Origin of the sequence: Streptomyces rubradiris (assembly GCF_016860525.1) — a bacterium.
Classification (GTDB): Bacteria; Actinomycetota; Actinomycetes; order Streptomycetales; family Streptomycetaceae; genus Streptomyces; species Streptomyces rubradiris.
The window spans coordinates 1,782,359-1,838,477 of the sequence record NZ_BNEA01000015.1 but is presented as its reverse complement, the minus strand read 5'-3'; the positions used below and the strand labels follow the sequence as shown (position 1 = coordinate 1,838,477).

Below are 56,119 nucleotides of genomic sequence, written 5' to 3'. Positions count from 1 at the left end.
GGTGGAGGCACTGGGGGAAAGCACCACCGAGAAGGGGGGCCGCCCATGGGCTGGCACCAGGAGCTGCTGATCGGCTTCGACCTGGAGACGACCGGGACCGATCCGCGTCGGGCGCGCATCGTCACCGGTGCCGTGATCGAGGTCAGGGCCGGTGAGCCCGCGGGCCACCGGGAGTGGCTGGCCGATCCGGGCGTGGAGATCCCGGCCGACGCGGTCGCGGTCCATGGCATCAGCACCGCACGCGCGGCGGCCGAGGGCCGCCCGGCCGACCAGGTGGCCGACGCCATCGCGGACGTCCTGGTGTCGTACTGGAGGACGGGCGTCCCGGTCGTCGCCTACAACGCGGCCTTCGACCTCACCCTGCTCTCCGCCGAACTGCGCCGGTACGGCCTGCCGTCCCTGACCGACCGGCTCGGCACCGCCCCCGCTCCGGTCGTCGACCCGTACACCATCGACCGCTGGGCCGACCGCTACCGCCGCGGCAAACGGAACCTGGAGGCGGTCTGCGCCGAGTACGGCATAGTCCTGGGCGCGGCCCACGACGCCACCGCCGACGCCCTCGCCGCCGCGCGGCTCGCCTCCGCGATAGCCGACCGGCACCCGAAGATCGCCGCCCTCGGCCCCGCCGAACTGCACCGGCGTCAGATCCAGTGGTACGCCGAATGGGCGGCGGACTTCCAGGCGTTCCTGCGGCGCAAGGGCGAGACGGACGCGGTGGTCGACGGCGCGTGGCCGCTCCGCGAGCTGACCGAGGACCAGCCCGCGTAGCGATGTCCTCCGTGGGCGCGTCGTGGCGCCCCTGACCCTTCCGGACGAGGCACCGTCAGAACGGATACCACCGCACCGTCTCGTCCCCGCCCCGCAGGGACGCCACCCGGCGCCGGAACTCGGCCAGGGCCTTCGGGTTGGCCGGGGCGTGCTGGGCCACCCACGCGCAGCTGGCCGTCTCCCGGGCACCGCGCAGCACCTCGCAGCCGTCCCACTCGCGCACGTCCCAGCCGTAGGTACCGGTGAAGGAGTCGTACGCCTCGGCGGGCAGCCCGTAGCGGTCGCGGGAGAGGGCCATGACCACCAGGTCGTGCTCGCGCAGGTCCGCGGAGAAGGTCTCCAGGTCGACCAGGACCGGCCCGTCCGGCCCGACGTGCACATTGCGGGGCAGCGCGTCGCCGTGGACCGGCCCCGGCGGCAGATGGGGTGTCAGCGCCGCCGCCCGCGCCGCGAAGCCGTCGCGGCGCGCACGGAGGTAGGCCGCGTCCTCCGGGGCAATCGCGTCACCCGCGAGCCGCAGCCAGCGCTCCACACCGCCCAGCAGATCGCGGGGCGGCAAGGCGAACGAGGGAGAGGGGAGGGCGTGCACGATGCGCAGCAGTGCGGCGAGATCCCGTGGCTCGGCGGGCCGTACGGCGTCCGGCAGCCGGTGCCACACCGTCACCGGGTGGCCGTCCACCAGCAGGGGCTTCGGCTCGGCCGCCCGCACCGCCGGCACGCCCGCCTCGGCCAGCCAGGCGGCGACGGCCAGTTCGCGCTCGGCCCGCGGCAGCAGCTCGGCGTCCCGGCCGACCTTCACCACCACGTCGCCGGCGGCGAACACCGCGTTCTCGCCGAAGGCCACCAGCCGGGCGTCCCGGGCCGGTCCCGGGAGCACCCCCGTCGCGGCCAGTACGTCCCGCGCGCGTGCCTCGTCCATCGTCCCGCCTCCGTGCCGTCTTCCCGTGCCGTGTCCGTCCGGTGCCCGGCCAGTCTCGCATCCGTACAGGTCGGCGGTGGTGCGCGGGCCCTTGACGGGGTACCGGGCCTTCACGACCATGAACACGCCAACCGGGGCAGGCAAAGGGGTTGATTCCGTGACAGAGGTGGCCGAAGCGCGGACACCGGCGGCGGGGGCACACCCCCGAGCCGGACTCCGGACCTCCGACCGCGGCGCCTGGTTCCTGGTCCTGCCCGCCCTCATCCCGATCCTGCTGCTCAGCGTAGGCCCGCTGCTCTACGGCGTCCTGCTGGCCTTCACCGACGCCCAGTCCGGCCGGACGGCCGCCACCCGCTGGATCGGCGTCCTCAACTTCCGGGACCTGCTGCACGACACGCTGTTCTGGGAGTCGTTCCGCATCGGCCTGGTCTGGGCGGTGGGCGTCACCGTGCCCCAGTTCCTGCTGGCGCTCGGCCTGGCCCTGCTGCTGAACCAGGACCTACGGCTGCGCGGCCTGGCCCGCGCCCTCACGATCGTGCCCTGGGCGATGCCCGAGGTCGTCGTCGGCATCATGTGGCGGCTCGTCTACAACCCGGACGCGGGCGTCCTCAACGAGACCCTGCGCGGCCTCGGCCTCGGGGACGGCCGGGACTGGCTGAGCGGCCTGGCCACCGCGCTGCCCGCGGTCATCGTCGTCGGCGTCTGGGCGGGCCTGCCGCAGACCACGGTCGCCCTGCTCGCCGGACTGCAGAACGTCCCCCGCGAACTCCGCGAGGCGGCCGCGGTCGACGGCGCGGGCGCCTGGCGCCGCTTCCGCACGGTCACCTGGCCCGCGCTCAGACCCGTGGCCCTCGCCATCACCGCGCTGAACCTGATCTGGAACCTCAACTCCTTCGCCCTGGTCTACGTCCTCACCGGCGGCGGACCCGGCGGCAAGACCCGGCTGCCCATGCTCTTCGCCTACGAAGAGGCCTTCCGCTACGGCCAGTTCGGCTACGCGGCGGCCATGGGCTGTGTGCTCGTCGCCGTGGTCTCCGTCCTGCTCGCGGTGTTCCTGGCCGGCCGGCTGCGCGGCGGTGCGGACGCATGAGGACCGCGCGCACCCCGAGGACCCGCCGCGCCGCCCGCGCCGGCCAGTACACCGCCCTGCTGGGCTACCTGCTGTTCCTCGCCTTCCCGCTGCTGTGGCTGCTGTCCACCGCGCTGAAGTCCCCGCGCGAGCTGGGCAGCCCGCACCCCACCTGGATCCCGCGCCACCCCACCCTGGCGAGCGTCCGGCAGGCCTTCGCCGAGCAGCCGCTGGCGCCCGCCGCCCTCAACTCCCTGCTGGTGGCGCTCGCCACCGCCGCCGTCACGGTACTGATCGCCACCCCGATGGCCTACGTCATGGCCCGGCACCGCACCCGGGCGGCCCGGGCGGCCACGGGCTGGGTGGTGGTCAGCCAGGCGTTCCCCTTCGTCCTGCTGATCATCCCGCTGTTCCTGGTGCTCAAGCGGCTGCGGCTGATCGACTCCCTGACCGGACTGGTGCTGGTGTACGTGGTGTGGTCGCTGCCGTTCGCGCTGTGGATGCTCGCCGGCCACGTCCGCGCGGTCCCCGCCGAACTGGAGGAGGCGGCGGCCGTCGACGGCGCCGGACGGCTGAGAACGCTGGCGTCGGTGACGGCGCCGCTGCTCGCGCCGGGCATCGCGGCGACGGCCCTGTTCGCGTTCGTCACCGCGTGGAACGAGTTCTTCTTCGCGCTGGTGCTGCTCAAGAGCCCGCGGCGGCAGACGCTTCCCGTCGTCCTCACTCACTTCATCGGCGCGGAGGGCGTGGCCGACCTCGGCCCGCTGGCCGCCGCCGCGTTCCTGGCCACCCTGCCCTCCCTGGTCTTCTTCGCACTGGTCCAGCGGCGGATCACCAGCGGCCTGCTCACCGGGGCGGTGAAGAACTGATGCGGACCCGGATCACCCTGGCGCTCGCCGCGCTCCTGCTGCTCCTCACGGGCTGCTCCCCGGGCGCCCCCGCGGACGGCCCGGTCACCCTGCGCTTCCAGTCGCTGGCCTGGCAGCCGGACTCCGTCGCCGCCACCAAGGAGCTGGTGCGGGAGTGGAACGCCACCCACCCGGAGATCAAGGTCGAGTACGTCCAGGGCAGTTGGGACAGCGTGCACGACCAGCTGCTCACCTCCTTCGAGGGCGGCGAGGCACCGGACGTCATCCACGACGCCTCCGACGACCTCGCCGACTTCGCCTACGGCGGCTACCTCGCCGACCTGTCCGGCCTGCTGCCCGCCCGGCTCGCCGCCGACATCCCGCGCGGCAGCTGGGAGACGGCCACCTTCGGGCGCGGTGTCTACGGCGTGCCGTTCCTCCAGGAGCCCCGCGTGCTGATCGCCGACGCCGACCGGCTGCGCGCGGCCAAGGTGCGCATACCGACCGCCGGGCACCCCTGGAGCTGGCCGGAGTTCCGGCAGGTCGCCAAGAAGCTCACCGGGCCCGGCCGGTACGGCGTTGCCTGGCCGCTGAAGGATCCCGTGTCCGCCACGCTCAACCTGTCCCTGTCGGCGGGCGGACGGCTCTTCCACCGGGGTGCGGACGGCAAGGTCACCGTGCGGTTCGAGGCCGGGGACGCGGTCGTGGCGCGCACCATCCACGACCAGGTCACCGTCGACCGCAGTGCCCCCGCCTCGACCCTCGGCAGCGGCGGCGCGGACACCCTGCCCGGCCTCTTCGGCGGCCGGTACGCGATGGTCCCGCTGGGCTTCTCCTACCGCCAGCAGATCGTGCGGCAGGCCCCCGAGGGCTTCCACTGGCAGGTGCTGCCCGCCCCGGCCGGCGCCGACGGGCTCACCCAGGGCGTCAGCCCGCAGACCCTGTCCGTCTCCGCGGACTGCCCGCACAAGAAGGAGGCCGTCGCCTTCATCGACTTCCTGCTGCGGCCCCGGAACATGGTGCGCCTCGCCCTCGGGGACTGGATGCTGCCCACCGGCACCCAGGCCCTGAAGGACCCGGCCCTGCACACCGCGCGGCACGGCTGGGCCACCGGCACCGCCCTCGCGGCCCGGCTCCGCCCAGCACCCGCCCAGTTCGTGCGCGGCTACCCGGAATGGAAGGACAAGGTGGCCACCCCGGCGTACCAGCAGTACTACAGCGGCGCGAGCACCCTCGCCGGGCTGCGCCACCGCCTGGAGCGGGACGGCAACCTGGTACTGGCCCGCTACCAGCGCTGACCGCCCGCCGTCAGGCGTATCCCACGCACGGAAAAAGAATTAGACGAGACGTATCGTCTCGCTTACTGTCGACGTCATGACCGCTCGGACCACTTCCGCCACCGCTCAGACCACCCCCGCCCACATCGCCATGTTCTCCATCGCCGCCCACGGCCATGTGAACCCCAGCCTGGAGGTGATCCGTGAACTCGTCGCCCGCGGCCACCGCGTCACGTACGCCATCCCGCCGGTCTTCGCCGACAAGGTGGCCGCCACCGGCGCCCGGCCCGTCCCCTACCGCTCCAGCCTGCCCGGCCCCGACGCCGACCCGGAGGCATGGGGGAGCACCCTGCTGGACAACGTAGAGCCGTTCCTGAACGACGCGATCCAGGCGCTCCCGCAGCTCGCCGAGGCATACGCCGACGACATCCCCGACCTCGTCCTGCACGACATCACCTCCTACCCGGCCCGCGTCCTCGCCCACCGCTGGGGCGTCCCGGCGATCTCCCTCTCCCCGAACCTCGTCGCCTGGAAGGGCTACGAGGAGGAGGTCGCCGAGCCGATGTGGCGCGAACCCCGGCAGACCGAGCGCGGACAGGCCTACTACGCCCGGTTCGAGGCATGGCTGAGGGAGAACGGGATCACCGAGCACCCGGACGTGTTCACGGGGCATCCGCCGCGCTCCCTGGTGCTCATCCCGAAGGCGCTCCAGCCGCACGCCGACCGGGTGGACGACAGCGTGTACACCTTCGTCGGCGCCTGCCAGGGAGACCGCACCGAGGAAGGCGGCTGGCAGCGGCCCGCCGGCGTGGACAAGGTCGCGCTGGTGTCGCTCGGCTCGGCGTTCACCAAGCAGCCCGCCTTCTACCGGGAGTGCGTGCGCGCCTTCGGGAACCTGCCCGGCTGGCACCTCGTCCTCCAGGTCGGCCGGAAAGTGACCCCCGCCGAACTGGGCGAGCTGCCGGAGAACGTGGAGGTGCACGACTGGGTGCCGCAGCTCGCGATCCTGCGCCAGGCCGACCTGTTCGTCACCCACGCGGGCGCCGGCGGCAGCCAGGAGGGGCTGGCCACCGCGACGCCCATGATCGCCGTACCGCAGGCCGTCGACCAGTTCGGCAACGCCGACATGCTCCAGGCGCTCGGCGTCGCCCGGAAACTGGCGACCGAGGAGGCCACCGCCGACCTGCTCCGCGAGACCGCCCTCGCCCTCGTGGACGATCCGGAGGTCGCGCGCCGACTGGAGCGGATCCAGGCGGAGATGGCCCAGGAGGGCGGCACCCGGCGGGCGGCCGACCTCATCGAGGCCGAACTGCCGGGGCGCCGCGAGCCGTAGGACCCGGCGGCCGGCAGCCGTAGGACCCGGCGGCCGGCCGGGCGGCCGGTGTCCGTTCCGGCCGGCGGAGATCCGCCGTGTGATATCGAAACCTTGTTGAACAAGTCACAGCTGCGTGAAGAGGTTGCTCCGGCCCCCGCTCATCGGCCAGAGTTTCGCGCAGCCCGCCTCGGCGCGGGCACGGCCGTCGTGCCCGCCCCCACGGGGCACGGCGGCCGTACACGTGCGCCCGCCCCTCCCGGCAAGGCACGGCGCCCGTCGGACAGTTGGCTGAAAATTTTCCATTCGCGGGCCTCCCAGTGACACCGGGGCCGCGGCCGACGCAGAACCAGACGCCGCCGCGGTCCGACGTCACAGGGGAACGCCGGACCGCGGCCGCCGATACCACACACCCGCCCCCCGTTGGCCCGGCTCACCGAAGCGCGCGACAAACCCGTCAGGCTGTTCCTAGGGTGAAGCCCACGGAAGGCCGGAAGGGGCGGAATCAGGGTGAGGGGCAGACCACTACCGGCGTCGCCACGCCGTCGCGAGGACGCCGTGCCCCGGCGCCCGGACACCCGCGCACGGCCCGGACGGCGACTTCGCCGCGCAGACGGCCGTACCTCCGCCGGCGACCCCGGGCGTACCGCCGCCGACGACCGGCCGGGCGCCCGCCGGCGACCAGCCGTACGCTCCCTCCCGCGCCGGACCCGGCGGGGACGGTCAACGGACACCGCTCACCCGGACGGGTGGCGATTTCCGGCCCCCACGGGCCCGTGGCCCCGTCCGGGACGGACGGCGTCCGGCGCCGGAATCCGCGGTCCAGTCAGCACCGTACCGGCGAAAACAGGCCAACATCCAGCCCGCCGACCTGCCTTGGCACCGTTCCTCCGGCACGGCCGTACCGGTCGGCGGCGCGCACCCACGACATCGGGGACGTCTGCGGCCCCGGCCGCCCGGCGGCTCCCCAGGCCCGCGAGCGAGGACAGGACATGAGCACATACAACTTCGGAAACATCAACGGCCCGGCCCGCTACGGTGACCGCACCCCGGACCTGGAGACCCTGATGGAGGCCGCCGACCGGCTCACCGAGGCGCTGCGCGCCGAGTACCCCGGGCTGGTGGGCAGCGGCGAGACCATCCAGGAGCAGCTGGCCCAGTCCGCCGAGGACGGCCTGCCGCCCAACCGGGGCCGGATCCGCTCCGCACTGGAGACGATCGCCATCGCCGCCTCGGCCGGCACGGCCAGCCTCGACTACACCCGGCACCTGCTGCACGCCCTCGACCTCTGACCGCCCACGGCCGGCGGACCCGGCGCGGCCGGCCGCTGTCAGGCCGGAAAGACCGTGCCGGCCGGTGCGGGCGTCACGCGCCGAGTGCCGTCAGAGCCGGCCGCCGGGCCCGGTCGTAGCGCTCCAGCAGCACGCGGGCGACCTCCGGTGCCGCGCCCAGCACCTCGGCGCACACGTCGGCCTCCGCCGCGCCGCGCGCGATCCGGTCCGGCAGGAAGCCAGGGGCCAGCACATACGGTGCCACGGCGACCCGCGCGCAGCCGAGCCGCCGCAGCTCCCGCACCGCGTCCTCGGTACGGGGAAGGGATGCGGAGGCGAACGCAGGCCGCACGGCGCACCAACCGGTGTGCCGCCACTCCCGCGCGATGTCAGCGATCACTGCGATCGCCTCCGGGTCGGAGGACCCCGCCGAGGCCAGCACGACCCCGGTCGAGGACTTGTCGGCGGGCGTCAGCCCCGCCTCGTACAGCCGCCGTTCCAGCGCGGACAGCAGCAGCGGCGACGGGCCGAGGACCTCCGCCTGCCGGATCCGCAGCCGCGCCGGGGCGTCCCGCAGCACGGCCGGGATGTCGGCCTTGGCGTGGAACGCCCGGGTCAGCAGCAGCGGCAGGGCGACCACGTCCCGGACGCCCTCCGCGGCCAGCGACTCGAGCACCCCGTGCACCGTCGGGACGTTGAAGTCCAGGAAGCCGGTCTCCACGCGCAGCCCGGGCCGCAGCGACCGCACCCGCTCCACGAGGGCGTGCACGGTCGCCGCGTGCCGCGGGTCACGGCTGCCGTGGGCGATGACGAGGAGAACCGGCCTGGTGCGCATGGGAGGTCAGCTCTTCACCAGCAGGCCGCGGCTGCGCAGCACCCGCCGCTCCAGCGGACTGAAGATCAGCAGGTCGATGGCGATGCCGACGAACAGGATCAGCAGGATCGCCTCGAACACCATCGCCATGTCGCTGGCGGTGCGGCCGTTCTCCAGCAACTGGCCGAGGCCCACGCCGAGATCGGGGAACTGCGCGATGATCTCCGCGGCCATCAGCGAACGCCAGGAGAACGCCCAGCCCTGCTTCAGACCCGCCACATAGCCGGGGAGCGAGGCCGGCAGGGTCACGTACCAGACGCCCTTGGCGCCCGTGGCGCCCATGGTGCGGCCCGCGCGCAGGAACAGCGGCGGCACCTGGTCGACGCCGGACACCAGACCGTTGGCGATGGACGGCACGGCGCCGAGCAGGATCACCGCGTACATCATCGAGTTGTTCAGGCCCAGCCAGATCACCGCCGGCGGCACCCACGCCACCGACGGCAGCGACTGGAGCCCGGACAGGATCGGCCCGATGGCCGCGCGCACGAACTTCACCCGGGCCACCAGCAGACCCAGCGGGGTGCCGATGACCAGCGCGAACGCGAAGCCCAGCAGACCGCGCGAGACACTGGTCCAGATGTAGCCGAGCAGCTCGCCCTGGAGCCAGGCGTCCCGGAACGCGTTGCCCACCGCGCCCGGGGAGGGCAGCTTCGTCGGGTCGTCCACGACCGGGTACAGGATGTACCAGACCACCAGGACCACCGCGATGGCGATGACCGGCGGCAGGATCTTGTTGACGAGGGTCTCGCGCAGCGGGGGGCGGCCCGTGGTCGTGGTCTCCAGCGCGTCCAGGCCGGCCTCGACGCTCCCGGCGTCCTGGACCGGTGTCGTCTCAGTGCTGGCCATGGCGGCGGATCTCCCCACGCAGTACGTCGGTTATCTCAAGGGACAGTTCGGCCACGGGCGCGTCCTCGATGCGGCGCGGCTGCGGGAGGTCCACGCGCCACTCGCGCGCGATCCGGCCCGGGCGGGAGGACAGCAGCACCACCCGCTGCGCGAGCCGCACCGCCTCGCGCACGTTGTGCGTGACGAACAGGACGGAGAGCCCGGTCTCCGACCAGATCCGGGTCAGCTCGTCGTGCAGCACGTCCCGCGTGATGGCGTCGAGCGCGGCGAACGGCTCGTCCATCAGCAGCATGTTGCTCTCCTGGGCCAGCGCGCGGGCCATCGCCACCCGCTGGCGCATACCGCCGGACAGCTCGTGCACCCGCTTGCCGTGGGCGCCCTTCAGCCGCACCAGTTCGAGCAGTTCCTCGGCCTTGCCGCGCCGCTCGGGCTTGGGAACGCCCCGCAGTTTGAGGGCGAGTTCGATGTTCTTGCCCGCGGTCAGCCATGGGAACAGGGCGTGTTCCTGGAACATCAGGGCGGGGCGGCCGTCCGTGGTGATGGAGCCGGCGCTCGGCCGGTCCAGGCCCGCCACCAGGTTCAGCAGCGTGGACTTGCCGCAGCCCGAGGCCCCGAGGAGGGTGACGAACTCACCCGGCGCGACATCGATGCTGATGTCGTCCAGGACGAGCTGCTGTCCGCCCGGGGTCGCGAAGGACTTCGAGACGTGCTCAAGGCGTGCCGCGAACTCGACGGTCTCGTCGGCCTTGGCGAGGGTCGTGGCCATGGTCGTCACCTCCTGGGGACGCGTCGGTCGGGGGCGTCAGCTGGTGCCGAGGCCGGCGGCGTCGACCGCGGGACGGCCCTCGGCCTTGAGGACCTTGTTGAGGAGCGTCAGGTCGTAGATCCCCTTCAGGTCCGGCTTCTCCAGCAGGCCGGCCTTGACCGCGTGCTCGGCCTCGGTGTCGAGGGTGGCGGCCAGCGGGTCGTCGGTGAACTGGATGGACTTCCAGGCCGGGTCGAGGACCTTGGCCGGGAGCGCCTTGCCGGCGTCCGTCTCCAGCCGCTGGTTCGCGGCGGCCTTGGCCTCGTCCGGGTGGGCGTTGATCCACTTGTTGGTCTCGACCGCCGCCTTCAGGACGGCCTCGACCGCCTTCGGGTGGTCCTTCAGGAAGCTCTGGCGCACGATGATGTTCGTGATCACGAACTTCTTCTCCGGCCAGAGCGTCGCCTCGTCCAGGAGCACCTTGGCGCCCTCGGCGACCAGCTTGGAGGCGGTCGGCTCCGGCACCCAAGCGCCGTCGATCGAGCCGGACTTGTAGGCGTCCGGGGTGATCTTGTTGTCCGTGCGGACGACGGTGACGTCACCCTTGCCGCTCTGCGCGTCGACCTTCCAGCCCTGGTCGGCGGCCCAGTTGAGGAACGCCACGTCCTGCGTGTTGCCGAGCTGGGGCGTGGCGATCTTCTTGCCCTCGACGTCCTTCAGGGACTTGATCCTCGCCGGGTTGACGACCAGCTTCACCCCGCCGGAGGCGGAACCGCCGATGATCTTCAGGCTCTTGCCGTTGGACTTGGTGTAGCCGTTGATGGCCGGGGACGGGCCGATCCAGCCGATGTCTATGGAGCCGGCGTTGAGGGCCTCGATCTCGGACGGGCCCGCGTTGAAGACGGCGGGCTTGACCGCGGTGGCGCCCAGCTCCTTCTGGAAGAAGCCCTTCTGCACGCCGACCAGCGCGGTGGCGTGGGTCAGGTTGCCGAAGTACCCGATCTTGACGGAGTCGAGCCCGTCGGTCTTCTCGGCACCGGCGGCGATCTTGGCGGTGCCGTCGTCCTTGGCCTCGGAGCCGTAGCCGCAGGCGGCCAGCGCGAGCAGGGGAAGAGCGGCGATGGCCGCTGTGCCGCGGCGCAGGAGCGATGAGCTGATGGCAGGCACGGGAGGGTTTCCTCTCGTTGGCCCGGCGGTCACGGTCTCTCAGGTCGTGGCCGGGAGTTCGGCTGGAGGTCTTCGTCGCTTCCGGGACGACGCCGGGTGGGGGGAGCGGGCGCGCGAGCGGTGCGCGTACGTCAGCGCACACATCGCGCCACTCCGCCCTGCCCGCTGCCGAGGGCGCCGCTGCCGACGCGGCCGCCCTCCTTGGCGAACGTCGAGTAGACGTCGGGCGTCCTCATGTCAGAAGTCCCAGCCGTCGTCGGCCTCGTCCTTGACCGGCTCCGGGGCGGCGAACGACTCGCCGACCATGCCCGCGGTCAGCGTGGTGCCGTCGGCGGGGTCGATCAGGATGAACGAGCCGGTGCGGCGCGAGTCGGCGTAGGAGTCGACCGGCAGCGGCTCGGCGGTACGGATCTTCACCCGGCCGATGTCGTTGGCGACGAGCTGTCCCGGGTGCGGGTGCAGGGACAGGTCGTCGAGCGTGAGCCGGGAGGGGATGTCCTTCACGATCGCCTTGACCGTGCGGGTGCCGTGCTTGAGCAGCACCCGGTGGCCCACGGTGAGGGGCGCGTCGGCGACGTGGCAGACGGTCGCCTCCACGTCCTGCGTGGTGGCCGGGGCGTCCTTCGTCGGCACGATCAGGTCGCCGCGCGAGACGTCGATGTCGTCCTGGAGCAGCACCGTCACCGACTGCGTCGTCCAGGCCACGTCGACCGGCCTGCCCAGCAGGTCGATGCCGGCGATCCGGGTGGTCCGCCCGGACGGCAGGACCGTGACCTCCTCGCCGACCCGGAAGGTGCCGGCCGCGATCTGGCCCGCGTAGCCCCGGTAGTCGGGGTGCTCGGCGGTCTGCGGCCGGATCACGTACTGCACGGGCAGCCGCGCGTGGCAGTGCGCCAGGTCGTGGCTGACCGGCACGGTCTCCAGGTGCTCCAGCACGGTGGGGCCGCCGTACCAGTCCATGTTGGCGCTCGGCTCCACCACGTTGTCCCCGGCCAGCGCCGAGATCGGTATCGCGGTGACCTCCGGGACGCCCAGCTCGGTCGCGTACGCCGTGAACTCCTCGGCGATCGCCGCGAAGACCCGCTCCTCGTACCCGACGAGGTCCATCTTGTTCACGGCCAGCACGACGTGCGGGACGCGCAGCAGGGCGGCGATGGCCGCGTGCCGGCGGGTCTGCTCGACCACGCCGTTGCGGGCGTCGACCAGGATGACCGTCAGCTCGGCGGTGGAGGCGCCGGTGACCATGTTCCGGGTGTACTGCACGTGGCCGGGGGTGTCGGCGAGGATGAACCGGCGCCGGGGCGTGGCGAAGTAGCGGTAGGCGACGTCGATGGTGATGCCCTGCTCCCGCTCGGCGCGCAGGCCGTCGGTGAGGAGGGCGAGGTCCGGGCCGTCCTGGCCGCGGCTCGCGGAGGCCCGCTCCACGGCCTCCAGCTGGTCGGCGAGGACCGATTTGGAGTCGTGCAGCAGCCGCCCGACGAGGGTGGACTTGCCGTCGTCGACGGAGCCGGCGGTGGCGAACCGCAGCAGGGTGGTGGCCGAGAGCGCCTCGGTCGTGGTCGTGCTCATGCCTAGAAGTACCCCTCGCGCTTGCGGTCTTCCATCGCGGCCTCGGACAGCTTGTCGTCGGCGCGGGTCGCACCGCGCTCGGTCAGCCGGGACGCCGCGATCTCGGCGATGACCTTCTCGATGGTGTCGGCGTCGGAGTCGACCGCGCCGGTGCAGGACATGTCACCGACGGTGCGGTAGCGCACCCGCCGCTTCTCCACGGTCTCGCCGTCCTTCGGGCCGCCCCACTCGCCCGCGGTCAGCCACATGCCGGACCGCTGGAACACCTCGCGCTCGTGCGCGTAGTAGATCTGCGGCAGTTCGATGCCCTCGCGGGCGATGTACTGCCACACGTCCAGCTCGGTCCAGTTGGACAGCGGGAAGACCCGGACGTGCTCGCCGGGGGCGTGCCGGCCGTTGTACAGGTTCCACAGCTCGGGGCGCTGGCGGCGCGGGTCCCACTGGGAGAACTCGTCGCGCAGGGAGAACACGCGCTCCTTGGCGCGGGCCTTCTCCTCGTCGCGCCGGCCGCCGCCGAAGACCGCGTCGAACCTCTCGCTCTGGATCTTCTCGGTGAGCGGGAGCGTCTGGAGCGGGTTGCGGGTGCCGTCGGGACGTTCCTTGAGGACACCGCGGTCGATGTAGTCCTGGACCGAGGCCACATGCAGGCGCAGCCCGTGCGCGGCCACCACGCGGTCCCGGTACCGGAGGACTTCGGGGAAGTTGTGTCCGGTGTCCACGTGCAGCAGGGAGAAGGGGACCGCGGCCGGGGCGAACGCCTTCAGCGCGAGGTGCAGCATGACGATGGAGTCCTTGCCGCCGGAGAACAGGATCACCGGGTTCTCGAACTCGCCCGCCACCTCGCGGAAGATGTGCACCGCCTCGGACTCCAGCGCGTCCAGGTGCGACAGGGCGTACGGGCTCTCCGTGCCACCCTCCGTCTTGGCGACCGTGGTCATGCCAGTCCCCTCTCGCTCAGCAGCGCGTACACCGACGCCGCGGACTCCTGGACCGTCTGGTGCTGGGACTCGATCCGCAGATCGGGCTTCTCGGGCTCCTCGTACGGGTCGTCGACCCCGGTGAGCCCGGACAGCTCGCCCGCGGCCTGCCTGGCGTACAGCCCCTTCACATCGCGCACGCTGCACACCTCGACCGGGGTCGCCACATGGATCTCCAGATACGGCGTCCCGTTCTCCGCGTGCCGCCCCCGCACCGCCTCCCGGCTGTCCGCGTACGGCGCGATCACCGGCACCAGCGCCTTGACGCCGTTGCGGGCGAGCAGTTCGGCGACGAAGCCGATGCGCTGGACGTTGGTGTGCCGGTCCGCCCGGGAAAAGCCGAGGCCGGCCGAGATGAACTCGCGGATCTCGTCGCCGTCGAGCACCTCGACGCGGTGGCCCTCGGCGCGCAGCCGGCCCGCCAGCTCGTACGCGATGGTGGTCTTGCCGGCGCTCGGCAGACCCGTGAGCCAGACGGTGGCTCCGGTCGTCACGTGCATCTCCTGGGTCTGGTCGTTCGTCATCCGTGCAGTCCGCACTCGGTCTTGGCGCGTCCCGCCCAGCGGCCGGCGCGCGCGTCCTCGCCCTCCAGGACCCTGCGGGTGCACGGGGCGCAGCCGATGGAGGCGTAGCCGTCCATCAGCAACGGGTTGGCCAGCACGCCGTGTTCGGTGATGTAGGCGTCCACGTCGTCCTGGGTCCAGCGGGCGATCGGCGAGACCTTGACCTTCTGCCGTTTCTCGTCCCAGCCGACGACGGGGGTGTTCGCCCGGGTCGGGGACTCGTCGCGGCGCAGGCCGGTCGCCCACGCCCGGTAGTTGGCCAGGCCCTCTTCGAGGGGCTTGACCTTGCGCAGCTTGCAGCACAGGTCGGGGTCGCGGTCGTGCAGCTTCGGGCCGTACTCCGCGTCCTGCTCGGCGACCGTCTGGCGCGGGGTGAGGGTGATGACGTTGACGTCCATCACGGCCTCCACCGCGTCCCGGGTGCCGATGGTCTCCGGGAAGTGGTAGCCGGTGTCCAGGAAGACGACGTCCACGCCCTTGCGCACGCGCGAGGCGAGATGGGCGACCACGGCGTCCTCCATGGAGGAGGTGACGCAGAACCCGTCACCGAAGGTGTCCACCGCCCACTGGAGGATCTCCAGCGCGGAGGCGTCCTCCAGCTCACGGCCCGCCCGTTCGGCGAGCTCCTTCAACTCCTGCGCTGACCGCTCTTCCTGAGTGGTCGTCATATCCGCTCATCCCCTCCGTGGTCGGCTCGCTGAACACCCCGGGCCAGCAGCCCGAGGAACTTCAGCTGGAATGCGCGGTTGCACGCCCCGCATTCCCAGGCGCCGTGACCCTCGCCGCTCGGACGCAGATCCTCGTCGCCGCAATAGGGGCAGTAGAAGGGCGCGGCCCGCTCGCTCACGACAGCGCCTCCTCGGAAGCGCGCGCCGCCCACGTCGCGAACCGTTCGCCGTCCTCGCGTTCGGCCTGGAAGCGCTTCAGCACCCGCTCGATGTAGTCGGGCAGTTCCTCGGACGTCACCTTCAGGCCGCGCACCTTGCGGCCGAAGCCGGCCTCCAGGCCGAGGGCGCCGCCGAGGTGCACCTGGTAGCCCTCGACCTGCTCGCCCCGGTCGTTCAGGACGAGCTGTCCCTTGAGGCCGATGTCCGCGACCTGGATGCGGGCGCAGGCGTTCGGGCAGCCGTTGAGGTTGATGGTGAGCGGCTCGTCGAACTCCGGCAGGCGGCGCTCCAGTTCGTCGATCAGCTGGGAGCCGCGCTGTTTGGTCTCCACGATGGCGAGCTTGCAGAACTCGATGCCGGTGCAGGCCATGGTGCCGCGCCGGAAGGAGGACGGCCGGGCGGTGAGGTCCAGCGCCTCCAGGCCCTCCACCAGCGAGTCGACCCGGTCCTGCTCGACGTCGAGGATGATCATCTTCTGCTCGACGGTGGTGCGGACCCGTCCCGAGCCGTGCGCCTCGGCGAGGTCGGCGACCTTGGTGAGCGTGGTGCCGTCGACCCGGCCGACCCGCGGCGCGAAACCGACGTAGAACCGGCCGTCCTTCTGCCGGTGCACACCGATGTGGTCGCGCCACTGCCGCACCGGCTGCTCCGGGGCGGGCCCGTCGACCAGCTTGCGGTTCAGGTACTCGTCCTCCAGCACCTGCCGGAACTTCTCCGCGCCCCAGTCGGCGACGAGGAACTTCAGCCGGGCGCGGTTGCGCAGCCGGCGGTAGCCGTAGTCGCGGAAGATCGAGATGACGCCCTCGTAGACGTCCGGCACCTCGTCGATCGGCACCCAGGCGCCCAGCCGCACACCGAGCTTGGGGTTGGTGGACAGGCCGCCGCCCACCCACACGTCGAAGCCCGGCCCGTGCTCGGGGTGACGCACGCCGACGAACGCGACGTCGTTGATCTCGTGCACCACGTCCAGCAACGGCGACCCCGAGATGGCCGTCTTGAACTTGCGCGGGAGGTTGGAGTAGGCCTTGTTGTTCAGGACGCGGCGCTTCATCTCCTCCAGCGCCGGCGTCGCGTCGATGATCTCGTCCTCGGCGATGCCCGCCACCGGGGAGCCGATCATCACGCGCGGGGTGTCACCGCAGGCGGTCACGGTGGACAGGCCCACGCTCTCCAGCCGCTCCCAGATCTCGGGCACGTCCTCGATCCGGATCCAGTGGTACTGCACGTTCTGCCGGTCGGTGATGTCCGCGGTGCCGCGCGCGAACTCCTGCGAGATCTCGCCGATGACCCGCAACTGCCGCGTGGTCAGCGCCCCGCCGTCGATGCGGACGCGCAGCATGAAGTAGCTGTCGTCCAGCTCCTCGGGCTCCAGGATCGCGGTCTTGCCGCCGTCGATCCCGGGCTTGCGCTGGGTGTACAGCCCCCACCAGCGCATCCGGCCGCGCAGGTCGTTCGGGTCGATGGAGTCGAAGCCGCGCTTGGAGTAGATCGTCTCAATGCGTGTCCGCACATTGAGACCGTCGTCGTCCTTCTTGAACTGCTCGTTGCCGTTGAGCGGCGTGAAGTGGCCGGCGGCCCACTGGCCCTCGCCGCGGTGACGGCTCACCTTGCGGCGGGGCGCGGAGGCGGCGGGGTTCGGTGGGGTGGCGGCCATGGTTCTACGTCCTTCGGGACCGGTGGGAATCAGCTCTGACCTGCGCAGAAGCGCGCACGCGGGCAGGCGTGCGCGGCGTTGCGCTGGGGGAAGGGGAACGGGGTGTGCGGCGGTGCTGGGAGGCGTCAGCCCACCGGACAGATGGCGCTGGACATGCGGCCGAGGTCGACGTGCCGCCGACTCACCAAGGCAATTCCAGTTCCGGACATGACGGAAGCGTGTCACGGCGATCTGGACACAGTCCAGCTTCGTCCATCATCCGGACATTGATGTCTCGAAATGCGAAACAGGGGTGGTGTCGCTCACATGTGCCGCCGGAAGGCTTGTCCCAGCAGGTCAGGCGGGGTATGCGCCGGGCCACGGCCCCGGTGTGGCCACCTCCGGTTCCGGCTCCACCTTGGTGTCGAACAGCTTGAAGCCCCGCCGCAGATAGTTGTCCATCGCGTGCTCGCCGTCCTTGCTGCACGTGTGCAGCCACACCCGCTTGGTCGGCGTCCGGCCCGGCCACCGCTCGGCCAGGTCCCAGGCGCGGGCCGTGCCGTGGGCCAGCAGATGGCCGCCGATGCGCCGGCCGCGGAAGGCGGGGATCAGCCCGAAGTAGACGATCTCGACCACGCCGTCGTCCTGCGCCTCCAGTTCCACGTAACCGGCCGGGGTGCCCCGGTCGTAGGCCACCCAGGTCTCCACTCCGGGCCGCTCCAGGTACTCCTGCCAGCGCGCGTACGTCCAGCCCAGCCGGTCGGTCCAGCGGATGTCGCCGCCCACCGAGGCGTACAGGAACCGGCTGAACTCGGGGGAGGGCACCCCGGCGCGGACGATCCGGACGTCGCCGTCGGGGGCGGCGGCGGGCAGGAGGTCGGCCGGGGACGTCTGCTCCAGGGACCACGTGGTGACAGGAACGCTGCTCATGCGGGCCAGGGAACCATCCCGCCACCTGGTCTGTCGACGCGCGCGGTGGGGAGAGCCGGGGCCGGCCCGGGGCGGGGACCTCTCGGCTCAGTCCAGGGAGCGGTCCAGGCCGGCCAGGGGCAGCGCGAACAGCATGCGGTCGGACAGCGACCACACCTCACCGGTCTCCCGCCAGTAGGACAGGGAGCCCGCGCCCCGCGCCCAGCAGCGGTCCGAGGCGTCGGCGCCGCAGTGCGTCTCCCGGGTCCGCCGGGTGTCCTGCCGCCACAGCCCGCCGCGCCCGTCCTGCGTACCGCGCAGCCGTCCCACATACCAGGACGGCCGGTCCGCCCCGGCCTCCCGGTACGACAGCACGCCCCGGATCCCGGCCGCCCGGGTGCGGTACGCCTCCACCGCGTCCACCCCACCCGTGCCGTCCGTGGCGAGCAGCCCCGGGCGCGCCGGGTCGGTGTCGAACGCGTACCGCCACAGCCGCGCGCGCCGGTCGTCGTCCGGTGCGGTCCACTCCGCGGCCACCAGGCTGTCGGGTGCCGTGCCGCGGTCCAGGGCGAGCGCGCCGGGACAGGGCGGCCCGGAGGCCGAGCAGCGCCCGGCGGCGAAGCGGTAGGAGGCGACCGCCGGCAGGACGTAGTCGTAGCCGGCCGCGGACCAGCCGCCGGGCACCCGGCCGATCGCGGGCGCGTCGACCGTGGTGCGCTGGATGCGGTCGAGGTCGTAGACGTAGAGCGCGTCGGCACCGCCGGACGCGGTGGTGACCAGCAGCTTGTCCTTGTGCCAGACCATGCCCGAGACGCCGGAGGCGAGGCCCCGGTAGTCGCGACCGCCGTCCACCGGCACCACCGGGAGCACCCAGCGGTAGGAGAGGCGCGCGGGGTCGTCCGCGTTCACGAAGGCCACCCGGGCGAGGCCCTGTTCCCCGGGACGGCCGGCCGTGTCGCTGTGCGTCCAGCCGGCCAGGACCACCCGGTGGGTGCCCCGCACGCCGTCGACGCCGGCGTCGCCGGAGGTGGTCACCGAGACCGGCCGCCAGTCGCCCGCGGTGTCGGCCGGGTCCCAGCAGTAGGCGCGGGCGGGGGCGGGGGCGACCGGCAGGGACGCGCGGTCGTCGGCGGAGCAGTCGTCCGCCTCGCGCATCCGGCGGTCGGCGTCGCGCAGCACGGCGTCCACGCCGACCGGGCGGCCCATCGCCGCGGCGAGCCGGTCCAGCGAGCGACCGGGCACCAGGCGCTCCTGGAGCCGCAGTCGCCCGGTGTCCGCCGGGGAGGTCAGCGGGGTGAGCGCGCCGGGGTCCTCGGCGACCTCGGCCTGGGATGTGCTGATCAGGGTGGCGGCGGCGGTGAGCGCCAGCGCGGTCCCGGTCAGGGCGGCACGCAGGGCCGCGCCCCGCCTGCGCCGCCGGTGTCTGCCGCGATGCTTCATCTCTCCTCCAGGGGCCCGGCCAACTGCGCCCGAGGGTCCGAACGTTGACGCGAGGAACAGATGGTGCGGCCCGTACGGGATGCTACGGCAGGAACGGGCCGGTGGGGGCCGGTACCGGAGGTGACCAGGCGGGGACTGTGTGGCGAACACGAGGGGACCGTGAGGGGACTACGCCGGGGGCCGCTCGCTGCGGCCTTCGTGACCGGTGTTCCGTTTCCGTACCACCGCCGGCGCCGTCGACTGCGGGAGCAGGTCACTCGGGTTGTCCGGCAGGACGACCGTCACTTCCGCTTCGTCGCGGAAACGATACGGCCGATGCCGCAGGAGTTCCCCGAGATACCGCCGGACCCTGGACATCTCCGCCCGTACGGTCACCGTCCGGGAGGGGTCGCCGAACAGGTCCCCGGCCAGCTCCGCCGCCCCGCGCCCGGAGCGGTGTTCGGCGAGCAGGAACAGCAGTTCCGCGTGGCGCGGGCTCAACTCCCGTGACCAGGAACCCGACGCGCCGGTGACCGTGACCGTGCGCCGGTCCCGCCCGGCGAGGTCCAGCACGATCCGGCACGCGTCCGGGGCGGCAGGCCGGTCCTCCGCCCGCAGCAGCCACCCCCCGGCCAGCGGTTCCACCGTGCACGCACCCAGCGAGGCAAACAGGCGGTGGCCCGGCGCGAGCGACTTGGGCAGCGTCACCCGCCGCACGTACGGCATCCCGGTCACCGCCGCCGCCCAGCCGTCCCGGTCCACCACCACCGCCCGCCCCGGCAGCCGGGCCAGCACCGGCGCCGCCACCGCCCGCAGCCGCTCCAGCGACGCCAGGTGCAGCTCCCGCAGCCGGGCCTCGGCCAGCTTGGCCACCGAGTCCACCCAGGCCAGGGTGGCCGGATGCATCGTCTCCAACGGGCCGCTGACGTCCACCACACCGAGCAGCCGGCCGTCCCGCGGATCGGTGATCGGCGCGCCCGTACAGGTCCAGGACGTGTGCGACCGTACGAAGTGCTCGGCGGCGAACACCTGGACGGGCCGCCGTACCACCGCGGGCGTGCCCACCCCGTTGGTGCCGACGACGTCCTCCCGCCAGTCCGCGCCGACCTCGAACCCCAGGCCGTCGGCCTTGCGCAGCACCGGAGAGGCGCCCTCCCGCCACAGCACCCGGCCGTCGGCGTCCGCGACGACCATGATGTGCTGCGCCACGTCCGCGACCGAAAGAAGCCCCTCCCGGAGCACCGGCAGGACCTGCCGCAGCGGAGACTCCTCCCGTCGTCGCCGTACCTCGTCGGCGGGCAACAGCCCGGACCGGACGTCGCGTTCGGGGTCGACACCGCTGCGCAGCACCCGGTCCCACGACTGTTCGATCACCGGCCGGGGCGCGATCCGCGCACGTCGCCCGGCGAGCGCGGCCTCGCGCACCTCGTTCAGCACCCGCGCCGCCTGCGCCGCGTCCCGCGCGGCCAGACGCACCAGATTCATCGGCGGGTTCCCCACTGCGGTCCTCCCGGAAAGGCATCGAACACTCTTGTCAAGCCGTCCGGGCGGCGGTTTCCGGTCCGACTGTCCTCACATAGTGCCGCTCAGCTCTTGGCGGAGGCACAGACTCCGCGCATGTGCCCCCAAAAGTTGCAACCCCTTGCAACCCTGGTGAACCACCGGGCGGCGGCCGAGACTTGACCACGACGCGCTGCGCGTCCGCCGGGGCTCGTCGAGCCCGTGCGGTGGGGGTGGTGCCGTGTCGGCGCAGCACCACCCCTTGCCGACGAGGCCCGACCGGTGACAGCCGGTGCGTGAGGGAGCCCGGCCGCCGCCGGAACGTGACGGTGCCCGGCGGGCGGTGGCGTGGCGGACGGTTTCCGGTCGCGGCGTGGCGTGGCCGTGGCCGACGGCAGCTGGGTCGTGGCGGTGTCCGGCGGTAGCTGGGTCGTGGCGGTGTCCGGCGGTAGCTGGGTCGTGGCGGTGTCCGGCGGCAGCCGGAACGTTCGGCGCCGGGCGACAGCGGAGCGTGGCGGTGTCCGGGGGTCAGGCCGGCCGCGCCCGCTCGACCACCGACTCCAGGTCCAGGCCCGCCGGCAGGGTGCCGAAGGACGCGCCGTGGTCGCCGCCCAGGCGGGACGCGCAGAAGGCGTCGGCCACCTCCGGCGGCGCGTGCCGTACCAGCAGAGAACCCTGGAGCACCAGCGCGAGCCGCTCCACCAGCCGCCGGGCCCGTCCCTCGACACCCTCCAGATCCGCGAGTTCGGTGAACAGGTCCTTCACCGCCCGGTCCAGCCGGTGGTCCGCGCCGTGCGCCCGGCCGATCTCGGTCAGGCAGGCGTCCAGCGCGCCCGGCTCCCGGCGCAGCGCCCGCAGCACGTCCAGCGCCTGCACGTTCCCAGCGCCCTCCCAGATGGAGTTCAGCGGCGACTCCCGCACCAGCCGGGGCAGGCCGGACTCCTCGACGTACCCGTTGCCGCCCAGGCACTCGGCCGCCTCCACGGCCACCGGCGCGCACCGCTTGGTGATCCAGTACTTGGCGGCCGGCACCGCCAGCCGCAGGAACGCCCGCTCCTGCTCACCGCCGTCGTCGCAGGCCGCGGCGAGCCGCAGCGCGAGCGCCGTCGCCGCCTCCGACTCCAGCGCCAGATCGGCGAGCACGTTGCGCATCAGCGGCTTGTCGATCAGCTTCCCGCCGAACGCCTCCCGGTACGCGCAGTGGTGCACCGCCTGGGCCACCGCCTGCCGCATCAGGCCCGCCGAGCCGAGCGCGCAGTCCAGCCGGGTCGCGGCGACCATCCCGATGATCACGCGCACGCCCTGCCCCTCCTCGCCGACCCGGCGCGCCCAGGTGCCGTCGAACTCGACCTCGGCGGAGGCGTTGGAGCGGTTGCCCAGCTTGTCCTTCAGCCGCTGGATCAGGAAGACGTTGCGAGAGCCGTCCGGCAGGACGCGCGGCACCAGGAAGCAGGTCAGCCCGCCCGGCGCCTGCGCGAGCACCAGGAACGCGTCCGACATCGGCGCCGAGCAGAACCACTTGTGCCCGGTCAGCAGATACGTGCCCGCCTCCGCGAGCGGCCGGGCGGCGGTCGTGTTGGCGCGGACGTCGCTGCCGCCCTGCTTCTCCGTCATCCCCATCCCGAACAGCGCCCCGGGCTTCTGTCCGGCCACCCGCAGCCGCGGGTCGTAGACGGTGGACGCCAGCCGGGGCTCCCACTCGGCGGCCAGCTCCGCGTCGGCGCGCAGCGCGGGCACGGCCGCGTGCGTCATCGACAGCGGACAGCAGGTGCCCGCCTCGGCCTGTGTCCACACCAGGAACCCGGCCGCCCGGCGCACGTGCCCGGAGGGCCGTGTCCAGGCGCCGCCGGCCAGCCCGGCCGAGACCCCCTTGCCGAGCAGCCGGTGCCAGGCCGGGTCGAACTCCACCTCGTCGATCCGGTGGCCGTACCGGTCGTGGCTGCGCAGCCGGGGCGGATGCCCGTCCGCCCGCACCGCCCACTCCTGCACCTGCGCCGAACCCACCGCCCGGCCCAGCGCGGACAGCTCCGCGCGCACTTCCTCCAGGACGTCCGCGCCGGTGTACCGGCCGACGGCCTCGGCGAGGGCGCGGTCGGTGGTGAAGACGTCGTAGCCGACCAGCGGCGGCGGCTGGTTGGTCACGGTGTGGGTGGGGATGCCTGCCATGACGGGGAACCTACCCGGGAAGGCCGAGGTGATGGCTTCCGGAGTGCTGGTCTCGGCTTCCAGAGTGACACACCGGAGCCGCGCGGCGGGCCGGAACCGCCTCACCCCACCCCATGGAACCGATCGCGGGCCCCGGAAGGTGAGGGCGGTCCCGTGCTGCCGATACCTTTGGGTCGTGCAGCCAGCAAGTGAAACCCCCGAGCGCCCGGCCGGCCGCTTCCACCGGGCCAGAGCTCTCTACCGGAACGTCTCCAAGCGCAGGACTGCCTGGCTGTTGCTCAAGGACACCGTCAACTCCTGCATGGAGTACCGCATCCTCGGTCTGGCGGCGGAGGCGGCGTTCTTCACGCTGCTGTCCGTGCCGCCGCTGCTGCTGAGCCTGATCGGCCTGCTCGGCTACGTCGACGACTGGACCGGCGCGGACACCATCCACAGCCTTGAGACCAATCTCCTCGACGCGTCGCGCACGGTGCTGTCCGACAAGGGCGTCAAGGAGATCGCCGAGCCGATCCTGCACGACGTGATGAAGGGCGGCCGGCCCGATGTCATCTCCATAGGCTTCCTGTTCGCCCTGTGGTCGGGTTCGCGTGCGGTGAACGTCTTCATCGACACCATCACCGTCATGTACGGGCTCGACGGCGTCCGGGGCATCGTCAAGACCCGCATCATGGCGTTCCTGCTGTTCATCGTGGCGCTGCTGATCGGCTCGGTGGCGCTGCCGCTGATGGTGGCCGGGCCGGACGCGGTGGTCCGGATCGTGCCCTGGTCGGCGACGGTCGTCCAGGTTCTGTACTGGCCGGTCGTGATCGTCCTGTCCATCGCCTTCCTGACGACGCTGTACCACGTCTCGGTGCCGGTCCGCTCCCCGTGGATCGAGGACGTGCCCGGCGCGCTGGTCGCCCTCGCGATGTGGGTCCTGGGCAGCTTCCTGCTGCGCATCTACCTCATGTACACCATCGAGGGCGCCACGATCTACGGTTCCCTCGCCGCCGCGGTCGCGGTCCTGCTGTGGATCGGGGTGGGCGCCTTCGCGGTGCTCGTCGGCGCGGCCGTGAACGCGGCCATCGACCGCGTCTGGCCGGCCGCGGCCACGGCTGCCGCCCGCGAGGCCAACGAGCGGATGCGGGAGGCACAGGTCGCCGAGTACGTGGCCCGCGCCGCGGCGGCGGCCCGCGAGGCCGACCCGGACGACCCCGACATGCCCTCCGAGTTCCCCGAGCGGTGGTCCCGCTTCCTCCCTCCGGAAGACGTGACGGCACGCCTGCGCAGCCATGCGCGCAATCCCCATCACGCGCACCGGAAGAACGGCAACGGGGACGGGACCGGGAGTGGACACGGGAACGCGAAGGGAAACGGGGAGAACGGGAGCGGCGGGGGCCCTGAGGGCGGCGCGGGCAGTGGGGGGCCCGGGGGCAGTGGGGGGCCCGGCGGGGCCGGTGGGGGCACAGGTGGCTTCGGCGGGGGCGGTGGCTTCGGCGGGGATGGTGGCTTCGGGGATGGCAACGGGGGCACCGGGAGCGGTGGCTTCGGCGGGCCCGGGGGGTACTGGGGCGGGGGCAACGATGGTGCCGGTGGCGGGGAGTACTGGAACGGGGGCCGCAACGGCAGCGGCAGCGGCAGCATCAACGGCAGCGGCACCGCGGACGGTGGTGGGGACGGCAGGAGTACGGCGCGTCCCGAGTGGTGAGTGCTGAGCGGCCCCTCCACCCCGCCCGGCCACCTCAGGGCCGTCCGGCATCGGCCACCTCAGGGCCGTCCGGCACCGGCCGCCTCACGGCCGTCCGGCACCGGCCGCCTCACCGCCGTCCGGCACCGGCCGACCGTCTCCACCCACAGGGCTAGGTCCCGGCTAGGCCTCTCGGTGGAGAAGGCGCCGGTGCCTGTCCTGTGAATCTCCACCCGTCACTCCACCCGTGCGCCGATCCGTCCGCCCCCGCCCCGCGCCTAGCGTGATTGCACAGGCCGGAGCCGTCCGGCCGCAGCAGGACAGCCGGGCGCCGCCACCGACGCGGCAGCGCCCGGTACGACTCGGGCGCCGGGCAAGGAGGCAGCGGACATGACGGTGCGGACGGGACGCGGGGAACAGCGCGGTACGACGGGGAGGCCGACCGGGACTGCGGGGGCGATCAGCACCGTCGAGCCGATCACAACGGCCGGGCCACCGAAGCGGTCCAGGCCGTCCGAGCCACTCAAGTCATCAGCTCCACCTGACTCGTCCAAGCCAGTGAGGCCCCCTGGCTCCAGTCCACCAAGACCCCCCGGCACCTTCCGCGGCCCTCTGTTCTCCCTCGCGGTGGACATCCTCCTGCCGCTCCTCGTCTACTACGCGGCCCGCGCACTCGGCGCCGATCAGGGCCCGGCCCTGCTGCTCAGCGGCGCACCGCCGGCCCTGCGCCTGCTCGCCGGCGCCGTGCGGCACCGCCGGATCGACGGTGTGGACCTGTTCCTCACGGTGCTGCTCGTCGCCGCCGCGCTGGTGGCCCTGATCGGAGGCGGCCCCCGCGTCCTGCTGTTCAAGAACGCGGCACTGCCCCTCGCGATCGGCGCCTGGGCACTCGGCACCGCTTTCACCCGCAGACCCCTGGCCTTCCAACTGGGCCAGCGGATGCACCGGGGCGAGGCGGTCCGCGCCCGGGCCGGACTCTGGCAGACCAGCGCCCGCTTCCGCCGCGGGCAGCGTGTCCTCACCCTGCTCTGGGGGGCCGAGCAGTTCCTCGACGGCGGTGTGGGCGCCCTCGCCGCCGCCACACTGCCACCCGACACGGTGCCGCTGCTGGACCGCGCCGTCTCCCTGACCCTGCTGGCCCTGGCCGCAGGGATCACCGCCGGCTACGCCCGCCGCTTCCGCAGACGCCACGCGCTCCCGCTGTTCGGCACCCCCGCACCGGCGCCGGCACCGCGGGTCTCGTGCACCCCATAGGCTGGCTGCCGTGTACACGGAGCGGGCGTCGCGACTGACCGGCGCGGTCGTGTGGACGAAGGTGCCGACCGGTACCGCCGCCCGGCCGGTGCTGCCGGACGGCTGCATGGACCTGCTGTGGAGCGAGGGCCGACTGCTGGTCGCGGGTCCCGACACCCGCCCCTACGCCCCGGAAGGCCCGGACCGTTCCTGGGCGGGCATCCGCTTCTTCCCCGGCACCGCGCCCGCGCTGCTCGGCGTACCGGCGCACGAACTGAGGGATCGGCGGGTGGCGTTGGCCGACCTCTGGCCTGCGGCGCGGGTGCGGCGGCTGTGTGACCGGGTCGCGGCGGCCCCCGACCCGGCGAGAGCGCTGGAGGACATCGCCCTGGAGCGGGCGGCGGAGGCGCCGGCCCCGGACCCGCTGCTGCGCCGGCTGGTGGAGTGCCTGGACGAGGGCCGCCCGGTGTCGGCTACGGCCGGTGAACTCGGCGTCGGCGAGCGCCGGTTGCACCGCCGCTGCCTGACCGCGTTCGGGTACGGGCCGAAGACTCTGGCCCGCATCCTGCGCCTGCGGCGGGCACTGGCCTTGGCCCAAGCCGGGACGCCGTACGCGGAGACGGCGATCCGCGCGGGCTACGCGGACCAGCCGCACCTGGCGCGGGAGGTGCGCCGGCTGGCGGGGATGCCGCTCGGGGAGCTACTCGCCGGGGGCGGGTAGCGGCGCGAACAGCTCGACCGGGTTGCCGTCGGGATCGTGCACGGTGGCGTAGCGCTGTCCCCAGAAGGCGTCCCACGGCTTCAGCTCCCCGTGGTGGCCTGCGGCCACCAGCTCCTCGTACCGGGCGTCGACCTCGGCGGGGGAGCCGCACCGGAAGGCGAGCGAGACCCGCCCCGGTCCGGCGGGTGGCCGCCACCCGGGATGGAAGGAGCGGATGGTCTCCTCGGTGTCCAGGGCGAGCACCAGCCCGCCGGGCAACTCGGCCTCGACATGCGGCTGTTCCTCGGCTCCCTCGGGGAACACCAGCCCGAGGCGGCGGTAGAAGGCGAGCGAGGCGGCCAGGTCGGAGCTGACCAGGCCGATCACGGCGATACGTACGGTCATGCGGCCACCGTAGGCAGCGGTCGGCGGGCCGGTCTTGAAGGAATCGGACACCGGCCGCGGCGGTCCGGCCGCCCACGGGCCATCCCTGGAACCCGTTGCGGTCAAGGCCCGCCAGGTCATGAGTCCGTCCCAACGGATGGCTGTGACGAACGGGCGCGAAAGGGTGCGGGAACCGCCGTCCCGGGTGGGCCGGCGGAGTGCCCGGTGCGGTGTGGCACACCGCGCCAGGACCTCGGCTTTCCTGCCGGACCACGTCAGGCAGCACCGGAGGGGTGGTGTGCGTGCGGACGGCGTGCGCCCGGCGGTGGCGTGTGCCGTACGGGGCTTCCGCCTGTAACAGGGATGTACCAGCGGGTAGTCGGGGGAAACGGTGAACCGGGCCGGGCGACTCTTGGCAGTCAGAAAAGCCCGCCCGCGACCGACGGGGGCCGGCACTCCGACCGACACGAAGGATGACACCATGCGCGTCAACACGATCACCATCGCAGCCCTGGCCGTCGTCGCGGGCCTCTCGCTCACCGCCTGCTCGAGTGACGGCGACACCACGAGCCAGAGCGCTTCGCCCGCTGCGTCCGCTTCGGCTTCTTCGACCGGGGGCTCGGGAACGGGTGCCGCGAAGGAGGGTTCGGGATCGGGCGGCTCCGCGCAGGGCGGCGCGACGGTCGCCGCCGGGAAGAAGACGGGCGGGGGACAGGGCACGGTCGCGGGGACCGGCTCCGGCAAGGACGGCAAGATCGGCAAGTGCCGCACCGACGAGTTGGAGGTCAAGGCGATGGACAACACCATCGACGGCGACCCGGGAGGCACCGTCGCGGTGGAGTTCACGAACGGCGGCGGTCGGGACTGCGTGATGTCGGGTTACGCGGGTGTCGACCTGAAGACCAGTGCCGGCTCGCTGTCCGCGAAGCGCACCGGTGAGTCGGCAAGCCGGGTCGTCCTGAAGGACGGGGAGTCGGTGGCCTTCGGCATCACCTACCCGCTCAACGACTCGGGCGGCTCCGGCGTCCGTATCACGGGGCTGGTGGTGACCCCGCCGGACGAGACGAAGTCGGTCTCCCTCCGCTGGCCCGGCGCCGCCACGCTGCCCGTCACGGACGGCTCCGGCACCCCGGTGAAGGTCGGCCCGATCGGCAGCGCCGGCCAGGGCGGCTGACCGGTGTCGTCCCGTGCGAAACGGCCCCGGGTTTCGATGACTGCGCGGGCGGGCCCGGTTCGCGGGCGGGGGAGCGGTGTTCCGGAGGTCAGCCGAAGACGACCGGCCCGTTCGGGGTGTCCACGGTGAAGGAGAGCGCGGTGGGTCCCTCGGTGAGGTCCAGCGAAGTGCCCAGTGCGGCCAGCCGGGCGCGGACCGCCTCCGGGTCGGGCACCGAGGCCGACACCGCCAGCAGCGGGATGACCGGCAGTCCCGAGGCGGCCGGGTGCAGGGAACCACCCCAGTCGATCAGAAACGGCACCGGATCCGGGACCGCCCCGGCATCGGAGTCGGTCAGCCGCCAGCGCAGTACGGTGCCGTCCGGAGTGCGGCGGCTCATCTGCCGTGGCGGGCCCGGGTCGACACCCCGCGTCCGGGCGCCGGTGATCGCCGCGTCCAGGTCCGGTGGGCTGATCGCCCAGGCCGGCACGGTGGGCTTAGCCAGCCGGTCGACACCGAACGGCCGTGGCCCGGCGGGCTCCGGCTGCTCCGGGTCGGGGCCGATGAGCTCCAGATAGCTCCGGCCGCCGAGCCCGACCAGGTGGTTCCGGGTGCCCAGACCGGGATGGGCCCCGCCGGGCGCCGGTGTGACTCCGGTCCGGCGCGCGAAGTCGGCGACCGTCGCGTCCAAGTCCGGGGTGGCGAGCACGAGATGATCCAGTAACGGGGGGATGGCGTTCATCCCGCGAGAGGTTACGGGACGGGCGGTGCCCCGCGGTATGCCTGTGCGGCACCATGGGCGGCATGATCCGTGCCGCACGCGCCCTGCCGCTGCTCCTCGTCCTTCCCGCACTGCTCACCGCGTGCGGCACCGAGAAGGCGCGTTCCGGCCCCGAGCCGGCGGCCTCCGGTTCCGGGTCGGTGACCTCCGGTACCGCGCCGACGGCTGCCGGGAGTTCCCAGGACCCGGCGTCCGCCGCACCAGGGCAGGCCGAAATGGACGAGCGTCTCCGGGAGTTGGGCATCGCGCCGGAACTCGTCTACGTCACCGAGGTACCCGGCTTCACGCTCGCGCAGCAGTCCATCGGGGTGAACGGCGACGACGGCTTCTCCGTCGCGTACTGGGCGAAGGACGGCGCCGTCCTGCACCTGTACGCGGAGCGGGGCAGCGCAGCCGACTGCCCCCAGGACTACGTCTGCCGGGCACCCGTGAAGGGCCAAGTGGTGCGCCTGTACGGGGAGGAGGTCGCGCCGGACGTGCTCCGCCGGGCCGCCGACGCCCTCCACCGCCCCACCCCCGGGGAGCTCGTCCCGCTCCTGCCGTCGCCCCGCACGGCGACGGCCCCCATCCAGCGCGGAGACCTCCCGCCCAACGGCGACGGAGCCCCCGACAACAGCGTCCCCGGGAGCAGTTGACCGGCCGACCCGAGCCGCCCCCGGCCCCCGCCGCTGCCAGGCGACTCCCGCTCCCGCTCACCACCACCCGCCCGCGCCTTTCCCTCACCCCACTGGCTCCACCGGCCGTAACCGGCCCCCGCCTGCCCCCGACCGGCCGCCATCAACGCCCCGCCCGCCTCCGCCTGGCGTGCCCGGGGCCGGCCGTTCCCGCATCCCGCTGCCCCCGGAGAACCCGCCATGCCCCCTCGTCTCCTCCTCTACACCCGTACCGCCGACTACCGTCACGACTCGATCCCGGACGCTGTCTCCGCCGTGCGGGCGTTCGGGGGGTTCGCCGTGGAGCACACCGAGGACCCCGTGGACCTCGAATGCCCGCTGGACGGTTTCGCGGCCGTGGTCTTCCTGTCCACCAGCGGGGAGGTGCTGACCCCGGCCGGGCGCGCGGGCCTGGAGCGGTACACGAGGTCGGGCGGCGGTTTCGCCGGGGTGCACGCGGCGGCCTGCACCGAGTACGGGTGGCCGTACTACGGCGAACTCCTCGGTGCCCGCTTCACCCGGCACCCCGCCTACCAGCCGGGGCGGGCGCTGGTCGCCGACCCCGGTCACCCCGCGACCCGGCATCTTCCGCCGGCGTGGGAGTTCACCGACGAGTGGTACGACTTCGACCGCGTCCCGGACGGTTCGGCGCGGTTGCTGCTGCGCGCGGACGAGACGTCGTACGACGGCGGCGGGATGGGCGCGGACCATCCGCTGGCCTGGTGCCGCGAGCGGGGCCCGGCGGGCGGGAGGGTCTTTTACACAGCCCTTGGCCATGCCTCGGCCGCGTACCGCGATCTGGACTTCCTGGCTCACCTGAACGGCGGGCTCAAGTGGGCCGCCCGGGTGAATCAGTAACGTTTCTGCGGTGAACCGGTTCCTCCATCGGAGTGACTAAAGCTCGCGTAGAGGGATGGTCATGTGTGTATCTAGAGATGCTCTCGTCTTGGCAAAGGGCGTCGAGACGCGTGACCCATCCTGCCCGCGTCACCCACCCACAGAAGGAGCCGGACCTTGTCTTACGGTAAGAAGCTGCGCGAGTCCATCGCCGGGCCCGGGACCACACCGCTGATCGGCGTGTACGACATGTACTCGGCGTCGATCGCGGCCAAGCACTACGACGGGATGTTCGTCTCGGGATTCGGCTTCGCGGCCTCGTACTACGGGCTGCCGGACATCGGATTCATCGCCTGGCCCGACATGGTGGCCTTCGTCCAGCGACTGCGGGGCGCCTTCCCGCACCACCATCTGCTGGTGGACATCGACGACGGGTACGTCGACCCCGAGGTCGCCTGCCACGTCGTCGAGGGGCTGGAACGCATCGGCGCCTCCGGGGTGATCCTGGAGGACCAGAAGCGGCCCCGTCGCTGCGGCCACGCCGACGGAAAGCAGGTACTGCCCCTGGAGGAGTACCTGGAGAAGCTGAACAAGGTCCTGGAGACCCGCAAGGACCTGGTCGTGGTCGCCCGTACGGACGCCACGGACGAGCACGACATCCTGCACCGTGCCGAGCGGCTGGCCGCGACCGACGCCGACGTGGTGCTGGTCGACGGGGTGCGCAGCGTCGAGTGGATCAAGCGGATCCGGAAGGTCGTCGGGGACAAGCCGCTGCTGTTCAACCAGATCGCCGGCGGCAAGTCGCCCCGCCTGTCCCTCGGTGAGCTCTCCGACCTCGGCGTGGACGTCGCCATCTACAGCACCCCGTGCCTGTTCGCCGCGCACGAGGCGATGGATTCCGCGCTCGCCGGTCTGAAGGCGGCCGACGGACGGCTGCCCGAGGTCGATCCCGCGAGCGGCGTCGGGGTGAAGGCGTCCACCAGCCTGCTGGAGCGCAACATCGCCCGCGACCGGCTCGTCCCCGAGGGCGTGGGCGTGTGACCCGTGCGGTATCCGGGCTAGGGGTGGCCGCGGCGGTCGCCGCCGCACTCCTCGGGGCGGGTGCCGCCCCGGCCGCGGCCTCCGACAGCCTGATCACCGTGATCGACAACTCCGAAGCCGACTCCTGGCTCGAAGTCGATCGCACGGCCAACCTCCAGAGCGGCAGCGGCACCGCCGGCAGCGACCACGACGGCAGTGCCGTGGACGTGGTGGAGGCCCTCCTCGCCGGGCCGGACCAGGACGAGGAAGACTGAGGGGCACGGCGGGACCCGGGGGGCCGGGGGAACAACGGAATACGTGTGACGGCCGGTCATCCCCGGGGGGTGACCGGCCGTCACACGTGACGAACTCCGCCGGGGCTCAGTCCTCTCCGAGGTCGGGGCGGCCGTTCTCGTCGAGTTCGACGTCTTCCTCGGGGTCGTGCTCGTCGGCGGGCGAGGCCGCGGACGAAGCAGCCGGTGAGTTCGCCGGGGATGCCTCGGGTGAGGCCGCGGGCGACGTCACGGTGGTGTGCTGCTGTGCGGGGGCGAGGGTGTGCCGGGCGGCATGGGCCGTGCCGTAGGCGGCGGCCAGGGCGACCGCGGCCACGGCGAGGGGCGCGGCGACGCGCGTGCTGTGGTTCATGCCCGGCCAACGATCCCCGCGGGGCGGGGTCACCGTACGACAGCCGAACCGGGCCCGGACATCACGCGGTTGGTCGCTGTGCGGTGACGGGACCGTACGCAGTGGGGCGGGCCGTCGGCGGCGGGGCCGTGCTGGCCCGCCGCACCAGCCGGGTCGACAGCTCGGTCCGGGTGCCCTCCGGGCGCTCCCCGTGCGTCATGCGCACCAGCAGCCGCAGCGCCGTCGCCGCCATCTCCGCGAGCGGCTGGCGGACGGTGGTCAGCGCCGGAGCGGTCCAGCGGGCCTCGGGCAGGTCGTCGAAGCCCACCACGCTCATCTCCTCCGGCACCCGCACCTCCCGCTCCGCCAGCGCCGCGTACACCCCGAGCGCCATCCGGTCCGAGCACACGAAGACCGCGGTCGGCGGCTCGGGCAGGTCCAGCAGTTCATGGGTGCGCAGCCGGGCACCGGCCTCGTCGGAGTCCGCGTGCCGTACGTACTCGGGGCGGTACCGCACGCCCGCCGAGGCGAGCGCCGAGCGGTAACCGGCCAGCCGCGCCTCGCCCGCCAGGGTGCGCCGGTGCCCGGCGATCACCCCGATCCGCTCGTGGCCCAGCTCCAGCAGATGGCCGGTCGCGCACACCCCGCCCTGCCAGTTGGCCGCCCCGACCGACACCACCCCGGCCGGCGGCTCGTGGACCGGGTCGATGAGCACGTAGGGGATGCGGTGGTGGTCCAGCCAGGCGTACTGCGCGGCGGACGGCTCCGCCGTGTGGAACAGCACCCCCGAGGAGCCGCGCGCGGTCAGCTTGTCCAGCCATCCCTGCTCGGACCGGGCGTCCCGGCCCCGGGCGGGCGCGGCCGACACCACGACCTCCAGACCCGCCTCGTACGCCGCCGCCTCCACCCCGCTCAGCACCGCGCCCGACCGGGAACTGTCCAGAGGGTGCAGCACCAGGTCCACCAGACCGGGCGCTCCGGCGAAGCGCGGCCGGCGCACATAGCCGAGCCGGTCGAGCGCCTCGGTCACCCGGCGGCGGGTCTCCGGCGCGACGTCCTCCCGGCCGTTGACCACCTTGGACGCGGTGGGCACCGACACGCCCGCCTCCCGGGCCACCACCGCCAGCGTCGGGCCGGCCGCCACGTTCGCACCACGCGCACGGACCATGAAGCGAACCGCCTCCCCCAGGCCCGCCCGTGGGCCATCGAAACCTGCGACCAACGCGCCTGCACGGCCAGTGCACCGACAGCACCGACAGAAAGCGCTTCCTACGATAGGTGCGCCTCAACACGGCGGGAAGACAGAGGAATTCACGGGACTGGCACCGACGACGACTTCGGAACCTCTGGATGGGTGCCACCGGCCGTCGGAGTTGACCTTCGAGTGGGTTGAAGCCCCACGATGACGCCGTGCCCAACTCTGAGCTGATGCCGATCGGGGTCTTCGCCCGGCGCAGTGGACTGACCTCCAGCGCGCTGCGGTTCTACGCCGACTCCGGGCTGCTGCCCCCCGCCGAGGTGGACCCGGTCACGGGCTACCGCTACTACCGCGCCGACCAGGTGGCCCGGGCCGCCGGACTCCGTCGGCTGAGGGAGATCGGCATGCCCCTGGCCGCCGTCGAGGCGGTCCTCGACGCCGGACCCGCGGACGCGGCCCGGCTGATCGACGCGCACGTGGCGAAGGCCCTCGCGGACGCGGAAGCGGTGCGGCGCAAGGCCGCCGTGATCAAGTCATCGCTCACCGGCGCGCCGGGCCTGCCCCTCGCCGCGCTGAAGGGGCCCGTGCTGGCCGACGCCATCGAGCAGGTCCTGACCGCGACCGCGCACGACCCCGCCATGCCGGTGCTCGGCGGGCTGCGCGTGGAGGTGTCCGCGGAAGCGGTCACGCTGACCGCGACCGACCGCTACCGGCTCTCGACCCGCACCCTGGTCCCCGCCGAACCCGCGGCCACCCACTGGGCCGCCACGGTCGACGGCGACGACCTGCGCACCGCGCTCACCCACATCCGCCGCAGCCCGCTCATGCGCGTCGAAGCGACAGCGCACACGATCCGGCTGCGCGGCGCGGACCGCGCGGACCGGCACTGCCGGCTGCTCGCGGCGGGGTTCCCCGACCACCGGCTGATGCTTGCCTCGCTCCCCGGGGCCGGCACCCGGGTGACGGTCGCGAAGGAGCCGCTGCTGCGCGCGCTGGAGGACCACTCCGGGGAGCGCAGCACGCTGCGGGTGTCCCGGCACGGCCTGCACGTCCAGGCGGCCGGCGCCCCCGGCCCCGGCGCCGCGCTCCCGGCCACCGTCACCGGGCCGGAGCTCAGGATCTCCTTCGAGCTGACCACGCTCTACCCGGCCGTCAGCACGGCAGTCGGCCCCGACGTGCTGCTCGACCTGCGCGGCCCCGGCCTGCCCGCCACCATCCGCTCCGCCGACCACGGCGACCTCACCACCCTGGCCATGCCCGTCCGGCACGACCACCGCCCCTGACCGACAAGGACGCCCCGCGATGACCACCGTCCCCGCCACCTCGGAAGCCGTCATCTCTGCCTCCGCCGCCCCGGAAGCCGTTGCCTCTGCCTCCGCCGCCCCGGAAGCCGTTGCCTCTGCCTCCGCCGCCCCGGAAGCCGTTGCCTCTGCCTCCGCCGCCCCGGAAGCCGTTGCCTCTGCCTCCGCCACTCCGGAAGCCGTTGCCTCTGCCTCTGCCACCCCGGAACCCGTCGCCCCCGCCTCCGCCACCCCCGACCCGGTCATGGAGACCATCGGCCGGGCCGTCGCGCAGGGCCGGGCCGGCGACCCCGCCGCCGCCCGCCGGACGCTCCTGGACCTCTGGTCCGCGACCGGCGTGACCGGCGACCCGCTGCACCGCTGCACTCTCGCGCACCACCTGGCGGACCTCTACGACGACCCCGCCCAGGCCCTGGCCTGGGACATCCGCGCCCTCGACGCCGCCGACGCGCTGACCGGACAGCGCCTGCGCGCCCACCACGAGGGCCTGAGCCTCGCCGGCTTCCTCCCGTCCCTGCACCTCAACCTCGCCGACCTCTACCGCCGGCTCGGCTCCTTCGACGCCGCCACCGCACACATCACCGCGGCCCGGCGGCACGCCTCCAGCCTCCCGGAGGACGGCTACGGCACCCTCGTCCGCACCGCCATCGGCGAGGTGGCCGAGGCCATCACCCGCCGGGACACCGCCAAGCGCGCCTCCGCGCCGGGAGCCGGCGCGTAAGGCGCGCGGGAGGTCCCCCGGACGGCCGTGCGGTGGGTCCCGTGCACGGGAATACGTCCCTGCGGTGTGGTGCTCTGATGTGAACGGTGTCCGCACCGGCGAGCGGTGCGGCCGCGCGGCGAAGGGCTGGCGGCGATGGCGGCAGACCAGGCGGGACCCGTGGTCACGACCCCCTACGGGGCCGTACGCGGCCGGTACGAGCGGGGCATCGCGGTCTTCCGGGGGATTCCCTACGCCGCCCCGCCCTTCGGCCCGCTGCGGTTCCGCCCGCCCCGGCCGCCCGAGCCCTGGGACGGGGTCCGGGACGCCGGTGCCTTCGGGCCGACCGCGCCGAAGCCGCCGTACTCCGAGGCGTTCGCCCGGTACCTGTCCGACCCGGACATCCCCGGCGACGACTGCCTCAATCTCAACGTATGGACCCCCGAGCCGGGACCCGGCGCCCGGCTCCCGGTGCTGGTCTGGCTGCACGGCGGCGCGCTGACCAGGGGTTCTTCGGCCGTGCCGGTGTACGACGGCGGCACCTTCGCGCGGGACGGGGTCGTCTGCGTCTCCGTCAACTACCGGCTCGGCGTGGAGGGTTACGGCCTGTTCCCCGACGCGCCCCCGAACCCCGGTCTGCGCGACCAGCTCGCCGCGCTGCTCTGGGTGCACGAGACGATCGCGGCCTTCGGCGGCGACCCGGACCGGATCACCCTGTGCGGGCAGTCGGCCGGCGCCATCAGCGCGGGCGCCCTGCTGGCCGCGCCCCGGACGCAGGGCCTGATCCGGCGGGCGGTGCTGCAGAGCGGACCACCCGAGGTCTCGGACCGCGACAAGGTACGGCGCGTGGTGCGCCGGATGGCCGCCCGGCTGAAGATACCGGCCACCGCCGAGGCGTTCGCCGCCGTCGACCGCGGTCTGTTGCTGCGCACCCAGGCCGAGGTCGGCCGGCTCGGCAGCCCGGTGCTGGGCGGTCCCGCGTTCGGCATCGTGGTGGACGGCGACCTCGTGCCCGGGGACCCGCTGAAGGCGCTGGCCGAGGGCACCGCCGCCCGGGACGCCGAACTGCTCATGGGCTGGACCCGGGACGAGTACCGGCTGTGGCTGGTGCCCGGCGGGCTGCTGGAGCGCGTCGACCGGCTCGGCGCGGTCGCCCTGGCCGGGGCCATGGCCCGCTGCCACGCCGGCCACGACATCCCGCGCGGCTACCGGGTCCTGCACCCCGGCGCCGGAACCGCCGAGATCGTCGGCCAGATGGTCACCGACCACCTGCTGCGGGTGCCGTTGCACCGGCTCGCCGACGCCCGGCCCGGCGCCAGTTACCTCTACGAGTTCGCGTGGCCCTCCCGGCTGCCCGGCCTCGGCGCCTGCCACGCCCTGGAACTCGGGTTCGTCTTCGACACCGGGGACGTGCCCGAGTCCGAGAAGCTGGCCGGTGCGGGCGCGCCCCAGGAGCTGTGCGACGCGATGCACACCGCGTGGGTGCGGTTCGCTGCGACCGGGGACCCCGGCTGGGCGGCCTGGGACGCCACCCACCCGGTGCGGATCTTCGACGGCGGCGAACCGCGCGTCGCCTGCGGCCCACGGGACGCGGAGGTCGCCCTGTGGGATACCGCGTCCGCCGTCCCGGAGCCCCCGCGGCACTCCGTCCCGCGCGCGCCGGGCGCCGAACTCGCCTCCGCCGTGCGCCGGCTGCGCCGCTCGGTGGACGCACTGCGCCGCTGACGGGTGCGCCGCGGGGACGGAACGAGCCGGCCGCCCGGTGGGAGGGTCCGGGCGGCCGGAGCTTTCAGGGGCGGATCACCGCATGTAGACGCTGTCGCCCGGGTCGAGGACCCATTCCTTGTTCTGCCAGATGACCGCGATGACCTTTCCGGTGCAGTCGGCCCCGCCGTACACCAGGGCGGGCGTGTCCGTGTTGTTGACGGCGTCGGTCACCCGCTGAGCGTTGAAACAGCCGGTGGGGTCGGGGTGGACGACCCCGTTCAGCACGAGGTCTCCGTGGGCGGCGAGGGCCTGGCCCGGAGCCGCGAGCGCGAACAGTCCGGCGATGGCGAGCGTGGCGCCTGTCGTGCCGATGCGACGCATGACGAACCTCCTGTGCTGGGGAGGAACCAGCCAGACTCATGGTACGGATGTGACAACGCGTCGCCATCGGAGTACGGGGGCGTTGTTCGAGCCAAGGGCGCCGCCGTGGCGCTCGCGTTCTCCGCGCGCGCCGATCGGCGCACCACCGAGCGGCGCCGGTGCCTCCGCGTCCCCCCGGCGGGGGACTGCGCTCAGGCCGCGTCCAGTGTCCGCGCGATCTCGCCGATGCTCTCCGGCCCCACCCGGCAGCACCCGCCGATCAGCCGAGCCCCCGCCTCGCGCCACGCCGTGACCTGGGCCGCGCCGAACGTCGCCCCGCCACGCCAGGCACGTGCCCCGGCGTCCCAGCCCTCGCCGCTGTTGGGGTAGGCCACGACCGGTTTGCCGGTGACGCGCGCCGCGATCTCCACGGCGGGCCCCACGTCCCCGGGCGCGCAGCAGTTCACACCCACCGCGATCACCTCCTCCGCGTCGGCGGCGAGCGCGAACGCCTCCTCCAGGGGCTGGCCGGCCCGCGTCCGCCGCCCGTCGACCGTGTACGACAGCCAGGCCGGCACCCCCAGCCCGCGCACCGCCCGCAGCAGCGCGGCGGCCTCGTCGGCGTCCGGCACGGTCTCCAGGGCCAGCACGTCCGGCGCGGCGGCGGCCAGCGTCTCGATCCGGGGCCGGTGGAACCGCTCCAGCTCGGCCACGCCCAGCCCGTACCGGCCCCGGTACTCGGAGCCGTCCGCGAGCATCGCCCCGTACGGTCCGACCGAGGCCGCCACCCACAGCGGTCGCCGCACGCCCGCGTCCGCCGCCTGCCGGGCCGCCGTGCGGGCCAGGTCCACGCTGCGGGCGAGCAGCCGCGCGGCCTCCGCCCGGCCGATGCCCCGCTTGCCGAAGCCCTCGAAGGTTGCCTGGTAGCTGGCCGTGATCGCCACGCTCGCGCCCGCCCGGAAGTAGGCGAGGTGGGCCTCGGCGACCGCCTCGGGCCGCTCGGCGAGCAGCCGCGCCGACCACAGCTCGTCGCTCAGGTCGTGCCCGGCCGACTCCAGCTGGTTGGACATGCCGCCGTCGAGCACGACCGTCCCGGCGGCGAGGGCGTCGGCGAGGCTGGGGGAGGTGTCGCTGGTCATGGTCACGACGCTAGTCGAAGCAGGACGGCGCGGGACCGGGGGTCCTGGTGTCCGCCCCATTGACCCTCCCGTTGCCCGCCCGTACCTTTTCGGCGTTCGGAATCACAGATGCAGTGCGAAATGTCGAACGATCGAGAGGCGGTCCGCATGAGCCGCGACCACGACCTGCCCGACACCCCCGGCCGTAGAACGGTGCTCAAGGGCGCCGCGCTCGCCGCCGGCGCCCTGGCCGTCACGCCCGGCCCCGCCCAGGCGGCCCCCGCGCGGGCGACCGGCCCGAAGCCGCACCCGAAGAAGCACCCGGCGGCGACTCCGTACGCGAACCCGCTCGTCCTCCAGCGCGCCGACCCGCACATCACCCGCCACACCGACGGCCGCTACTACTTCACGGCGACCGTCCCCGAGTACGACCGCATCGTCCTGCGCCGCGCCCGCACCCTGAACGGGCTGTCCACGGCCGCCGAGTCGGTGATCTGGCGGGCGCACGCGACCGGTCCGATGGGCGCCCACATATGGGCGCCCGAGCTGCACCGGATCGGCGGCAAGTGGTACATCTACTTCGCCTCGGCCCCCGCCGAGGACGTGTGGGCCATCCGCATGTGGGTGCTGGAGAACGCGCACCCCGACCCGTTCCAGGGCACGTGGGTGGAGCGGGGCCAGATCAGAACCGCCTGGGAGACCTTCTCCCTGGACGCCACCACCTTCCAGCACCGCGGCACCCGCTATCTGGTCTGGGCCCAGCACGAGCCCGGCATGGACAACAACACGGCCCTGTGGATCTCGGAGATGGCCGGCCCGTGGACCCTCACCGGCCCCCAAGTTCGCCTGTCCACACCGGAGTACGACTGGGAGTGCGTCGGCTACAAGGTCAACGAGGGTCCGTACGTCCTCAAGCGCAACGGCCGGATCTTCCTCACCTACTCGGCCAGCGCCACCGACTGGCACTACTGCGTGGGCCTGCTGACCGCCGACGCCCACGCCGACCTGCTGGACGCCCGCAGCTGGAACAAGTCGCCCGTCCCGGTGTTCACCAGCGACGACAGCACGGGGCAGTACGGCCCCGGGCACAACTGCTTCACCGTCGCCGAGGACGGCCGTACCGACGTCCTCGTCTACCACGCCCGCCAGTACAAGGAGATCACCGGCGACCCGCTGCACGACCCCAACCGGCACACCCGGATCCAGAAGCTCGGCTGGAAGCCGGACGGCACCCCCGACTTCGGCGTCCCCGTGGCCGACACCGCGAAGGAAGGGGCGTGAGATGAGACGCGCGTACGCCGTCCTGCTCGCCCTGTGCTGCGCCCTCGCCGCCGCCCTGGCGACCGCCGGACCCGCCCGGGCGGCGCAGGGGACCATCGCCAACGGCACGCAGTTCACCGACACGTCGGGCAATCCGGTGCACGCCCACGGCGGCGGGGTGATCGAAGTGGGCGGCTCCTACTACTGGTTCGGCGAGGACCGCAACAGCGACAACACCTTCAGGTCCGTGAACGCCTACCGCTCCACCGACCTGAAGAACTGGGAGTTCCGCGCCCGCGTCCTCACCCGGTCCTCCGCCGCCGAGCTGTCCACCGCCTACATCGAACGCCCCAAGGTCGTCTACAACGCGGCCACCGGCAAGTTCGTGATGTGGATGCACAAGGAGAACGGCACCGACTACGGCGAGGCACGCGCCGCCGTCGCCGTCTCCGACACGGTCGACGGCAGCTACACCTACCGGGGCAGCTTCCGCCCGCTCGGCCGGTACATGTCCCGCGACCTGACCACCTACGTCGACACCGACGGCACCGCCTATATGGTCTCGGCGGCCAACGAGAACTACGACCTGCACATCTACCGGCTCACCGCCGACTACACGGGCATCGCCGGCCTGGTCGCCAACCCCTGGCCCGGCGGCCACCGCGAGGCACCGGCCCTGTTCAAGCGCGGCGGCGTGTACTTCATGCTCACCTCGGGCGCCACCGGCTGGAACCCCAACCAGCAGCAGTACGCGACCGCCACCTCCCTCGCCGGGCCGTGGACGTCCTGGAAGGCCGTCGGCGACTCCACCGCCTACGGCTCGCAGACCGCCTACGTCCTTCCCGTGCAGGGCACTTCGGGTACCTCGTACCTGTACCTGGGTGACCGCTGGGGCAACTCCTTCGGCGGGAAGGTGAACGACTCCCGCTACGTGTGGCTGCCGCTGGCCTTCCCCAGCGCCACCTCGATGACCATGTCCTGGTACCCGGAGATCACCGTCGACACCACGGCCGGCACCGTCACCGGCACTGCCGCGGCCTACAACACGCTGATCGCCCGGCACAGTTCCAAGTGCGCCGACGTGCCGGGCCAGTCGCTGTGGCAGGGCGTGGCGATCAGCCAGTACGGCTGCAACGGCGGCACCAACCAGAAGTGGTGGTCCAAGGACCTCGGCAACGGCTACCGGGCGCTGGTGGGCCGGGGCGGTTCCCTGTGCCTCCAGGAGAGCGCGAGCGGCGTCACCCAGGAGGACTGCACCGGCGCCACCGCCCAGCAGTGGTCCCTCACCGCGTCCGGCTCCTACGTCACCCTCAAGTCCCGCGCGAGCGGGGAGTGCCTGGACGTCTCCGGCGGATCCACCGCCGACTCGGCCGCGGTCATCACCTACGCGTGCAACGGAGCTGCCAACCAGCAGTGGCGACTAGGGAGTTGATGGTACGTCAGGGCAAGAGGTCGATGGCGTCGACGGCCGTGCCGGCGCTGAGGTAGCCCGTGGTCCCCGAACCGCTCACCACGTCGATCCGCAGCACGTTGTACTGGCCGGTGTCCGTGCGCCAGGCGGCGGCCGGGACGCTGTAGGTGAAGGTGTGGTTGTTGCCCCGGTACGAGCCCACCGTCAGGGAACGCGTGGTCGGCTGGGCGGGCGGGGAGGGGATCGCCGAGGTCCAGGTGTCGTTGACCGTGACCCGTGGCCGGCCGTTGGCGTAGGCCGTCGTCACGCCGATCCGCAGGGTGTGCGCGGCGGCGGCCTGCGCGGCGGTGAGCCGGAAATAGACGAGCAGGCCGCTGTTGACGCCCTTCCACAGATAGCAGGGGAAGCCGGATGTCTCGGTGCCGCTGCCGATCACCACGTTCCCGGTCCACGGCGCGGCCCGCACGTCGGACGGATGGGCGTACGTCATCAGCTCCGCGTTCTTGAACCCGCTCGGGGTGCCGTCCCAGTCCCCGATCCGCCAGATCGCGCTCGCCCGGGACGGGTCGTTGGACGCGGGGACGGTGAGCGTGTTCAGCGTGGTCGTCGTACCCGCCGTGACGGTCACCTGGGCACTGTGGACGGCCAGTTCGCCCTTGTAGACGGTCAGCGTGTACGTGCCCGGCAGGACGCGGGAGACCGAGAAGTACCCGTCCGAGGCGCGCGCCGGAGCCCAGTACTGGGCCGAAGGGTTGGCCAGGCCCACGGTGTACGGGTACGCCGTGTCCCGCCCGGCGATGCCGACCCCGGCGACACGGCCCCGGCCGCTCTCCGGCACGTAGCCGGCGATGCCCAGGGAGTCGGCCCACGGGGTGGTCAGCGTGCCGGGGTACAGGGCGGCCGGGGGTGCCCCGCCGTCGGTGAACGCGATGACGTACGGGCCCTGGAGCCCGTAGCGCTCGGCCTCCGTCTGGTTCTCCCCGTAGTACAGGATCTCGTACAGCCCGCCGCCGTCGGCGCTCTGGTGGCGCAGCAGCGAGCGGTAGAAGGGGCCGCCGGACGCCTTCTCGTGGTTGCTGCGCACGATCCACAGGCCGACGCCGGCGGCGGACCAGCCGGTGTAGTCGTAGTCGACGACCCGCACCTTGGAGTAGTGCTTGGACCGGGTCTGCCCGTCGGACTTGGCGAAGACGTCCGACGCCTCGATGGTGCCGGTCGTGTAGGTGTAGGAGTCGGGCTCGTCGTTGAGGAACAGGCCCGCCCTGACGCGCAGGATGAAGCGGGTCGCGCTGACCGAGGAGTCGGCCTTGTTCGTCCACAGGTAGATGTGGTTCTCGCCGCTGCGGGCCGCGTAGTAGTGGCGCAGTGTGCCATGGGTGACGGAGATCAGGATGGTGGAGCCGGACTGGGCCAGGGTCACCGTGGAGCTGCCGAGACCGGACTCGATGTGCGAGTTCTTGCCGCCGTAGCCCTGGTATTCGGTGCCCTTGTGGACCAGCGAGGTCAGGTCTCCGGTGGACTTGGAGACCTTGAAGACCAGGGCCGCGCCGGTGTCGACGACGTAGTTCGCGCCGTCGTCGCGCCAGCCGAAGCCGGCGGCGACGGCGGTACCGGCGAGCGGACCGGCGAGGGCGGCCGTGCCGGCGACGGCCGCGGTGCCGGCGACGAAGGCGCGGCGCGTGACCGCCTCGGCGGGGGATCCGGACATGGGGGTGCCTCCTTCGGGAGGTCCGGGTGTGCGGGTGACTGGCAGGGTGACAGTTGAATCGTTTTCGCAAAAGGGCTTGCACACGTCTCGGGACAGTGATCGTGCGAATTTCTCCTCAGGTCTAGAAAGCGCTTGTCACTAGCGGTACGGTCCAGCCGCCGGATGTCGCCGACCGCCGAGGAGCCTTCAGTGAGACGTTTCACCACCTTGCGCGGTGCCACCCTGGCCGCCCTCGCCCTCGGCGCGGTCCTGACGACCCCCGCCCGGGCGCACAGCGGACGGCCGCCCGGCATCGAGCACTGCACCGCCACCGCCTGCCACTTCGACGTCCCGCCGGGCACCTACGACGTGACCGTCCGGCTCGGCGGCCCCACGGCCTCCGCCACCCGCGTCACCGGCGAGACCCGCCGCACCCTGCTGCCGGAGACCGCCGTCCCGGCCGGCCGGCACACCACCCGCAGCTTCACCGTCGACGTCCGCACCCCCGAGGGGGAACCGACCGGCGCCGCCGGAACCCCCGGCCTGGACCTGGCACTCGGCGGCTCCGCGCCCGCCCTCGACGCCATCCGGGTCACCCCGGCCCTCCCCCACGCCCGGCCTCGCTCGCGCGGGGGGACCCCCATCGCCCGCCGGCTCCTCCTCATCGGCGACTCCACGGTCTGCGACCAGCCCGCCGACCCCTACTCCGGCTGGGGCCAGCAACTCCCGCAGTACCTGCGCAAGGGCCTGTCCGTCGCCAACCACGCCGACTCCGGCGAGAGCACGGTCACCTACCTCCGGGATCCACGGCTGTGGGCCGCCGTCCGGCCGCTGATCCGCCCCGGCGACCTCGTCCTCGTCCAGCTCGCCCACAACGACAAGACCACCGACGAGGCCACCTACCGCGCCAACCTGGAGACCCTGGTCGCCGGTGTCCGGGACCGGGGCGGCGAACCCGTGCTCGTCACCCCCGTCGTGCGCCGCTGGTTCAACGCCGACGGCACCCTGGACAACGACACCGCCCTGCTCGTCAACGGCCTCGGCGTCGACCACCCGGCCGTCATCCGCTCGGTCGCCGCCGCCGAAAACGTCCCGCTGATCGACCTCACCGCGAAGACCAAGGCCCTGGTGGAGTCCCTCGGCCCGGAAGCCTCCAAGGCGCTGTACCTGTACAACGAGAAGCGCGACAACACGCACACCTCCGTGCACGGCGCCACCGTCTTCGCGGGCCTGGTCCGCGACGAACTGCTCGCCCGCCGCCTGGTCCCCGAGGGCAGGGTACGGGTGTGACAGGCCCCGGGGCGCCCCGACCGGAACCGGGGCGTCCCGGGTTCCCGCCGAGGAAGGACAGCCACCGCCGTGATCGAACTCCCCGCCGACGACCGCGAGGTGAGCCCGTACACCGGCTACACCCGCGCCCACTGGGAGGCCGCCGCCGACCGGCTCCTCGCCGCCGTCGAGCCGTACGCGACCCCCGACCGCGCCCTCTACCACCTCCCCGGCGACCAGGTGAGCAGCTCCGGCCGCCTCTCCGACGGCCTCGAAGGCTACGCCCGCACCCTGCTGCTGGCCGCGTTCCGCCGCGACGAGACCGCCCTCGGCCGGTACGCCGACGGCCTCGCCACCGGCCCCGGCGGGGTCTGGCCCCGGATCACCGACCGGAGCCAGCCGCTGGTGGAGGCCGCCTCGATCGCGCTCGCCCTGCGGCTGACCCGGCCGTTGCTGTGGGACCGGCTGGCCGGCCCCGTGCGCCGGCGCACCGCCGACTGGCTGGCGGACGCCCTCACCGCCGAGCCCTGGCCGTGCAACTGGGAGCTGTTCCCGGTCACCGTCGGCGGCTTCCTCGCGGAGATCGGCCACCGCGAGGAGGCGGCCCGCGCCGCGATCGACCGGGGCCTGGCGCGGATCGAGACCTGGTACGCGGGCGACGGCTGGTACACCGACGGCGACGGCCGCAAGTTCGACTACTACAACGGCTGGGCCATGCACCTGTACCCGGTCCTGCACGCCTGGCTCGCGGGCGACACCGGCCTCCTCGACCGCTACGGCCGCCGGCTCTCCCGCCATCTCACCGACTACGCCCACCTGTTCGGCGGCGACGGCGCACCGCTGCGCCAGGGCCGCTCCCTCACCTACCGGTTCGCCACCACCGCCCCGCTCTGGCTGGGCGCGCTCACCGGCCACACCCCGCTGCCCCCGGGACAGACCCGGCGCCTGGCCTCCGGTGCCCTGCGGTACTTCCTGGACGGCGGCGCGGTCGACGAGCGGGGCCTGCTGCCGCTCGGCTGGCTCGCCCCCGACACCTCGCTGGTGCAGGGCTACTCCGGCCCCGCCTCGCCGTACTGGGCGAGCAAGGGCTTCCTCGGTCTGCTGCTGCCGCCCGGCCACGAGGTGTGGACGGCACCGGAGGAGGCGGCCCCCGCCGAACGCGCCGACGCGGCCCACCCGGTGCCCGTCCCCAACTGGCTGCTCCAGTCCACCGCTTCGGACGGACTGGTCCGGCTGCACAACCACGGCAGCGAGGACGTCCGGTACGACCCCTGCTACACCCGGCTCGCCTACTCCACCGCCACCGCGCCCGAGCCGTCGTACGACAACAGCGTGATCGTCGGCGGCGATCCGAGCCGTACGGGCATCGAGCCGCTCGGCACGGGCGAGGGCTGGATCGCCTCCCGGCACTCCGTGGGCGCCGGGACCGGTGTCACCAGCCTGGTGGTGGTGCGCGGAGCCGTGGAGGTGCGGGCCCACCTGGTGGCGGGCGCGGCACCCGGGACCCCGGTCCGGGTGACGGGCTGGCCGGACCAGGGCGGGGTGAGCGCCGAACTCGCCCCGGTCCACGGCCTGTCGGCGGAGCTGACCGGGACCACCGGGGCGGACGGCGGCCCCGCGCTCTTCGTGGCGCTCGCCCGGCTCACCGGCGAGGCGGAACCACGGCCGCTTTCCGGGCTGGTGACCGTGGTGGTGGGGGAGGACGAGCGCGAGGTGCGGGTGAGCTGGCCCGGCGGGCCGGCCATGGCCTTCCGGTTCACGGCCGAGGACCGGAAGTGGTCGGTGGCGCCCAGGTGAGCCCGCCGGTGGACGCCCCGGCGGGCTGACGTTCCGGGGGGAGGTGAGCCGTCCTGTGGGCAGGCAGACGTCGCTTCGGCGGGCGCCGAACCGCTCGGGGCCTAGCGTGGTCGTATGACCACAGAGCACGCCCCCGTCTCTTTCGCCGGCCTCCACCACCGCCTGGGAGAGCCGCTGTTACTGCCCAACGCCTGGGACCACGCCTCGGCCGCCGCCCTCGCCGCCCGGGGCTTTCCCGCGATCGGCACCACCAGCCTGGCGGTCGCGGCGGGCGCCGGACTGCCCGACGGGGCCGGCGCCACCCGGGAGCAGACCGTCCGGCTCGCCCTGACGCTCGGCTCCGAGCCGTACCTGCTCTCCGTGGACGCCGAGGCCGGCTTCAGCGACGACCCCGACGAAGTGGCCCGGCTGGCCGTCGAGTTGTGGGCGGTCGGGGCCGTCGGCATCAACCTGGAGGACGGCCTCGGCCCGGCCGCTCGGCACGCGGCGAAGATCGCGGCGGTGAAGGCGGCCGTGCCGGGGATGTTCGTCAACGCCCGTACGGATACGTACTGGTCGGGCGACGGCGACGAGCGGGACACCCTGCGCCGGCTCGACGCCTACCAAGCGGCGGGCGCCGACGGGGTGTTCGTGCCCGGCGTGACCGACCCGAAGCGCATCGCCGCCCTCGTCCGGCACACCGACGCCCCCCTCAACGTCCTCTACTCGCCCGCCGGACCCCCGCTCGCCCGCCTGGCCGACCTCGGCGTGCGCCGGGTCAGCCTCGGCTCGCTGCTGTACCGCAGGGCGCTCGGCGCGGCCGTGGACGCGGTGGCCGACATCGTGGCCGGACGCGCCCCGGGCGGCCCGATCCCCTCCTACGCCGACGTCCGCGCGTTCGACCGCGGCGTCTCGGCGAGCCGGTCCGCGAACTGCGCCGGGTGATCCGGCGTGCCGAGGCGCCCGCCCGGGAACTCGGCGAGGGCTGCGGCCGGGAGTTTCCCCCGGCGGCGGCGCCTCCGCGTGACCGACCGCCACCCGCCGCGCGGACCGCGGGCGGCAGCGGTCGGCCGGTCCTGGGCGGGCCCTCGCGTCACCTTCGCCAGAACAGGTGGTGCGTCACGCCGCTCGGGCTGGGCACGACCTCCAGGTGAAACCGGTCGAGCAGTTCGTCGGGGGACTCCCAGAGCCGTAGCCCGGTCCCGAGCTCCACCGGCGAGACCGCCACATGCATGGTGTCGACGAGGTCGGCTTCGAGGAACTGCCGGATGGTGGTGACTCCGCCGCCGAGCCGGACGTCCTTGCCCCGTGCCGCCTCCCGTGCCCGTTCGAGGACCGTGGGCGCGTCGCCGTCCACGAAGTGGAACGTGGTGTCGGAGAGCGTGAAGGACGGACGCGTGTGGTGGGTCATGACGAACACCGGGGTGCGGAACGGGGGCTCCGTACCCCACCAGCCGCGCCACGCATGGTCGGGCCAGGGTCCGCGCTGGGGCCCGAACTTGTTGCGGCCCATGATCTCGGCACCGATGTCGCGGGCGAAGTCCCGCGTGAAGTAGTCGTCGAGGCCACGGCTCCCGCCGGAATCCGTGCGCATGGGCCAGCTCGCCGTGGCTCCGGCCCATGCGAACAGCCTCTCGGGACGGTCCAGGCCGAACGGCCGCTCAAGGCTCTGGTGCTCGCCGGCCCCGATCCCGTCGCTCGAGACGTTGAAGTTCATGACTCTCAGTAGTTGATCCATGTGTTCCCTCGTCGGAATCCTGTCGACGTCATGGTGTGCGGCGAGGCGCCGCACATCATGACGTCGAACGGGACGAGGCCGGATCGACAGCGGCCCGCGACTCGGAACGGAGAACCCGGAACGGAAAGCCCGGAACAGGAGGCACCCGAGTCGCCACGGCCCCGCCCTACGCCGAAGTCCGTGCGCCGGAACGCAGCGTCTCGGTGAGCAAGTCGGCGAATTCCACGGGACGCTCCAGCGTGCCGAGATGCCCGCCGGGGAACTCCGCGAGGGCGCAGCCCATGCGGGTGGCGAGCGACTCGGCCGTGGCGTACAGGACTTGACCGCGCGAGTCGGCGCCGGCGGCGAGAGTGAGCCGGTTCGGGGCCGGGGCGGCGGTGGGCGTGTAGGCGGTGAACGGGCGCAGGATACGGGCCAGGAAGACGCCCATCGGGGTCGCCGACCCGCCCTCGGCGGGCGGCCGCCCGGACCCCTCCATCTGCTCGATCAGCTCCGCCCGCCGCGCGGCCCCGTCCGGCAGGACCGTCACGCACGGCGGCTCGTGCGCGACCACGTGCGCCGTCCGCTCCGGGTGGCGGGCGAGCAGGTCCAGGGCCGCGATGCCGCCCGAGCTGGTGCCGAACACATACGCCGGCTCGCCCGCCGGCGCGACCGCGTCCAGCACCCGCCGCGCGCCCTCGCTCCAGTCCTCGACCCGCTGTTCGGCGACGGGCCGGCCGAGCCGGCCGTGCGCGAGGCCCAGCGGGTCGTAGGTGACCACGGTGAACCGCGTGGCCAGCCGTTCGATGAGCGGTCCGAGGCCCATCGGATGCCCGGCTCCGCCCGGCAGGAGCAGCAGCACCGGGCCGCGGCCCGCGATGTCGTGGTACAGCGTGTCAGCCATCGTTCTTCCCCTCCCGGGGCCAGTGAGTGAGGGCCAGGTGCAGGGCGTCGACCGCCTTGTCCCAGGAGGCCTTCACGTCCCGGTCGGCGCCGAAGCCGCCCGCGCTCTCCAGGACGCAGTAGCCGTGGAACGTGCTGCGCAGCAGGCGCACCGCGTCCGTCAGGTCCGGTTCCGCCAGGCCGTAGCCGCGCAGCATGCCGTAGGTGATCTCAGCGGTGCGGCGCAGCGCGGCGGAGTCCGCGATCAGGGACTGGTCGATCCGGATCTGGGTGGCCGCGTACCGGCCGGGGTGCTCCAGGGCGTAGTCCCGGTAGGCGCCGGCGAACGCCGCCAGCGCCTCCTTGCCCGCCCGGCCGGCCACGGCCGCCGCGATCCGGTCGATCAGCTCGCCGCCCGCGTACAGCGCGAGCCGGGCGCGCAGGTCCTGGAGATTACGCACGTGCGAGTACAGGCTCGCGTCCTTGACGCCGAAGCGGCGGGCCAGCGCCGAGACGCTGAGACGGTCGAACCCGGCCTCGTCCGCCAGTTCCGCCGCCGCTTCCACCAGCCGCTCGACGGTGAGTCCCGCCCGGACCATGGCCACCTCCCTTGAGTTCCTAGGATGCAGCCTAGACCATCTAGGAAAGCGGCGCATCAGGTGATCGGCGCGTACAGCACCCCCAGCTTGTCGATCTCGTCGCCGGAGCGGCCGGTGAATCCCACGATCTGCCAGCCGGCCGGGGCGGTGAGGGTGGTGCCGTCGGCGGTCGGCGTGCCCGCGGCGAGCGTGCGGCCCCGGTCGGTGGCGAAGGCGGCCGAGAAGATCCGGGTGCGGCCGTCCTTCCGGCCCTCGGTGAGCCGCACCGAGGTGAGGTGCTCCCCGGCGGCGAGGGTGAGCGAGGCGGCCGTGCCGCCGGTGCCGCCGTGGCCGAGGACCGTGCCGCCGTCGTGGGTGAGGGACACGGCGTCCAGGCGGGCGGCGCCGCGCAGGGTGAGGGTGCGCGGGGCGGGCGTGGCCGGCAGGTCGTCGGCGTCGTTGAAGGCCGTGCCGTGCGGCCCGCCGAAGAAGTCGCTCGCGCGGAGCCCGGGGTTCGGCGTGTAGGCGAAGTCGACGGTGTGCGGGAAGTGGTCGGAGAGGTTGCCGCCGGCCGGGTCCAGGAACTTGGCCCACTCGTCGTGGTAGCGCGTCGCGGTCAGGGAGAGCAGGGGGCCGCTGCGGTAGAGCACCTTGTCGACCACCTCGCAGTCGTCGGGCGGCGCGGACGCCGGGCACAGCAGCGGCTCGGCGCCCTGCGCGGGGGCCGTGCCGCCCTTGACCAGCCGTACCCAGGCGTCGGTCAGGCCGCCCTCGTCGACGAGCGTGCGGATGTTGTCGCCGGCGCGGGTGTAGCGGGTGTTGGTGTCGCCCATCACGATCACCGCGTTGCCCGCCGAGTTGGCCCGGATGAAGGCCGACAGCTGGGCGATGTTGGCCCGCCGGGCGGCCAGGGCGTCGGCGCTGTCGTCGGCGTTGGGGTGCAGGTTGTACAGGTCGACATACACGCCCTCGGCGAGCCGTACCCGGGCCAGGCTGAAGCCCTTGGGGGTCAGGCAGTTGGTGCCGGTGCAGTCGTTCCACCGCACCCGCTCGAAGTCCTGAAGCGGATAGGCGGACAGGGTGTTGAGGCCGTCCCCGAAGCCCGCGCCGCCGCTCGTGGCCGTGCGGTGGGGGTGGTGGTCGCCCGCGTAGAGAGCCGCGTGGTAGTTGAAGTCCTCCTGGACGTTGACGATGCCGTACTCCGCCAGTCTGGGCGATATCAGCGGGGTGTTGACCGCCGGATGACTGGAGCTGAGGCCCTCCGGCAGTCCGGCCACGTTGTACGTCAGGACGCTGAAGGTGCCGGAGCCGGCGGCCTGTGCCGGGCCGGCGCCGGCGGTGAGCCCGGACCCGGCCAGCAGGCCGGCGGCGAGGGTGCCGAGGAGTCGTCCCATGGGTCGCATGCGACCCATGGTCACGTCAACCTTGCCGATTTCAAAGGGTAGTTGGGGAAACGCTGTCGATCGCGGAGAAGACGAAGGAGAACTTTGCCGGCTGCGCCCGCAGGTGGTAGCGGGGCAGCGGGGCCGGGCCGCAGGACTGGGAGCCGATGCCGTGCTGGCCGTGGTCGAGGTTCACCCAGACCGTGTCGCCGGGCACCAGGTCGGTGCGGTGGGCGGCGGCGTCCAGCTGCTCGGTGGTCCAGCGGCGGGCGGTCAGGAAGAACGCCGGGTCGCCCTCGATCCGCAGGCCGCCGAGCTCCGCCCAGCGCACGTCGATCCGGGCGCCGTTCTCCTGCGGGCGGACGTACGGGGTCTGGAGATCGTCCACGGCCGCCTCCCAGCGGCCGGTGAGCGCCGCCGCCCGGGTGTCCGGGTACGCCTCGCCCGGTCCGCCGCCGTACCACCGCACCCGGTCGGCGGCCCGCAGCCCGAAGCGGATGCCGAGGCGGGGCAGCGGGACGGTCCAGTCGCCGTCCGGGGCGGTGGACACCGTCAGCCGGAGCCGGTCGCCGTCCGACGTCCACCGGTACACCGTCGCGAGCCCCGTCTCCCGGGCGGCCGGCGCCACCCGGGTGCGGACCGTCAGGGCGTCCTCGCCGGCCGCCACCGCGTCCAGGCGGTGCCGCATCCGGTGCAGGCCCAGCTTCCGCCACAGCGGCCCGTAGCGCGGGTCGCTCTGCCAGGCCGCGCCGTCGTCGTTGTCGGTGGTGGCCCGCCACACGTCCAGTCGCAGCTCCGTCACCGGTACCCCGCCGATCGTCCGCACCGCGCCGGTCCGGGCGTCGAACGTGGCCGGGCCCAGCGTGATCATCCCGTCACCGGGCACCGGCCGGGCGGTCGCGGCGACGGACGGCACCCGGCGCTCCGTCACCGGGACCTGTCCCCAGGCGACGACGTGACCCGCCGGCGCCCACGCGGTGCCGGCGGCGAGCCGCGCCCGGACGGTCCACAGCGCCTCGCCGGCCGGCGCCCCGGCCGGTACGGCGGGCAGCTTGACCTCGGCGGACTCGCCGGGAGCCAGCGCGGGCACCGACAGCGTGCCCTCCTGAACCGGTTCGCCCTCGACCTCGTACGACCAGGAGAACGCCAGTTCCGAAAGGTCCGCGAAGTCATACCCGTTGGTGATGCGGACGGTGCCGGCCCTGCCGTCGCCGGTGAGGGTGACGGGCTCGATCACCTTCTTGTATTCGATCAGCCCCGGGGACGGCCGCCGGTCCGGGAAGAGCAGGCCGTCGCAGACGAAGTTGCCGTCGTGCAGCTCCTCGCCGAAGTCGCCGCCGTAGGCGTACCCCAGCCCGGGGTGGGCGATGCCGTGGTCGATCCACTCCCAGACGAAGCCGCCCTGGAGCCGGTCGTAGGACCTGAACAGCCGTTGGTAGTCGGCCAGTCCGCCGGGTCCGTTGCCCATGGCGTGGGCGTACTCGCACAGGATGAGGGGCAGTTCGCGGCGCCGGCGCGGTCCGCCGTCCAGGCCCCGGCCGATCCGCTCGACCTCGGCGTGGCTCGCGTACATCCGCGAGTACACGTCCGTGTCACGGCAGTCGGCGTCGCCCTCGTAGTGCAGCAACCGGGAGGCGTCACGGTCGCGGATCCACTCGGCCATCGCGGTCAGGCCCCGCCCGGTGCCGGCCTCGTTGCCCAGCGACCACATCACGACCGACGGGTGGTTCTTGTCCCGCTCCACCATCCGGGCCGCCCGGTCCAGCAGGGCCGGGGTCCACCGGTCGTCGTCGACGGGGTTGTCCCGCCAGCCCTGTTCGGTGAAGCCGTGCGTCTCCAGGTCGCACTCGTCGATCACCCACAGCCCGAACTCGTCGCACAGGTCGAGGAAGGCCGGGTGCGGGGGGTAGTGCGAGGTGCGGACCGCGTTGATGTTGTGCCGCTTCATCAGCAGCACGTCCTCGCGCATCGTCGCGAGGTCCAGCGCCCGGCCCCGCTCCGGGTGCCACTCGTGCCGGTTGACGCCCTTGAACAGCACCGCCGTCCCGTTGACCTTGATCAGGCCGTCCGACAGCTCCACCGTGCGGAAGCCGATGCGCAGCGGCACCCGCTCGCCCTCGGTGGCCAGCACCCCCTCGTACAGCCGGGGCGTCTCCGCCGACCACGGCTGCACCGGCACCGTCACCGGCTCCCCGGTGGGCACGTCGATGCCCAGCTCCGGCACGCTCACCCGGCCGTCCGTGTCGGAGTCGACCCGCAGCGTGCCCGCGCCGGTGGTGTGGTCGTAGGAGGCGTGCACGAAGAAGTCGAGGACGCAGCCCGCGGGGCGGTGCAGCAGGGTGACGTCCCGGAAGATGCCCGGCAGCCACCACTGGTCCTGGTCCTCCAGGTACGAGCCCGCCGACCACTGGTGCACCCGCACGGCCAGCACGTTGCCGGCCGGCTCCAGCAAGTGCCCGACCGCGAACTCGTGCGGCAGCCGGGAGCCCTTGAACTCGCCGAGGTCCGTGCCGTTCAGCCAGACCCGGGCGCAGGACTCCACGCCGTCGAAGCGGAGCACCGCGCCGCCGTCCGCCGGCCAGCCGTCGGGCAGGTCGAACACGCGCAGGTGGTCGCCGGTCGGGTTCTCGGTCGGCACCCGGGGCGGGTCGACCGGGAACGGATAGAGGTGGTTGGTGTAGATCGGGGAGCCGTGGCCCTGGAGCACCCAGTGGCCGGGCACCGAGACCTCCGGCCAGCCGCCGGCGTCGTACCCGGGCGCCGCGAAGGAGTCGTCCTCGGCGTCGGCCGTGTCCGACAGCCGGAAGCGCCAGGTGCCGTTGAGGGAGAGGGACGGGGCGTCGGAGGACGCGTACCAGGCGCGGGGCGGCAGCGCCCCGGAGCCCGGCGAGACGTCCTCGACGTACTCGGTGGTCGTGGTCACGGACATGGGTCTCCTAGCTCAGCCCTTGATGCCGGTCTGCGCGATCCCCTGCACCAGCCAGCGCTGGAGGAAGAGGAACACGAACAGCAGGGGCAGGATCGAGATGGCGGTCGCCATGAAGATCAGGTGGTAGTTGACGGTCTGGTTGGTCATGTACGACGAGAGCGCGACCTGCACGGTCCAGGCGCTCGGGTCCTGGCCGATGACCAGCGGCCACAGGAAGGCGTTCCAGCCGCTGATGAAGGTGATCGTGGCGATCGCCGCGAAGAAGTTCAGCGAGTTCGGCACGACGACGCGCCAGTACGCGCCCCAGTGGCCGAGCCCGTCCACGCGCGCCGCCTCCTCCAGTTCCTTGGGGAACCCGAGGAAGTACTGCCGGAACAGGAAGCAGGTGAAACCGCTGAACAGCCCCGGGACGATCAGACCCCGGTAGCTGTCCACCCAGCCGAGTGACGACACCAGCACGAAACTCGGCACGAAGGTGACCGCGGCCGGCACCATCAGGGTCACCAGGACGGCGTAGAAGACCTTGTCGGCGTGCCGGTAGGGGATGCGGGCGAGGGCGTAGCCGGCCGGCGAGCACACGACCAGGGTGCCGGCCGTGTGCAGGACGCCGACGACCAGCGAGTTCCACATCGACCGGCCGAAGTCCACCGTCGGGTCGTCGAACGGCTCGGTGATGTTGCCCCACTGGATGTGGCTCGGGAAGAACTTCCACTCCTCGCCGGTGATCTCCGGGTCGGTGGACAGCGCGTTGCGGACCAGCAGATAGAACGGGACGAGGAAGAGCAGCGCGGCGACGCTGGTCGCGAGGTACAGCCCGGTCGAGCTCATCAGCCCGCCGCGCCGGGCGCGTGCGCGGGACTCGGGCGCGGTGGTGGTCACTTGGACTCCTCCCTGCTGCCGAAGCCCATGATCCGGCCCTGGAACAGGGTGACGACGCAGATCAGCACGGTCAGCACCACGGCTCCCGCGCTGCCCTTGCCGTAGTTCTGGTCCTGGCCGAGCGCGGTGTAGTACAGCTCGACCAGCGGCGGGCGGCCCCAAGTGGTCTTCGAGAGCAGGTTGAAGAACTCGTCGAAGGCCTGGTAGGCGGCCACGAGCAGCAGCAGGATCACGGCCGTGGAGGTGGCCCGCAGCTGCGGCAGCGTGATGTGCCGGAAGGTCTGCCAGCCGGGCTTCGCCCCGTCGATGGCGGCGGCCTCGTACAGCTCCCGCGGGATGTTCTGGAGCGCGGCCAGGAACAGGATCATGTAGAAGCCGGACTGGAGCCACAGCCGTGCGGTGATGACGACCAGCCAGTACCAGGGCGGGTCCGGGCTGGCGAGCCAGGCGGTGTCGTCCACGCCGAACAGGCCGAGGACGGTGTTGGCCAGGCCGAAGCGCACGCCGTTGAAGAGGGACATCTTCCAGATCAGCGAGGCGGCGACGTAGCTGCACGCGGTCGGCAGGAAGAACACCGAACGGTAGAACGCCCGCATGAACCGCAGCCGGTTCACCAGCAGCGCCAGGCCCAGGGAGAGCGCCCAGGTGGTGGGCACGATGAAGGCGGCGAACACGGTGAAGGTGCCGAGCGAGCCCATGAACCCGCTGTCGGACAGGATCTCCCGGTAGTTGCCCAGCCCCACGAACTCGCTGGGCGTCACCGTGAAGCGGGCCTCGAAGAAGCTGAGGTAGAGGCTCCAGCCGATCGGGATGTAGACGAAGACGGCCAGCCCGATCAGGAACGGGCCGGTGAAGAGCCAGAAGGTGAGGGTGCGGCTGCCGCGCGGCCGTCGCCGGGGCCGGGCCTCGGTGGCGCGGGCCGTAACCGCGCGCGTGGTGGTGGTCGGCATCTCGGGATCCGTCCGGCGGCCTATCCGAACAGCTTCTTCAGCTCGGCGTTCACCGTCCTGTCGCACCGGTCCAGCGCGGCCTCGGGGTCACCGCCCTTGCGGACGCAGTCGGCGAACAGGTCCTCCGTCGCGGTGATCATCGCCTGGGTCCAGCCGATGTTGTCGAAGTGCCCGTACTCGTTGAAGAGCCGCACGCCCTCCGCCGGCAGGCCCGACTCCAGCTTGCCGGTCGCCTGGGCGATGGAGGTGCGCGGCGGGATGTGGAAGCCGTACGACGTCGCCCAGTCCTCCTGGTACTCCTTCTGGTCGAGCCACAGCCACTTGACGTAACTCTTGGCCGCGTCGACGTTCCGGCCCTTGGCGTTGACGAACATCGACCAGCCGCCGTTGTAGACGGACGGCCGGCCCGCGTCGCCGACCTTCGGGAACGGCATGATGCCGAGGTCGTCACCGAGGGACTGCTGGAACTGCGGCATGGCCCACATCCCGCAGAACTGGATGGCGCACAGGCCCTGGTTCAGCGCCGACGGGTCCCAGAAGTCGGCCGGGGCGTCCAGCAGCAGATGGCCGCTGGTGAACAGCTCCCGCATCGTCCTCAGGCCCGCGACCACGGCGTCCGTGTGGTAGGCGATCTCGTTCTTCTCGTCCAGGGTGTCCGCGCCGGCCGACCAGATCAGCGGGTTGATCACCGCGTGCAGGTCGTTGCCCAGGAACAGGCCCTTGACCTCGCTCGTGGTGAGCCTGGCGGCGGCCTCCACCAGTTCCTCCAGCGTCCGCGGCGGCTCGACGCCCGCCTTTTGGAGCATCGACTTGCGGTAGAAGAAGAACTGCGGGTCGTCGATCATCCGCACGCCGTAGATCCTGCCGTCCACCGTGTGCGACCGGATGTCGGCCCGGTTGAAGTCGTCCTTGACCGGTGCCACGAGGTCGGTCAGGTCCGCCACCTGGCCGCTTCTGACGAGCTGGATCTGCGGATGGAACTCGAACAGGTCCGGCGCCTGGTCGGTGAGCAGGGACGCGAAGAGCTTGCTCTCGAAGTTGGAGCCGGTGATCCACCGCGTGGTCACGTCCGCCTCGGAGTACGCCTTCGCGTAGCGCTTGATCGCCTGCTCGGTGCCCGGTTCGCCGTAGGCGTGGAAGTACTGGACCAGCTGCTTGCCCGAACCCGAGCCGCCGCCACGTCCGTTGTTGCCGCCGCACGCGCCGAGCGCACCGGCGGCGGCCAGGCCCGCGGTGGCCCGGAGT

51 protein-coding genes and 2 pseudogenes (1 of these 53 only partly in view) are annotated in these 56,119 nt (G+C 73.0%); 22 read left to right on the top strand and 31 right to left on the bottom strand.

Translation table 11 applies throughout. The features are described 5' to 3' along the window. The first annotated feature begins 45 nt into the window (after positions 1–45). Complete coding sequence (locus tag Srubr_RS21350; RefSeq protein WP_189990218.1) at positions 46–768, top strand: 3'-5' exonuclease; 723 nt, start codon at positions 46–48, stop codon at positions 766–768. 55 nt (positions 769–823) lie between these two features. Here the strand turns inward: Srubr_RS21350 and Srubr_RS21345 are convergent, their stop codons facing one another. Further along, positions 824–1,687 carry a phosphotransferase enzyme family protein gene (locus Srubr_RS21345; RefSeq protein ID WP_189990220.1) on the bottom strand — a complete coding sequence of 288 codons (864 nt, stop codon included), beginning with the start codon at positions 1,685–1,687 and terminating at the stop codon, positions 824–826. Positions 1,688–1,844: 157 nt separating this feature from the next. Between Srubr_RS21345 and Srubr_RS21340 the strand changes: the two genes are divergently transcribed. The 5 genes and pseudogenes from Srubr_RS21340 (at position 1,845) to Srubr_RS21320 (ending at position 7,485) form a co-directional block, all read left to right on the top strand. After that, positions 1,845–2,777 carry a carbohydrate ABC transporter permease gene (locus Srubr_RS21340; protein WP_373313352.1) on the top strand — a complete coding sequence of 311 codons (933 nt, stop codon included), beginning with the start codon at positions 1,845–1,847 and terminating at the stop codon, positions 2,775–2,777. Next, on the top strand, positions 2,774–3,625 hold the full coding sequence (locus Srubr_RS21335; RefSeq protein ID WP_189990222.1) for a carbohydrate ABC transporter permease: 852 nt from the start codon (positions 2,774–2,776) through the stop codon (positions 3,623–3,625). The genes Srubr_RS21340 and Srubr_RS21335 overlap by 4 nt, the downstream gene beginning before the upstream one ends. Then, positions 3,625–4,902: an ABC transporter substrate-binding protein gene (locus Srubr_RS21330; RefSeq protein ID WP_189990224.1), complete on the top strand. Its 1,278-nt coding sequence runs from the start codon at positions 3,625–3,627 to the stop codon at positions 4,900–4,902. Before Srubr_RS21335 ends, Srubr_RS21330 begins: the two co-directional genes overlap by 1 nt. An 18-nt stretch (positions 4,903–4,920) precedes the next feature. Then, a pseudogene (gene mgt / locus Srubr_RS21325) lies at positions 4,921–6,214 on the top strand (macrolide-inactivating glycosyltransferase). A gap of 971 nt (positions 6,215–7,185) precedes the next feature. Then, positions 7,186–7,485: a hypothetical protein gene (locus Srubr_RS21320; protein WP_189990228.1), complete on the top strand. Its 300-nt coding sequence runs from the start codon at positions 7,186–7,188 to the stop codon at positions 7,483–7,485. Between the two features lie 73 nt (positions 7,486–7,558). Here Srubr_RS21320 and Srubr_RS21315 read toward each other — a convergent pair whose 3' ends face one another. The 15 genes from Srubr_RS21315 to Srubr_RS21245 form a co-directional block, all read right to left on the bottom strand. Then, the gene (locus Srubr_RS21315) at positions 7,559–8,299 is read right to left on the bottom strand and encodes a sirohydrochlorin chelatase (RefSeq protein WP_189990230.1); all 741 of its coding nucleotides are present in this window, start codon (positions 8,297–8,299) and stop codon (positions 7,559–7,561) included. Positions 8,300–8,305: 6 nt separating this feature from the next. Continuing rightward, on the bottom strand, positions 8,306–9,184 hold the full coding sequence (locus Srubr_RS21310) for an ABC transporter permease (RefSeq protein WP_189990232.1): 879 nt from the start codon (positions 9,182–9,184) through the stop codon (positions 8,306–8,308). Further along, positions 9,171–9,950 carry an ABC transporter ATP-binding protein gene (locus tag Srubr_RS21305; RefSeq protein ID WP_189990234.1) on the bottom strand — a complete coding sequence of 260 codons (780 nt, stop codon included), beginning with the start codon at positions 9,948–9,950 and terminating at the stop codon, positions 9,171–9,173. The genes Srubr_RS21310 and Srubr_RS21305 overlap by 14 nt, the downstream gene beginning before the upstream one ends. A 36-nt stretch (positions 9,951–9,986) precedes the next feature. After that, a complete protein-coding gene (locus tag Srubr_RS21300) occupies positions 9,987–11,096 on the bottom strand; it encodes an aliphatic sulfonate ABC transporter substrate-binding protein (RefSeq protein ID WP_189990235.1) in 1,110 nt (369 codons plus the stop codon). A 237-nt stretch (positions 11,097–11,333) separates the two neighbouring features. After that, positions 11,334–12,665: a sulfate adenylyltransferase subunit 1 gene (locus Srubr_RS21290; protein ID WP_189990237.1), complete on the bottom strand. Its 1,332-nt coding sequence runs from the start codon at positions 12,663–12,665 to the stop codon at positions 11,334–11,336. 2 nt (positions 12,666–12,667) lie between these two features. After that, positions 12,668–13,603: a sulfate adenylyltransferase subunit CysD gene (gene cysD, locus Srubr_RS21285; protein ID WP_189990239.1), complete on the bottom strand. Its 936-nt coding sequence runs from the start codon at positions 13,601–13,603 to the stop codon at positions 12,668–12,670. Further along, positions 13,600–14,136, bottom strand: coding sequence for an adenylyl-sulfate kinase (gene cysC, locus Srubr_RS21280; protein WP_229926483.1), 537 nt, complete (start codon positions 14,134–14,136; stop codon positions 13,600–13,602). The genes cysD and cysC overlap by 4 nt, the downstream gene beginning before the upstream one ends. 26 nt (positions 14,137–14,162) lie before the next feature. After that, positions 14,163–14,873, bottom strand: a complete 711-nt coding sequence (locus Srubr_RS21275) for a phosphoadenylyl-sulfate reductase (protein ID WP_189990243.1) — start codon at positions 14,871–14,873, stop codon at positions 14,163–14,165. Continuing rightward, entirely contained in the window at positions 14,870–15,052 is a 183-nt protein-coding gene (locus Srubr_RS21270) for a hypothetical protein (RefSeq protein WP_030617514.1), read from the bottom strand. Before Srubr_RS21270 ends, Srubr_RS21275 begins: the two co-directional genes overlap by 4 nt. Next, a complete protein-coding gene (locus Srubr_RS21265; RefSeq protein ID WP_189990244.1) occupies positions 15,049–16,746 on the bottom strand; it encodes a nitrite/sulfite reductase in 1,698 nt (565 codons plus the stop codon). The genes Srubr_RS21270 and Srubr_RS21265 overlap by 4 nt, the downstream gene beginning before the upstream one ends. Positions 16,747–16,871: 125 nt before the next feature. Then, positions 16,872–16,955: a putative leader peptide gene (locus Srubr_RS42080; RefSeq protein WP_350969053.1), complete on the bottom strand. Its 84-nt coding sequence runs from the start codon at positions 16,953–16,955 to the stop codon at positions 16,872–16,874. Between the two features lie 127 nt (positions 16,956–17,082). Continuing rightward, positions 17,083–17,655, bottom strand: coding sequence for a GNAT family N-acetyltransferase (locus Srubr_RS21260; RefSeq protein WP_189990246.1), 573 nt, complete (start codon positions 17,653–17,655; stop codon positions 17,083–17,085). An 87-nt stretch (positions 17,656–17,742) separates the two neighbouring features. Beyond that, on the bottom strand, positions 17,743–19,074 hold the full coding sequence (locus tag Srubr_RS21255) for a hypothetical protein (protein ID WP_189990248.1): 1,332 nt from the start codon (positions 19,072–19,074) through the stop codon (positions 17,743–17,745). Positions 19,075–19,242: 168 nt separating this feature from the next. Beyond that, entirely contained in the window at positions 19,243–20,538 is a 1,296-nt protein-coding gene (locus Srubr_RS21250) for a GAF domain-containing protein (protein ID WP_189990250.1), read from the bottom strand. Between the two features lie 543 nt (positions 20,539–21,081). Further along, positions 21,082–22,719, bottom strand: a complete 1,638-nt coding sequence (locus Srubr_RS21245; RefSeq protein ID WP_189990252.1) for an acyl-CoA dehydrogenase family protein — start codon at positions 22,717–22,719, stop codon at positions 21,082–21,084. A 175-nt stretch (positions 22,720–22,894) separates the two neighbouring features. Between Srubr_RS21245 and Srubr_RS21240 the strand changes: the two are divergent. From Srubr_RS21240 to Srubr_RS21230, 3 genes and pseudogenes are all read left to right on the top strand, one after another. Further along, a pseudogene (locus Srubr_RS21240) lies at positions 22,895–24,028 on the top strand (YihY/virulence factor BrkB family protein); the annotation flags it as partial. Positions 24,029–24,775: 747 nt separating this feature from the next. Further along, a complete protein-coding gene (locus Srubr_RS21235) occupies positions 24,776–25,639 on the top strand; it encodes a VC0807 family protein (protein WP_308439876.1) in 864 nt (287 codons plus the stop codon). Between the two features lie 10 nt (positions 25,640–25,649). Continuing rightward, entirely contained in the window at positions 25,650–26,339 is a 690-nt protein-coding gene (locus Srubr_RS21230) for a helix-turn-helix domain-containing protein (protein WP_189990256.1), read from the top strand. On the opposite strand, the gene Srubr_RS21225 is transcribed toward Srubr_RS21230, so the two are convergent. Beyond that, complete coding sequence (locus Srubr_RS21225; RefSeq protein ID WP_189990258.1) at positions 26,319–26,723, bottom strand: VOC family protein; 405 nt, start codon at positions 26,721–26,723, stop codon at positions 26,319–26,321. The genes Srubr_RS21230 and Srubr_RS21225 overlap by 21 nt on opposite strands. 460 nt (positions 26,724–27,183) lie before the next feature. On the opposite strand from Srubr_RS21225, the gene Srubr_RS21220 reads away from it, so the two are divergent. Next, complete coding sequence (locus Srubr_RS21220; protein ID WP_189990260.1) at positions 27,184–27,876, top strand: DUF4232 domain-containing protein; 693 nt, start codon at positions 27,184–27,186, stop codon at positions 27,874–27,876. An 88-nt stretch (positions 27,877–27,964) separates the two neighbouring features. Here Srubr_RS21220 and Srubr_RS21215 read toward each other — a convergent pair whose 3' ends face one another. Continuing rightward, on the bottom strand, positions 27,965–28,597 hold the full coding sequence (locus tag Srubr_RS21215; RefSeq protein ID WP_189990262.1) for a VOC family protein: 633 nt from the start codon (positions 28,595–28,597) through the stop codon (positions 27,965–27,967). A 62-nt stretch (positions 28,598–28,659) separates the two neighbouring features. Here Srubr_RS21215 and Srubr_RS21210 point away from each other — a divergent pair, with 62 nt between their 5' ends. From Srubr_RS21210 to Srubr_RS21195, 4 genes are all read left to right on the top strand, one after another. After that, positions 28,660–29,271: a membrane lipoprotein gene (locus tag Srubr_RS21210; protein WP_189990264.1), complete on the top strand. Its 612-nt coding sequence runs from the start codon at positions 28,660–28,662 to the stop codon at positions 29,269–29,271. Positions 29,272–29,490: 219 nt separating this feature from the next. Then, positions 29,491–30,147, top strand: a complete 657-nt coding sequence (locus Srubr_RS21205; RefSeq protein WP_189990266.1) for a ThuA domain-containing protein — start codon at positions 29,491–29,493, stop codon at positions 30,145–30,147. Positions 30,148–30,303: 156 nt separating this feature from the next. Continuing rightward, positions 30,304–31,167, top strand: a complete 864-nt coding sequence (locus Srubr_RS21200; protein WP_189990268.1) for an isocitrate lyase/PEP mutase family protein — start codon at positions 30,304–30,306, stop codon at positions 31,165–31,167. Next, positions 31,164–31,421 (top strand): hypothetical protein, encoded by a 258-nt coding sequence (locus Srubr_RS21195; protein WP_229926446.1) that lies wholly within the window; start codon positions 31,164–31,166, stop codon positions 31,419–31,421. Before Srubr_RS21200 ends, Srubr_RS21195 begins: the two co-directional genes overlap by 4 nt. A 106-nt stretch (positions 31,422–31,527) precedes the next feature. Here Srubr_RS21195 and Srubr_RS21190 read toward each other — a convergent pair whose 3' ends face one another. Continuing rightward, positions 31,528–31,791, bottom strand: coding sequence for a hypothetical protein (locus Srubr_RS21190; RefSeq protein WP_189990270.1), 264 nt, complete (start codon positions 31,789–31,791; stop codon positions 31,528–31,530). A 61-nt stretch (positions 31,792–31,852) separates the two neighbouring features. Then, a complete protein-coding gene (locus tag Srubr_RS21185; protein ID WP_189990272.1) occupies positions 31,853–32,938 on the bottom strand; it encodes a LacI family DNA-binding transcriptional regulator in 1,086 nt (361 codons plus the stop codon). A gap of 242 nt (positions 32,939–33,180) precedes the next feature. Here Srubr_RS21185 and Srubr_RS21180 point away from each other — a divergent pair, with 242 nt between their 5' ends. The 3 genes from Srubr_RS21180 to Srubr_RS21170 all read left to right on the top strand — a co-directional run bounded on the left by Srubr_RS21180 (position 33,181) and on the right by Srubr_RS21170 (position 36,694). Then, positions 33,181–34,251 (top strand): DNA polymerase III subunit beta family protein, encoded by a 1,071-nt coding sequence (locus Srubr_RS21180; RefSeq protein ID WP_203855046.1) that lies wholly within the window; start codon positions 33,181–33,183, stop codon positions 34,249–34,251. Positions 34,252–34,513: 262 nt separating this feature from the next. Further along, the gene (locus Srubr_RS21175; RefSeq protein WP_189990274.1) at positions 34,514–34,990 is read left to right on the top strand and encodes a hypothetical protein; all 477 of its coding nucleotides are present in this window, start codon (positions 34,514–34,516) and stop codon (positions 34,988–34,990) included. A 135-nt stretch (positions 34,991–35,125) separates the two neighbouring features. Then, positions 35,126–36,694, top strand: coding sequence for a carboxylesterase/lipase family protein (locus Srubr_RS21170; RefSeq protein WP_189990276.1), 1,569 nt, complete (start codon positions 35,126–35,128; stop codon positions 36,692–36,694). Positions 36,695–36,769: 75 nt separating this feature from the next. Here Srubr_RS21170 and Srubr_RS21165 read toward each other — a convergent pair whose 3' ends face one another. Together Srubr_RS21165 and mmuM are read right to left on the bottom strand one after the other, a co-directional pair. Continuing rightward, the gene (locus Srubr_RS21165) at positions 36,770–37,057 is read right to left on the bottom strand and encodes a hypothetical protein (RefSeq protein ID WP_189990278.1); all 288 of its coding nucleotides are present in this window, start codon (positions 37,055–37,057) and stop codon (positions 36,770–36,772) included. A 191-nt stretch (positions 37,058–37,248) separates the two neighbouring features. Further along, a complete protein-coding gene (gene mmuM / locus Srubr_RS21160) occupies positions 37,249–38,175 on the bottom strand; it encodes a homocysteine S-methyltransferase (protein WP_189990280.1) in 927 nt (308 codons plus the stop codon). Positions 38,176–38,322: 147 nt separating this feature from the next. Between mmuM and Srubr_RS21155 the strand changes: the two genes are divergently transcribed. Together Srubr_RS21155 and Srubr_RS21150 are read left to right on the top strand one after the other, a co-directional pair. Further along, positions 38,323–39,435 carry a glycoside hydrolase family 43 protein gene (locus tag Srubr_RS21155; RefSeq protein ID WP_189990281.1) on the top strand — a complete coding sequence of 371 codons (1,113 nt, stop codon included), beginning with the start codon at positions 38,323–38,325 and terminating at the stop codon, positions 39,433–39,435. A 1-nt stretch (position 39,436) separates the two neighbouring features. After that, a complete protein-coding gene (locus tag Srubr_RS21150; protein ID WP_189990283.1) occupies positions 39,437–40,846 on the top strand; it encodes an RICIN domain-containing protein in 1,410 nt (469 codons plus the stop codon). 7 nt (positions 40,847–40,853) lie between these two features. Here the strand turns inward: Srubr_RS21150 and Srubr_RS21145 are convergent, their stop codons facing one another. Next, positions 40,854–42,533 (bottom strand): rhamnogalacturonan lyase B N-terminal domain-containing protein, encoded by a 1,680-nt coding sequence (locus Srubr_RS21145; protein ID WP_189990285.1) that lies wholly within the window; start codon positions 42,531–42,533, stop codon positions 40,854–40,856. A 189-nt stretch (positions 42,534–42,722) separates the two neighbouring features. On the opposite strand from Srubr_RS21145, the gene Srubr_RS21140 reads away from it, so the two are divergent. The 3 genes from Srubr_RS21140 (at position 42,723) to Srubr_RS21130 (ending at position 46,502) form a co-directional block, all read left to right on the top strand. Continuing rightward, positions 42,723–43,802, top strand: a complete 1,080-nt coding sequence (locus Srubr_RS21140; RefSeq protein WP_229926447.1) for a rhamnogalacturonan acetylesterase — start codon at positions 42,723–42,725, stop codon at positions 43,800–43,802. Between the two features lie 72 nt (positions 43,803–43,874). Then, the gene (locus Srubr_RS21135) at positions 43,875–45,578 is read left to right on the top strand and encodes a DUF2264 domain-containing protein (protein ID WP_189990874.1); all 1,704 of its coding nucleotides are present in this window, start codon (positions 43,875–43,877) and stop codon (positions 45,576–45,578) included. Between the two features lie 114 nt (positions 45,579–45,692). Next, positions 45,693–46,502 (top strand): isocitrate lyase/PEP mutase family protein, encoded by an 810-nt coding sequence (locus Srubr_RS21130; protein ID WP_189990289.1) that lies wholly within the window; start codon positions 45,693–45,695, stop codon positions 46,500–46,502. Between the two features lie 148 nt (positions 46,503–46,650). Here the strand turns inward: Srubr_RS21130 and Srubr_RS21125 are convergent, their stop codons facing one another. The 8 genes from Srubr_RS21125 to Srubr_RS21090 form a co-directional block, all read right to left on the bottom strand. Beyond that, a complete protein-coding gene (locus Srubr_RS21125; RefSeq protein ID WP_189990291.1) occupies positions 46,651–47,295 on the bottom strand; it encodes a dihydrofolate reductase family protein in 645 nt (214 codons plus the stop codon). Between the two features lie 166 nt (positions 47,296–47,461). Then, positions 47,462–48,178, bottom strand: coding sequence for an alpha/beta fold hydrolase (locus Srubr_RS21120; protein ID WP_189990293.1), 717 nt, complete (start codon positions 48,176–48,178; stop codon positions 47,462–47,464). After that, positions 48,171–48,755 (bottom strand): TetR/AcrR family transcriptional regulator, encoded by a 585-nt coding sequence (locus tag Srubr_RS21115; protein WP_189990295.1) that lies wholly within the window; start codon positions 48,753–48,755, stop codon positions 48,171–48,173. The genes Srubr_RS21120 and Srubr_RS21115 overlap by 8 nt, the downstream gene beginning before the upstream one ends. A gap of 56 nt (positions 48,756–48,811) precedes the next feature. Next, positions 48,812–50,128, bottom strand: a complete 1,317-nt coding sequence (locus Srubr_RS21110; protein WP_189990876.1) for a jacalin-like lectin — start codon at positions 50,126–50,128, stop codon at positions 48,812–48,814. 40 nt (positions 50,129–50,168) lie between these two features. After that, entirely contained in the window at positions 50,169–53,045 is a 2,877-nt protein-coding gene (locus Srubr_RS21105) for a glycoside hydrolase family 2 TIM barrel-domain containing protein (RefSeq protein ID WP_189990297.1), read from the bottom strand. Between the two features lie 12 nt (positions 53,046–53,057). Then, positions 53,058–53,924: a carbohydrate ABC transporter permease gene (locus Srubr_RS21100; protein ID WP_189990299.1), complete on the bottom strand. Its 867-nt coding sequence runs from the start codon at positions 53,922–53,924 to the stop codon at positions 53,058–53,060. Next, positions 53,921–54,874, bottom strand: a complete 954-nt coding sequence (locus tag Srubr_RS21095; RefSeq protein ID WP_189990301.1) for a carbohydrate ABC transporter permease — start codon at positions 54,872–54,874, stop codon at positions 53,921–53,923. The genes Srubr_RS21100 and Srubr_RS21095 overlap by 4 nt, the downstream gene beginning before the upstream one ends. 20 nt (positions 54,875–54,894) lie before the next feature. Then, positions 54,895–56,119: the 3' portion of an ABC transporter substrate-binding protein gene (locus Srubr_RS21090; protein ID WP_189990304.1), read on the bottom strand. The gene runs 38 nt beyond the window's last position; only the last 1,225 of its 1,263 coding nucleotides appear in the window; its start codon lies off the right edge, out of view — the gene reads right to left on this strand; its stop codon occupies positions 54,895–54,897.

Excerpts from the sequence above, each read along its gene's own strand:
- Srubr_RS21190 (WP_189990270.1), bottom strand. The coding sequence starts at position 31,791 with ATGAACCACAGCACGCGCGTCGCCGCGCCCCTCGCCGTGGCCGCGGTC.
- Srubr_RS21350 (WP_189990218.1), top strand. The coding sequence starts at position 46 with ATGGGCTGGCACCAGGAGCTGCTGATCGGCTTCGACCTGGAGACGACC.
- Srubr_RS21235 (WP_308439876.1), top strand. The coding sequence starts at position 24,776 with ATGACGGTGCGGACGGGACGCGGGGAACAGCGCGGTACGACGGGGAGG.
- Srubr_RS21305 (WP_189990234.1), bottom strand. The coding sequence starts at position 9,950 with ATGGCCACGACCCTCGCCAAGGCCGACGAGACCGTCGAGTTCGCGGCA.
- Srubr_RS21125 (WP_189990291.1), bottom strand. The coding sequence starts at position 47,295 with ATGGATCAACTACTGAGAGTCATGAACTTCAACGTCTCGAGCGACGGG.
- Srubr_RS21205 (WP_189990266.1), top strand. The coding sequence starts at position 29,491 with ATGCCCCCTCGTCTCCTCCTCTACACCCGTACCGCCGACTACCGTCAC.
- Srubr_RS21315 (WP_189990230.1), bottom strand. The coding sequence starts at position 8,299 with ATGCGCACCAGGCCGGTTCTCCTCGTCATCGCCCACGGCAGCCGTGAC.
- Srubr_RS21175 (WP_189990274.1), top strand. The coding sequence starts at position 34,514 with ATGGAGACCATCGGCCGGGCCGTCGCGCAGGGCCGGGCCGGCGACCCC.
- Srubr_RS21320 (WP_189990228.1), top strand. The coding sequence starts at position 7,186 with ATGAGCACATACAACTTCGGAAACATCAACGGCCCGGCCCGCTACGGT.
- Srubr_RS21095 (WP_189990301.1), bottom strand. The coding sequence starts at position 54,874 with ATGCCGACCACCACCACGCGCGCGGTTACGGCCCGCGCCACCGAGGCC.
- cysD (WP_189990239.1), bottom strand. The coding sequence starts at position 13,603 with ATGACCACGGTCGCCAAGACGGAGGGTGGCACGGAGAGCCCGTACGCC.
- Srubr_RS21275 (WP_189990243.1), bottom strand. The coding sequence starts at position 14,873 with ATGACGACCACTCAGGAAGAGCGGTCAGCGCAGGAGTTGAAGGAGCTC.
- Srubr_RS21115 (WP_189990295.1), bottom strand. The coding sequence starts at position 48,755 with ATGGTCCGGGCGGGACTCACCGTCGAGCGGCTGGTGGAAGCGGCGGCG.
- Srubr_RS21145 (WP_189990285.1), bottom strand. The coding sequence starts at position 42,533 with ATGTCCGGATCCCCCGCCGAGGCGGTCACGCGCCGCGCCTTCGTCGCC.
- Srubr_RS21255 (WP_189990248.1), bottom strand. The coding sequence starts at position 19,074 with ATGAAGCATCGCGGCAGACACCGGCGGCGCAGGCGGGGCGCGGCCCTG.
- Srubr_RS21155 (WP_189990281.1), top strand. The coding sequence starts at position 38,323 with ATGAGCCGCGACCACGACCTGCCCGACACCCCCGGCCGTAGAACGGTG.
- Srubr_RS21120 (WP_189990293.1), bottom strand. The coding sequence starts at position 48,178 with ATGGCTGACACGCTGTACCACGACATCGCGGGCCGCGGCCCGGTGCTG.
- Srubr_RS21220 (WP_189990260.1), top strand. The coding sequence starts at position 27,184 with ATGCGCGTCAACACGATCACCATCGCAGCCCTGGCCGTCGTCGCGGGC.
- Srubr_RS21130 (WP_189990289.1), top strand. The coding sequence starts at position 45,693 with ATGACCACAGAGCACGCCCCCGTCTCTTTCGCCGGCCTCCACCACCGC.
- Srubr_RS21150 (WP_189990283.1), top strand. The coding sequence starts at position 39,437 with ATGAGACGCGCGTACGCCGTCCTGCTCGCCCTGTGCTGCGCCCTCGCC.
- Srubr_RS21290 (WP_189990237.1), bottom strand. The coding sequence starts at position 12,665 with ATGAGCACGACCACGACCGAGGCGCTCTCGGCCACCACCCTGCTGCGG.
- Srubr_RS21110 (WP_189990876.1), bottom strand. The coding sequence starts at position 50,128 with ATGGGACGACTCCTCGGCACCCTCGCCGCCGGCCTGCTGGCCGGGTCC.
- Srubr_RS21210 (WP_189990264.1), top strand. The coding sequence starts at position 28,660 with ATGATCCGTGCCGCACGCGCCCTGCCGCTGCTCCTCGTCCTTCCCGCA.
- Srubr_RS21250 (WP_189990250.1), bottom strand. The coding sequence starts at position 20,538 with ATGAATCTGGTGCGTCTGGCCGCGCGGGACGCGGCGCAGGCGGCGCGG.
- Srubr_RS21260 (WP_189990246.1), bottom strand. The coding sequence starts at position 17,655 with ATGAGCAGCGTTCCTGTCACCACGTGGTCCCTGGAGCAGACGTCCCCG.
- Srubr_RS42080 (WP_350969053.1), bottom strand. The coding sequence starts at position 16,955 with ATGTCCGGAACTGGAATTGCCTTGGTGAGTCGGCGGCACGTCGACCTC.
- Srubr_RS21335 (WP_189990222.1), top strand. The coding sequence starts at position 2,774 with ATGAGGACCGCGCGCACCCCGAGGACCCGCCGCGCCGCCCGCGCCGGC.
- Srubr_RS21185 (WP_189990272.1), bottom strand. The coding sequence starts at position 32,938 with ATGGTCCGTGCGCGTGGTGCGAACGTGGCGGCCGGCCCGACGCTGGCG.
- Srubr_RS21170 (WP_189990276.1), top strand. The coding sequence starts at position 35,126 with ATGGCGGCAGACCAGGCGGGACCCGTGGTCACGACCCCCTACGGGGCC.
- Srubr_RS21330 (WP_189990224.1), top strand. The coding sequence starts at position 3,625 with ATGCGGACCCGGATCACCCTGGCGCTCGCCGCGCTCCTGCTGCTCCTC.
- Srubr_RS21265 (WP_189990244.1), bottom strand. The coding sequence starts at position 16,746 with ATGGCCGCCACCCCACCGAACCCCGCCGCCTCCGCGCCCCGCCGCAAG.
- Srubr_RS21165 (WP_189990278.1), bottom strand. The coding sequence starts at position 37,057 with ATGCGTCGCATCGGCACGACAGGCGCCACGCTCGCCATCGCCGGACTG.
- Srubr_RS21225 (WP_189990258.1), bottom strand. The coding sequence starts at position 26,723 with ATGACCGTACGTATCGCCGTGATCGGCCTGGTCAGCTCCGACCTGGCC.
- mmuM (WP_189990280.1), bottom strand. The coding sequence starts at position 38,175 with ATGACCAGCGACACCTCCCCCAGCCTCGCCGACGCCCTCGCCGCCGGG.
- Srubr_RS21215 (WP_189990262.1), bottom strand. The coding sequence starts at position 28,597 with ATGAACGCCATCCCCCCGTTACTGGATCATCTCGTGCTCGCCACCCCG.
- Srubr_RS21245 (WP_189990252.1), bottom strand. The coding sequence starts at position 22,719 with ATGGCAGGCATCCCCACCCACACCGTGACCAACCAGCCGCCGCCGCTG.
- Srubr_RS21345 (WP_189990220.1), bottom strand. The coding sequence starts at position 1,687 with ATGGACGAGGCACGCGCGCGGGACGTACTGGCCGCGACGGGGGTGCTC.
- Srubr_RS21105 (WP_189990297.1), bottom strand. The coding sequence starts at position 53,045 with ATGTCCGTGACCACGACCACCGAGTACGTCGAGGACGTCTCGCCGGGC.
- Srubr_RS21310 (WP_189990232.1), bottom strand. The coding sequence starts at position 9,184 with ATGGCCAGCACTGAGACGACACCGGTCCAGGACGCCGGGAGCGTCGAG.